At 71.7% G+C, this 55,448-nt stretch carries 53 protein-coding genes (2 of these 53 running past the window's edge); 31 read left to right on the top strand and 22 right to left on the bottom strand.

Features of this window, described 5'->3' with window-relative positions; all coding sequences use genetic code 11:
* The 6 genes from GON04_RS17965 to GON04_RS17940 form a co-directional block, all read left to right on the top strand.
* Positions 1-1,880 carry the 3' portion of a hybrid sensor histidine kinase/response regulator gene (locus GON04_RS17965; RefSeq protein WP_157399399.1) on the top strand. 592 nt of this gene lie to the left of the window's left edge, so the window shows 1,880 of its 2,472 coding nt (coding positions 593-2,472); its start codon lies beyond the left edge, outside the window; the stop codon is at positions 1,878-1,880.
* A gap of 139 nt (positions 1,881-2,019) precedes the next feature.
* The gene (locus GON04_RS17960) at positions 2,020-2,895 is read left to right on the top strand and encodes a branched-chain amino acid ABC transporter permease (protein WP_157399398.1); all 876 of its coding nucleotides are present in this window, start codon (positions 2,020-2,022) and stop codon (positions 2,893-2,895) included.
* Between the two features lie 2 nt (positions 2,896-2,897).
* Positions 2,898-3,878 carry a branched-chain amino acid ABC transporter permease gene (locus GON04_RS17955; protein ID WP_157399397.1) on the top strand — a complete coding sequence of 327 codons (981 nt, stop codon included), beginning with the start codon at positions 2,898-2,900 and terminating at the stop codon, positions 3,876-3,878.
* Positions 3,875-4,621: an ABC transporter ATP-binding protein gene (locus GON04_RS17950; protein ID WP_157399396.1), complete on the top strand. Its 747-nt coding sequence runs from the start codon at positions 3,875-3,877 to the stop codon at positions 4,619-4,621. The genes GON04_RS17955 and GON04_RS17950 overlap by 4 nt, the downstream gene beginning before the upstream one ends.
* Complete coding sequence (locus GON04_RS17945) at positions 4,621-5,394, top strand: ABC transporter ATP-binding protein (protein ID WP_157399395.1); 774 nt, start codon at positions 4,621-4,623, stop codon at positions 5,392-5,394. Before GON04_RS17950 ends, GON04_RS17945 begins: the two co-directional genes overlap by 1 nt.
* Positions 5,391-5,744 (top strand): hypothetical protein, encoded by a 354-nt coding sequence (locus tag GON04_RS17940; RefSeq protein WP_157399394.1) that lies wholly within the window; start codon positions 5,391-5,393, stop codon positions 5,742-5,744. Before GON04_RS17945 ends, GON04_RS17940 begins: the two co-directional genes overlap by 4 nt.
* On the opposite strand, the gene GON04_RS17935 is transcribed toward GON04_RS17940, so the two are convergent.
* The 3 genes from GON04_RS17935 to GON04_RS17925 are packed head-to-tail and all read right to left on the bottom strand — an operon-like array spanning position 5,741 to position 8,419.
* The gene (locus tag GON04_RS17935) at positions 5,741-6,928 is read right to left on the bottom strand and encodes an amidohydrolase family protein (protein ID WP_157399393.1); all 1,188 of its coding nucleotides are present in this window, start codon (positions 6,926-6,928) and stop codon (positions 5,741-5,743) included. The genes GON04_RS17940 and GON04_RS17935 overlap by 4 nt on opposite strands.
* 43 nt (positions 6,929-6,971) lie before the next feature.
* Positions 6,972-7,649 (bottom strand): TetR/AcrR family transcriptional regulator, encoded by a 678-nt coding sequence (locus GON04_RS17930; RefSeq protein WP_157399392.1) that lies wholly within the window; start codon positions 7,647-7,649, stop codon positions 6,972-6,974.
* Entirely contained in the window at positions 7,646-8,419 is a 774-nt protein-coding gene (locus tag GON04_RS17925) for a ferredoxin--NADP reductase (protein WP_157399391.1), read from the bottom strand. Before GON04_RS17925 ends, GON04_RS17930 begins: the two co-directional genes overlap by 4 nt.
* A gap of 208 nt (positions 8,420-8,627) precedes the next feature.
* On the opposite strand from GON04_RS17925, the gene GON04_RS17920 reads away from it, so the two are divergent.
* The 11 genes from GON04_RS17920 to GON04_RS17870 are packed head-to-tail and all read left to right on the top strand — an operon-like array spanning position 8,628 to position 22,036.
* A complete protein-coding gene (locus tag GON04_RS17920) occupies positions 8,628-10,217 on the top strand; it encodes a 6-hydroxynicotinate reductase (RefSeq protein ID WP_157399390.1) in 1,590 nt (529 codons plus the stop codon).
* A gap of 10 nt (positions 10,218-10,227) precedes the next feature.
* Positions 10,228-11,130, top strand: coding sequence for a UPF0280 family protein (locus tag GON04_RS17915; RefSeq protein WP_157399389.1), 903 nt, complete (start codon positions 10,228-10,230; stop codon positions 11,128-11,130).
* 10 nt (positions 11,131-11,140) lie between these two features.
* Positions 11,141-11,779, top strand: a complete 639-nt coding sequence (locus GON04_RS17910) for an amino acid synthesis family protein (protein WP_157399388.1) — start codon at positions 11,141-11,143, stop codon at positions 11,777-11,779.
* Between the two features lie 32 nt (positions 11,780-11,811).
* Complete coding sequence (locus GON04_RS17905; RefSeq protein ID WP_157399387.1) at positions 11,812-12,396, top strand: amino acid synthesis family protein; 585 nt, start codon at positions 11,812-11,814, stop codon at positions 12,394-12,396.
* Between the two features lie 57 nt (positions 12,397-12,453).
* Positions 12,454-13,674 (top strand): ABC transporter substrate-binding protein, encoded by a 1,221-nt coding sequence (locus tag GON04_RS17900; RefSeq protein ID WP_157399386.1) that lies wholly within the window; start codon positions 12,454-12,456, stop codon positions 13,672-13,674.
* Between the two features lie 43 nt (positions 13,675-13,717).
* On the top strand, positions 13,718-15,610 hold the full coding sequence (locus GON04_RS17895; protein ID WP_157399385.1) for an ABC transporter permease: 1,893 nt from the start codon (positions 13,718-13,720) through the stop codon (positions 15,608-15,610).
* Entirely contained in the window at positions 15,607-16,389 is a 783-nt protein-coding gene (locus tag GON04_RS17890) for an ABC transporter ATP-binding protein (protein ID WP_157399384.1), read from the top strand. The genes GON04_RS17895 and GON04_RS17890 overlap by 4 nt, the downstream gene beginning before the upstream one ends.
* Positions 16,389-17,147 (top strand): ABC transporter ATP-binding protein, encoded by a 759-nt coding sequence (locus tag GON04_RS17885; RefSeq protein ID WP_157399383.1) that lies wholly within the window; start codon positions 16,389-16,391, stop codon positions 17,145-17,147. Before GON04_RS17890 ends, GON04_RS17885 begins: the two co-directional genes overlap by 1 nt.
* 50 nt (positions 17,148-17,197) lie before the next feature.
* Positions 17,198-17,923, top strand: coding sequence for a bifunctional nicotinamidase/pyrazinamidase (gene pncA, locus GON04_RS17880; RefSeq protein WP_157399382.1), 726 nt, complete (start codon positions 17,198-17,200; stop codon positions 17,921-17,923).
* Between the two features lie 22 nt (positions 17,924-17,945).
* Positions 17,946-18,419 carry a (2Fe-2S)-binding protein gene (locus GON04_RS17875; RefSeq protein WP_157399381.1) on the top strand — a complete coding sequence of 158 codons (474 nt, stop codon included), beginning with the start codon at positions 17,946-17,948 and terminating at the stop codon, positions 18,417-18,419.
* On the top strand, positions 18,416-22,036 hold the full coding sequence (locus GON04_RS17870) for a molybdopterin cofactor-binding domain-containing protein (RefSeq protein ID WP_157399380.1): 3,621 nt from the start codon (positions 18,416-18,418) through the stop codon (positions 22,034-22,036). The genes GON04_RS17875 and GON04_RS17870 overlap by 4 nt, the downstream gene beginning before the upstream one ends.
* 29 nt (positions 22,037-22,065) lie before the next feature.
* On the opposite strand, the gene GON04_RS17865 is transcribed toward GON04_RS17870, so the two are convergent.
* From GON04_RS17865 to GON04_RS17825, 9 genes are read right to left on the bottom strand one after another with little or no spacing between them, the layout of a single operon-like run.
* Entirely contained in the window at positions 22,066-22,605 is a 540-nt protein-coding gene (locus GON04_RS17865) for a carboxymuconolactone decarboxylase family protein (RefSeq protein ID WP_181653641.1), read from the bottom strand.
* Entirely contained in the window at positions 22,602-23,594 is a 993-nt protein-coding gene (locus tag GON04_RS17860; protein WP_157399378.1) for a tripartite tricarboxylate transporter substrate binding protein, read from the bottom strand. The genes GON04_RS17865 and GON04_RS17860 overlap by 4 nt, the downstream gene beginning before the upstream one ends.
* Positions 23,595-23,622: 28 nt before the next feature.
* Positions 23,623-24,726, bottom strand: coding sequence for a mandelate racemase/muconate lactonizing enzyme family protein (locus tag GON04_RS17855; protein WP_157399377.1), 1,104 nt, complete (start codon positions 24,724-24,726; stop codon positions 23,623-23,625).
* A 58-nt stretch (positions 24,727-24,784) separates the two neighbouring features.
* Positions 24,785-25,849, bottom strand: coding sequence for a LacI family DNA-binding transcriptional regulator (locus GON04_RS17850; RefSeq protein ID WP_157399376.1), 1,065 nt, complete (start codon positions 25,847-25,849; stop codon positions 24,785-24,787).
* Positions 25,850-25,890: 41 nt separating this feature from the next.
* Positions 25,891-27,237, bottom strand: coding sequence for a four-carbon acid sugar kinase family protein (locus GON04_RS17845; protein WP_157399375.1), 1,347 nt, complete (start codon positions 27,235-27,237; stop codon positions 25,891-25,893).
* Positions 27,234-28,517: a ribulose-bisphosphate carboxylase large subunit family protein gene (locus GON04_RS17840; RefSeq protein ID WP_157399374.1), complete on the bottom strand. Its 1,284-nt coding sequence runs from the start codon at positions 28,515-28,517 to the stop codon at positions 27,234-27,236. Before GON04_RS17840 ends, GON04_RS17845 begins: the two co-directional genes overlap by 4 nt.
* Before the next feature lie 4 nt (positions 28,518-28,521).
* A complete protein-coding gene (locus tag GON04_RS17835) occupies positions 28,522-29,073 on the bottom strand; it encodes a VOC family protein (protein WP_157399373.1) in 552 nt (183 codons plus the stop codon).
* A gap of 49 nt (positions 29,074-29,122) precedes the next feature.
* Positions 29,123-31,000, bottom strand: a complete 1,878-nt coding sequence (locus GON04_RS17830; RefSeq protein ID WP_157399372.1) for a TRAP transporter large permease — start codon at positions 30,998-31,000, stop codon at positions 29,123-29,125.
* Between the two features lie 16 nt (positions 31,001-31,016).
* Positions 31,017-32,048, bottom strand: a complete 1,032-nt coding sequence (locus tag GON04_RS17825; RefSeq protein ID WP_157399371.1) for a TRAP transporter substrate-binding protein — start codon at positions 32,046-32,048, stop codon at positions 31,017-31,019.
* A gap of 136 nt (positions 32,049-32,184) precedes the next feature.
* Between GON04_RS17825 and GON04_RS17820 the strand changes: the two genes are divergently transcribed.
* The 4 genes from GON04_RS17820 to GON04_RS17805 all read left to right on the top strand — a co-directional run bounded on the left by GON04_RS17820 (position 32,185) and on the right by GON04_RS17805 (position 36,896).
* Positions 32,185-33,207 carry a LacI family DNA-binding transcriptional regulator gene (locus tag GON04_RS17820; RefSeq protein ID WP_157400752.1) on the top strand — a complete coding sequence of 341 codons (1,023 nt, stop codon included), beginning with the start codon at positions 32,185-32,187 and terminating at the stop codon, positions 33,205-33,207.
* Between the two features lie 256 nt (positions 33,208-33,463).
* Positions 33,464-34,738 (top strand): sensor histidine kinase, encoded by a 1,275-nt coding sequence (locus GON04_RS17815; RefSeq protein ID WP_198349327.1) that lies wholly within the window; start codon positions 33,464-33,466, stop codon positions 34,736-34,738.
* Complete coding sequence (locus GON04_RS17810; RefSeq protein ID WP_157399369.1) at positions 34,735-36,141, top strand: sigma-54-dependent transcriptional regulator; 1,407 nt, start codon at positions 34,735-34,737, stop codon at positions 36,139-36,141. The genes GON04_RS17815 and GON04_RS17810 overlap by 4 nt, the downstream gene beginning before the upstream one ends.
* A gap of 188 nt (positions 36,142-36,329) precedes the next feature.
* Positions 36,330-36,896 carry a DUF6869 domain-containing protein gene (locus tag GON04_RS17805; protein WP_157399368.1) on the top strand — a complete coding sequence of 189 codons (567 nt, stop codon included), beginning with the start codon at positions 36,330-36,332 and terminating at the stop codon, positions 36,894-36,896.
* Between the two features lie 45 nt (positions 36,897-36,941).
* Here GON04_RS17805 and GON04_RS17800 read toward each other — a convergent pair whose 3' ends face one another.
* The 4 genes from GON04_RS17800 to GON04_RS17785 form a co-directional block, all read right to left on the bottom strand.
* Positions 36,942-37,940, bottom strand: coding sequence for a hypothetical protein (locus tag GON04_RS17800; protein WP_181653639.1), 999 nt, complete (start codon positions 37,938-37,940; stop codon positions 36,942-36,944).
* A gap of 231 nt (positions 37,941-38,171) precedes the next feature.
* The gene (locus GON04_RS17795) at positions 38,172-39,434 is read right to left on the bottom strand and encodes a phospholipase D-like domain-containing protein (protein WP_181653638.1); all 1,263 of its coding nucleotides are present in this window, start codon (positions 39,432-39,434) and stop codon (positions 38,172-38,174) included.
* Between the two features lie 119 nt (positions 39,435-39,553).
* Positions 39,554-40,198, bottom strand: coding sequence for an esterase (ypfH, locus tag GON04_RS17790; protein ID WP_157399366.1), 645 nt, complete (start codon positions 40,196-40,198; stop codon positions 39,554-39,556).
* Entirely contained in the window at positions 40,191-40,994 is an 804-nt protein-coding gene (locus GON04_RS17785; protein WP_157399365.1) for a dioxygenase family protein, read from the bottom strand. The genes ypfH and GON04_RS17785 overlap by 8 nt, the downstream gene beginning before the upstream one ends.
* A 132-nt stretch (positions 40,995-41,126) precedes the next feature.
* Between GON04_RS17785 and GON04_RS17780 the strand changes: the two genes are divergently transcribed.
* The 3 genes from GON04_RS17780 to GON04_RS17770 all read left to right on the top strand — a co-directional run bounded on the left by GON04_RS17780 (position 41,127) and on the right by GON04_RS17770 (position 42,964).
* Positions 41,127-41,738, top strand: coding sequence for a DedA family protein (locus GON04_RS17780; protein ID WP_181653637.1), 612 nt, complete (start codon positions 41,127-41,129; stop codon positions 41,736-41,738).
* A gap of 175 nt (positions 41,739-41,913) precedes the next feature.
* Positions 41,914-42,351, top strand: a complete 438-nt coding sequence (locus GON04_RS17775; RefSeq protein WP_157399363.1) for a helix-turn-helix domain-containing protein — start codon at positions 41,914-41,916, stop codon at positions 42,349-42,351.
* A 10-nt stretch (positions 42,352-42,361) separates the two neighbouring features.
* Entirely contained in the window at positions 42,362-42,964 is a 603-nt protein-coding gene (locus tag GON04_RS17770; protein ID WP_157399362.1) for a DUF2889 domain-containing protein, read from the top strand.
* Here the strand turns inward: GON04_RS17770 and GON04_RS17765 are convergent.
* The gene (locus GON04_RS17765) at positions 42,927-43,583 is read right to left on the bottom strand and encodes a class I SAM-dependent methyltransferase (protein ID WP_157399361.1); all 657 of its coding nucleotides are present in this window, start codon (positions 43,581-43,583) and stop codon (positions 42,927-42,929) included. The genes GON04_RS17770 and GON04_RS17765 overlap by 38 nt on opposite strands.
* Positions 43,584-43,763: 180 nt before the next feature.
* Here GON04_RS17765 and GON04_RS17760 point away from each other — a divergent pair, with 180 nt between their 5' ends.
* Positions 43,764-45,791, top strand: coding sequence for a penicillin-binding protein 1A (locus GON04_RS17760; protein ID WP_157399360.1), 2,028 nt, complete (start codon positions 43,764-43,766; stop codon positions 45,789-45,791).
* A gap of 27 nt (positions 45,792-45,818) precedes the next feature.
* Here the strand turns inward: GON04_RS17760 and GON04_RS17755 are convergent, their stop codons facing one another.
* Complete coding sequence (locus GON04_RS17755) at positions 45,819-47,372, bottom strand: WD40/YVTN/BNR-like repeat-containing protein (protein ID WP_157399359.1); 1,554 nt, start codon at positions 47,370-47,372, stop codon at positions 45,819-45,821.
* Between the two features lie 282 nt (positions 47,373-47,654).
* The gene (locus GON04_RS17750; RefSeq protein ID WP_157399358.1) at positions 47,655-49,208 is read right to left on the bottom strand and encodes a WD40/YVTN/BNR-like repeat-containing protein; all 1,554 of its coding nucleotides are present in this window, start codon (positions 49,206-49,208) and stop codon (positions 47,655-47,657) included.
* A gap of 270 nt (positions 49,209-49,478) precedes the next feature.
* Here GON04_RS17750 and GON04_RS17745 point away from each other — a divergent pair, with 270 nt between their 5' ends.
* The 6 genes from GON04_RS17745 (at position 49,479) to GON04_RS17720 (ending at position 53,102) form a co-directional block, all read left to right on the top strand.
* Positions 49,479-50,102 (top strand): YidB family protein, encoded by a 624-nt coding sequence (locus GON04_RS17745; protein WP_157399357.1) that lies wholly within the window; start codon positions 49,479-49,481, stop codon positions 50,100-50,102.
* Between the two features lie 35 nt (positions 50,103-50,137).
* Positions 50,138-51,139, top strand: coding sequence for an aldo/keto reductase (locus GON04_RS17740; RefSeq protein WP_157399356.1), 1,002 nt, complete (start codon positions 50,138-50,140; stop codon positions 51,137-51,139).
* 3 nt (positions 51,140-51,142) lie between these two features.
* Positions 51,143-51,589, top strand: coding sequence for a DUF2721 domain-containing protein (locus GON04_RS17735; protein WP_181653636.1), 447 nt, complete (start codon positions 51,143-51,145; stop codon positions 51,587-51,589).
* A gap of 133 nt (positions 51,590-51,722) precedes the next feature.
* Entirely contained in the window at positions 51,723-52,037 is a 315-nt protein-coding gene (locus GON04_RS17730; protein ID WP_157399355.1) for a PilZ domain-containing protein, read from the top strand.
* A gap of 83 nt (positions 52,038-52,120) precedes the next feature.
* A complete protein-coding gene (locus GON04_RS17725; protein WP_157399354.1) occupies positions 52,121-52,438 on the top strand; it encodes a PilZ domain-containing protein in 318 nt (105 codons plus the stop codon).
* A 43-nt stretch (positions 52,439-52,481) separates the two neighbouring features.
* Positions 52,482-53,102 carry a hypothetical protein gene (locus GON04_RS17720; RefSeq protein WP_157399353.1) on the top strand — a complete coding sequence of 207 codons (621 nt, stop codon included), beginning with the start codon at positions 52,482-52,484 and terminating at the stop codon, positions 53,100-53,102.
* Positions 53,103-53,115: 13 nt separating this feature from the next.
* Here GON04_RS17720 and GON04_RS17715 read toward each other — a convergent pair whose 3' ends face one another.
* The 3 genes from GON04_RS17715 to thpR form a co-directional block, all read right to left on the bottom strand.
* Entirely contained in the window at positions 53,116-54,414 is a 1,299-nt protein-coding gene (locus tag GON04_RS17715; protein WP_157399352.1) for a DUF5666 domain-containing protein, read from the bottom strand.
* Entirely contained in the window at positions 54,411-55,211 is an 801-nt protein-coding gene (locus GON04_RS17710) for a DUF6502 family protein (protein WP_157399351.1), read from the bottom strand. Before GON04_RS17710 ends, GON04_RS17715 begins: the two co-directional genes overlap by 4 nt.
* A 163-nt stretch (positions 55,212-55,374) precedes the next feature.
* Positions 55,375-55,448, bottom strand: the final stretch of a protein-coding gene (thpR, locus tag GON04_RS17705) for an RNA 2',3'-cyclic phosphodiesterase (protein WP_338051002.1). Its footprint extends 454 nt past the window's final position; only the last 74 of its 528 coding nucleotides appear in the window; its start codon lies beyond the right edge, outside the window; the stop codon is at positions 55,375-55,377.

Genomic DNA, 55,448 nt, shown 5'->3' with positions numbered 1-55,448 from the left:
AGATGCGCAACCCGCTGGCCCACATCGGCCACAGCCTGGAACAGCTGGAGCAGGTGCTGCCGCCGCCCGGCGTGACCGAGCAGGCGCTGGGCCCGCGCCAGATCGATGCCCTCTACCGGCACGTGTCGGAAGGCGAACGGGCCGTGCAGCGCGGGCTGCAGGTGATCGCCATGACGCTGGACGAGGTGAACGGCAAGGCGGCCGATCCGGCCTCGCTGAAGCTGCTGTCCGCTGCCGCCGTCGTCGACAAGGCGGTGCGCGAGTTCGTGTTCGACGACGACGCCGCGCGCGAGCGCGTCACCGTCAGCGTGGAGGAGGACTTCGTCTTCCTGGGTGACGAGACCAGCTGCCTGTTCGCGCTGTTCAACCTGCTCAAGAACGCGCTGTACTACGTGTCCAGCGCGCCGCAGCTGCAGGTGCGGCTGTCGGTGGGCGGCCAGACCATCCGGGTGCTGGACAACGGGCCGGGCATCCCGGCGGCCCAGCTGTCCCGGCTGTTCGAGCCGTTCCGCTCGGTCGGCAAGAGCGGCGGCACCGGGCTGGGGCTGAGCTATTGCATGCGGGCCATGCGTTCCATCGGCGGCATGATCACCTGCGATTCGCGGCCGGGCCAGTACACCGAGTTCACGCTGCGGTTCCCGGTGGTGCCGCCCGATCGCCAGGAAGCGCACCGGCGCGAACTGTCCGACTGGCTGCGCGGCGCCCTGGCGGGCAAGCGGCTGCTGGTGGTCGACGACGATCCGGCCCAGGCCCGGGCGGCGGTGCGCAAGCTGGAGGGCCTGGAAGTCGCGATCGACGAGGCCGGCGACGGCCAGGCCGCGCTCGACCTGCTGGCCAGCCGGCGCTACGAGCTGGTGCTGATGGACATCCGCATGGCCGGCATCGACGGCTATTCGGTGGTCGAGAGGATCCGGCGCGACGGCGTGTCGCTCAACCCCGAGGTGCGGGTGCTGGCGCACAGCAGCGAGCCGGAACACCTGGCGCGCGTCAAGGCGCAGAAGGTCGGCATGGACGGCTTCCTGCCCAAGCCCTGCAGCCAGTTGTCGATGCTGGAGGCGATGGCCCAGGCGATCCGCGCGCCGCGCCACCGGCGCGTGATGGCCGCCACCCGCCCGCTGGGCGGCCGCACGGTGGTGGTGGCCGACGACAGCGCCGGCAACCGGCGCCTCGTGTCGGCCTACCTCGGCGCGGCCGGCGCCAGCGTCGTCGAGGCCGGCAGCGGCAGCCTGGCAATCCAGGCGATGCGGGAGCGCCCCGCCGACGCGCTGGTGGTCGACATCCACATGCCCGGCATGGGCGGCATCGAGACCGCAGCCGCCATCCGGGCCAGCGGCATGCCCTGGGCCGGCGTGCCCATCGTCGCCCTGACCGGCCGCTCCGATGCCGACATCCGGCGCGAGGCGCAGCAGGCGGGTGTGAGCGCGTTCCTGGTCAAGCCGGTCGAGGCCGGCGCCCTGTGCAGCACGCTCGAGGCCCTGCTGAAGCAGACGCCGGCGCCCGCCGTCCAGGTCCGGCCGGCCGCGCACGGGCTGCTGGACGAGGGGCGCCTGGAAGGCTACCGCCGCCTCGACATGCTCGACGAGGTGCTGGCCGACTACCTGCCGCGGCTGGAGGAACTGTCCGGGGCGTTCGGCCAGGCGGTGCGCTCACGCCGCCTGCAGGAAGCCGAGGAAGTTCTGCATGCCCTCCTGGGCGCGGCGGGGGAGGCCGGTGCCGCGGCCCTGCACGAGGAGGTGAGGCGCATCTACGTGCCGATCGTGGAGACGGGCGACTGGCCCCAGGGCCTGGACTGGCTCGACCGCATCGACCGGCTGGCCTCCACCAGCGTGTCGGCGCTGCGCGCCTACGGCGCCGGCCCGCAGCCGGTCACCGCCGGCTAGGCGCAGCCCGCGCCGGGCGGGCCCGGCGATCCATTCGGACACGCGGGTGCACGCGGGTCGCGTGGCTCCGGGGCCGGGGCCTATCGGTGCTTTCCCGCTCGGTCCAGGCCGGGGTCGTCACTACGATGCGGCACGCCCCATGACCGATTTCCTCCAGCTCGTCTTCTCCGGCATGGCCACGGGCAGCATCTATGCCCTGGCCGCCCTCGGCTTCACCCTGCTGTGGCAGGCCTCGGGCACCATCAACTTCGCCCAGGGCGAGTTCGTGATGCTGCCGGCGTTCGCCATGCTGGCGTTCGCGGCGGCCGGCGCGCCGCTGCCGGTGGCCTTCGTGCTGACCGCGGTGCTGGCGGTGGGCGTGCTGGGCTGGGCGTTCAAGCGCGGCATCGCCGATCCGCTGCTGCGGTTCGGGCTGATGCCCATCGTGGTGGCCACCATCGGGCTGGCGATCGCGGCGCGCAGCGGCATGCGCGCCGGCTACAGCGCCGAGGCGCACCCGTTTCCCAGCCTGTTCACCGACAAGCTGTTCACGGTGGCCGGGGTGACGGTCTCGCTGGCCGACGTCGGCACGCTGGCGATCGCGCTGGCGCTGGTGCTGGGCACCCAGGCCTTCCTCTCGCGCACCGTGACCGGCCGGGCCATGCAGGCGGTGGCGCAGAACACCGACAGCGCCACCGTGCTGGGCATCGACGTGCCGCGCATGGTGTTCTACACCTTCGCCATCAACGCGGTGCTGGCCTGCGCGGCGGCGCTGCTGGTGACGCCCACCTACCTGGCCAAGTTCGACATGGGCGAGTCGCTGGGCAACAAGGCCTTCTTCGCGGCCATCATCGGCGGCTTCAACAACAGCAGCGGCGCGCTGCTGGGCGGCATCGTCGTCGGCGTGGCCGAGAACCTGGCGGCGGCCTACATCTCGCCGGCCTACAAGGATGCCGTGGCCCTGGTGCTGTTCATGGCCGTCATCCTGTTCAAGCCGCAGGGCCTCCTCGGGCGCAAGGTGGAGCGGAAGGTCTGACCATGAGCAAGCTTTCCTGGTCCGTGCTGCTGGCGATCCTGGCCGTCCTGCTGGCCGCGCCGCCCTTCCTCAAGAACTACGGCGTCTACCTGTTCACCTACTGGCTGGTGTTCGTCATCGCCACCATGGGCCTGAACCTCACCGTCGGCTACGCCGGCCAGAAGTCGCTCGGCCACGCGGCGTTCTTCGGCATCGGTGCCTACACCGTCGCCATCCTGATGAAGGCGGGCTTCTCGTGGTGGGTCGGCCTGCCGGTCGCGGTGGCCGGCTGCTTCGCGGTCGGACTGGCGCTGGGCTTCCCGGCGCTGCGGGTGCAGACCCTCTACCTCGCGTTCGCGACCCTGGGCTTCAACACCGCCGTCTGGCTGGTGATGCGCAACGAGGAGTGGCTGACGGGCGGCACCTTCGGCATCAACAACATCGCCCGGCCGTCGCTGGCCGGCCTGCCGCTGGACAAGCCGCTGGCCTTCTACTACTTCGTGCTGGGCGTCACCCTGGTGCTGGGCGCGCTGCTGTGGCGGCTGCTGCGCTCGCCCTGGGGCAAGGCCTTCACCGCGCTGCGCGACAACCCGATCCGGGCCGAGAGCCTGGGCGTGAACACCCGCCACTACACGCTCTTGAGTTTCGCCATCGGCGCCGCGTACGCCGGCGTGGCCGGGGCGCTGTTCGCCAGCCTGGTCGAGTTCATCGAGCCGGCCGCCTTCACCGTCGGGGCGTCGATCATGATGTACCTGATGGTGGTGGTGGGTGGTGCCGGCTACTTCTTCGGCCCGCTGCTCGGTGCCGCCGTCGGGGTGCTGCTGCCCGAGTGGCTGCGGTTCGCGCAGGCCTGGTACCTGCTGGTGTTCGGCCTGTCCGTCGTCGCCCTGATGCTGTGGCTGCCCGACGGGCTGCTGAGCATCCCCGACAGGCTGCGCGAACGGCGGCTGGCGCGCGAGGCCGGCGCCGCCCGCGCCGCCGCGCCGCGCGTGGAGGCCGCATGACCGCACCGGTGCTCCAGGTCCGCGGCGTGTCGCGCTCGTACGGCGCCATCCGGGCCGTCGACGACGTCAGCTTCGAGGTGCTGCCGGGCGAGATCTTCGGCGTGATCGGGCCCAACGGCTCCGGCAAGACCACGCTGTTCAACAGCGTCCTGGGCCAGATCCGGCCCGACACCGGGCGCATCGAGCTCAAGGGCGAGGACATCACCCGGCTCGACCCGGTGGCGCTCAACCGGCGCGGGGTGGGGCGCACCTTCCAGACGCTGCAGGTGTTCGGCCGCATGACCGTGCGCGACAACCTGCTGGTGGCAGCGCAGGAGCACCACGGCTCGCTGTGGAGCCGCATGGCGGCGCCGGCCGATTCGGGGCTGGGCGGCAAGGCCGATGCCTTGCTGGCGCAGTTCCGCCTCGGCCACGTGGCGCACCGCAAGGCCGGCGAGCTGAGCTACGGCCAGCAGAAGCTGGTGGACATCGCCATGGCCTTCATGTCCGACCCCGACCTGGTGCTGCTGGACGAGCCCTGCGCTGGGGTCAATCCGAGCCTGGTGGGCGGCATCGGCACGCTGCTGCGCGAGCTGAACCGGTCGCGCCGCAGCAGCTTCGTGGTGATCGAGCACAACATGGACTTCGTGATGGACCTGTGCCACCGCATCCTGGTGATGGTGGAAGGCCGGGTGCTGGCGCTGGGCACGCCGGCCGAGATCCGCGCCAACACCCAGGTGCTGGACGCCTACCTGGGGCACTGATGGCAGCGACCACCGGCACCGGCATCGAGTTCCGCGACGTCACCGCGGGCTACGGCGACTTCATGATCCTCAACGGGTTGGACCTGCGGGCTGCTGGCGGCCGGATCACGCTGCTGCTCGGCCCCAACGGCGCCGGCAAGAGCACCGTGCTCAAGACGCTGTTCGGCATGCTGAAGGTGCGCCGCGGCAGCATCCACCTGGGCGGCCAGGACATCACCGGCGCCAGCCCGCGCGAGCTGCTCACCCGGCACGGGGTCGCCTACGTGCCCCAGGGCCGCAACCTGTTCGGCCAGCTCAGCGTGTACGAGAACCTGGAACTGGGCGGCATCGCGCTGGGCATGAAGGCCACGCGCGAGCGCATCCCGCAGGTGCTGGATCTGTTCCCGCGCGTCAGGGAGCGGCTGCACAGCGCGGCCTCGTCGCTGTCCGGGGGCGAGCAGAAGCAGCTGGAGGTGGGGCGCGCGCTGCTGCTGCGCCCACGCGTGCTGCTGATCGACGAGCCGTCGATCGGCCTGTCGCCGCTGGTGGTGCAGGACGTGTTCCGCCTGCTGCGCCAGCTGGCGGACGAGCAGGGCGTGACGGTGCTGATGGTGGAACAGAACGTCAAGAGCGCGCTGAAGATGGCCGATGACGCGATCGCGCTGGAATCGGGCCGGCTGGTGCTGCACCGGCCGGCCGGCGAGCTGCTGGCCGACCCGAACATCGAGCGGCTGTTCCTCGGTGGAGGCGCCGCGGCCGCTGCGCCCGCCGGCGCACTAGACTGGTCGGCATGAACGGCCACTTCCTTGCACGACGACCCGCCGGGCCCTGCCGGGCCTGGGCCCTGGCCTGCCTGCTCGCCGTCGGCGCGGCCGGTGCGGCGCGGGCCGCCGACGACGGCCAGGGCGCGGTGGCGCAGGCGCCCCCGCCGGCGGTCGGCGCATCGGCGCCTGCGACCGGCGGCGTGCGGCCGGCCCGGGGCAGCGCCGAGGATTGCCGTCAGCGGCGCCAGGCGTACGACAGCAGCCAGGCCTGCTTCGCGCCTTACCGGAACGCGGGCGGCGGGATCAAGCCGGAGGCCTTCGCGGCCTGCGGCCCCGAAGTGCTGGACCCCAGCGGCGACTGCGGGCCGCCGCGCAACTAGAGGACGACCGGCACCTCGGTGGCCGGCGGCGTGTTGCGGCTGCGGCCGCAGCGCACGATGCCGTCGATCATGACCATGCCGATGCCCGGCAGGTCGCCCAGCTGCACGCTCTCCAGCAGGCCCTTGCCGGCCGAGTGCTGCGCCTTGTCCATGAACACGAAGTCGGCGGCCCGGCCGACCTCGACGAGGCCGCAGTTGAGCTTGCGGATCCGGGCCGTGTTGCCGGTGGCGAAGCAGAACACCAGCTCCGCCGGGATGTTGGCCAGGCTGGACAGCATGGCGACCATGCGCAGGATGCCCAGCGGCTGCACGCCCGAGCCGGCCGGCCCGTCGGTGCCCAGGATGATGCGGTGCGGGCACTTGAGCTGCAGGGCGGCCTGGGCGGCGGCGATGGCCACCTTCTCGTTGCCGTTGTGCACGATCTCGATCGCCCGCGCCGAGCGTTCGCACAGTTCGCAGACGTGGGCCTCGGGCAACGCGGTGTGGCCGCCGTTGATGTGGCCGATGACGTCGGCGTCGGCCTCCAGCACCACGTCCTTGTCGATCAGGCCGGAGCCCGGGATGGACGGCCCGCCAGTGTGGATGGTGCTCTGGATGCCGTACTTGCGGGCCCAGGCCACCATCTGCGCCGCCTCCCGGCCGGCCTTGACCGACCCCAGGCCGACCTCGCCCAGCAGGCCCACGCCGGCATCGGCCAGGTCCTTGAAGTCCTGCTCGACCATGCCGTGCTCGATGACCGGCGCGCCGGCCAGCACCTTGACGCCGCCGGGGCGGAAGTTGTCGAACGCGCGCTGCGCCGTGATGGCCAGCGCCTTCAGGCCCACGATGTCCTTGGGCCGGCCGGGCAGGTGCACCTCGCCGGCGGAGACCATGGTCGTGACACCGCCGTTCATCGTGGAGTCGATCCAGCCCAGCTGGCCCTGGCGCGGCGTCCAGTCGCCGAACACCGGGTGCACGTGGCTGTCGATGAGGCCGGGCGCCACGCAGGTGCGGCGGCAGTCGATGGTGACGTCGGCCCGTTCCGTGTCGCAGTCGGCGGCGCGACCGACCGCGGTGATCAGCCCGTCGTGGACGACGATGGTGTCGGCGTCCAGGATGGGCCGGTCGAGGTCGCCCGAGAGCAGCAGGCCGATGTTGGTGATGGCCACCTTGCCGGACTTGCCGCTGACTGCCGCTTCTGCCATGACGTTCTCCTGAAAAGAAACCGAAAGCGGACCGCCTGGCGCTTCACGGCCGAACCGTGCGCAGCACCGATTCGACGACGAAGGCCTGCCAGTGGGCCAGCGCCTCGGGCGACTCGAGCTTCTCGCCCAGGAAGGCCGACAAGGTGTGGCGGTTGGACAGGTAGAAGTAGTTCAGCGCCGCGATCATCAGGTAGACGTCGCGGCCCGACAGGCCGGCCCGGAACACCTTCTGGCGGACGCCGGCCTCCAGCACGCGCTCGAGGATCTGGATGGCGGGCGACGAGTAGTCGCGCGCGCGCAGCGACTTGGCGATGTGCTTGCCGCGGTGCAGGTTCTCGTCGTTCAGCAGCGTGATGAACTCGGGGTTGCGCTGGTAGAACGTCCACATGAAGGTGATCACCGCGGTGAGCGCCTCCACCGGGTTGTCGCTGTCGAGCTCCAGCGTCGACTCGGCCTCGTTGAAGCGGCGGTACATGTCCTCCAGCACCGCGATGAACAGCTCTTCCTTGCTGCCGTAGTAGTAGTAGATCATGCGGTCGTACGACCGCGCGGCCTTGGAGATGGCGTCGACGCGCCCGCCCGAGTAGCCGTGCTTGGCGAACACGCGGGTCGCCGCCTTGAGGATGGCGTCGCGGGTCTCCTGGGCGGCCAGCGCGCGCACGCCCGGCTTGCCGGCAGTGGCGGTCCGGGCGGGGGAGCGGCGCGGCGCCGTGGCGGTCATTGCTCGGCGAAGGCCCGTTCGATGACGAAGTCGCCGGGCCGCGAGGTGCTGCCCTCGGCGAAGCCGCGCTCCTCCAGCATGTGCTTGAGGTCCTTGAGCATGCCGGGGCTGCCGCAGATCATCACGCGGTCCTCGGCCTGGTTCAGCGGCGGGATGTCCAGGTCGTCGAACATCTTGCCGGTGCGCATGAGGTCCGTGACGCGGCCCATGGTGCGGTACTGCTCGCGCGTGACGGTGGGGTAGTAGCGCAGCTGGCTGGTGACCAGCTCGCCCAGCACCTCGTGTGCCGGCAGGTGCTCGACCAGCAGGTCGTGGTAGGCCAGCTCGTCCTTCTGCCGCACGCCATGCACCAGCACGATCTGCTCGAACTTCTCGTAGGTCTCGGGGTCGCGCACGATGCTCATGAACGGCGCCAGTCCGGTGCCGGTGGACAGCAGGAACAGGCGCTTGCCCGGCAGCAGGTAGTCGATGAGCAGGGTGCCGGTGGGCTTGCGGCCGACGATGATGGTGTCGCCCACCTTCATGTGCTGCAGGCGCGAGGTGAGCGGGCCCTCGGGGACCTTGATGCTCAGGAACTCGAGGTGGTCCTCGTAGTTCGCGCTCACGATGCTGTAGGCGCGCAGCAGCGGCTTGCCGTTGATGCGCAGGCCGATCATGGTGAAGTGGCCGTTGGAAAAGCGCAGCGAGGTGTCGCGCGTGGTCTTGAAGGTGAACAGCCGGTCGGTCCAGTGGTGGACCTCGGTGACGGTTTCCTCGTTGAAGGCGCTCATGGCCGGGCCTCCGGCTGCGCACGCATGTGCATGGTGTGGTTCATCCTGGGGCTCCTCGCCCTCTTGCGGGGCGCGAAAGAAAATCTTGCAACCCGCCGGGCGATGGGCTAGATTTGCTGCTTCATGTTGCGTCCACTACATGAAACTGCAGTGGATCCTACATGATGGTCCCCCACCCGGCAAGCCGATCCGAAACCCTCCATTGTCCATGACCGAACACACCAAGACTGACGGGTTGCCGACGCTGGAGTCGGTGCCCGTGGTGCAGGTCCTGGAGAGGGCGGCGCCGCGCAACGAGCGCATGGCCACGGACAAGATCGAATGCAACGCCTGCCCGGTGCTGTGCCAGATCTCCGCCGGCAAGACCGGCGCCTGCGACCGCTACGCCAACGAGGCCGGCGTCCTGGTGCGGGTCGACCCGGTGGTGTTCCTGCACCGCTCGCTGGCCGCCGGCGAGGCCGCGCTGGTGCCCTTCACCACCCGCGAGGTCGACCCCACCGATCCGGCCGCCGGCCTGCTGCCCGCCGAGGGCGTGTTCGTCACCGGCATCGGCTCGTCCACCACCTACCCCGACTACAAGCCGGCGCCTTTCATCGTGGCGTCGCAGGCCGAGGGCGTCGACCTGGTCACCGTGGTCACCGAGGGCATCTTCAGCTACTGCAGCCTGAAGGTGAAGATCGACACCGACCGCTGGCTGGGGCCCGAGCAGGCCAACGTGCGCTGCAGGGGCGAGGTGGTCGGACACGTCACCACCATCGAGTACGGCTCGCAGATGCTGTCTTTGGGCGGCGTGCACCACCTCACGGGCGGCAGCAAGAAGGAAGGCCGCGTCACCTGCGACCTGATGCAGGCACTGGGCAACCGGCAGGCGGTCGAGGTCGCCATCGACGGCGGCGCGCAGGTCGTCCTGCAGGCCGGCCGGGCGCCCATCGTCAACGGCGTCGAGGAGCAGCGCATGCGCGTGGGCTGCGGCTCGGCCACCATCGGCATCTTCGCCAAGCAGTTCTTCGGCCACGCCGACGAGGTGGTGGTGGTCGACGACCACATCACCGGCGTGCTCACCCAGCACCAGGCCGGCCGCTGCCTGGGCATGCGGCCCTCGGGCATCCAGGTGCGCGGGCGCAAGTCCACCCCGGGGCGCTACTTCCAGGTGGCCAACCCGGGCACCGGCTGGGGCGGCACCGACATCGCCGACCCGCTGTCCATCGTCGAGGGCTGGGACCCGCAGGCGGCCTGGCCCGGGCTGCGGCTGCTCATGGTGTCCACCACCGGCGAGCACGCCGCCTGGTACGAGCTCGACCACGACCTGGTCCCGCGGCCGCTGCCTCTGCCGCCGGCCGTGGCGGGCACGGTGGCGCGCATCGGCGAGAACTGCGAGCCGTCGCTGTGCACGGTGCTGTTCCTCGGCGGGGCGGGGGGCAGCCTGCGCGCCGGCGTCACCGACAACCCGGTGCAGCTGACGCGGGCGATCAAGCAGGCGCTGGTCAACGTCACCTGCGGCGGTGCGCCGGCCTACGTCTGGCCGGGCGGCGGCATCACCGTGATGGTCGACGTCATGCGCATGCCCGACCACAGCTTCGGCACCGTGCCCACGCCGGCCATCGTCGCGCCCATCGAGTTCAGCATGCGGCTGGCCGACTACGAAGCGCTCGGCGGCCACATGGGCTATGTCCGCCCGCTCGAAGACGTGCTGGCGCATGGCGCCTGGCACAACGACGGCGCCCCCACCGGCCGCCGCCCGCAGGCCTTCCTGCCCGCCAACGCCTGGCCGCTGGGCATGCCGCCCATGCTGGGCTGAGGCAACGGCCATGAGCGCGCAGCGCCAACCCCTGTCCGGCCAGCGCTGGCATTTCCAGCACGGCCCGATCGACATCGTCATCGGCGCCGACGGCGAGGCGGGTGCGGTGCAGGCCGCCCACGAGGCGGCGTGGCAGCGTTTCCGCGGCGTGCTCGACGAACTCGTGGCCGAGCTGCCGCTGCTGCGCCAGCCGGTGGGCGAGGAGTGCTCGCTCGCCGGTCCCATCGCCCGGCGCATGTGGCAGGCCTGCCAGCCGTACCGCGCTGGCTTCATCACCCCGATGGCGGCCGTGGCCGGCGCCGTGGCGCAGGAACTCGCCGCCTTCTACCGGCAGCCCGGCATCGCCCGCGCCTGGGTCAACAACGGCGGCGACATCGCGCTGCACCTGGCGCCGGGCGAGGTCCTGCGTGTCGGTCTGTTCGCCGACCTCGGGCGCCTGCAGCGCAGCGGCGGCGCCCTGCACCTCGACGGCGATTTCCGCATCCACGCGGCCCAGCCGGTGCGCGGCATCGCCACCAGCGGCTGGCGCGGCCGCAGCTTCTCGCTCGGCATTGCCGACAGCGTCACCGTGCTGGCGCGCACCGCCGCCCAGGCCGACGCGGCGGCCACCGTCGTCGCCAACGCGGTCGACGTCGACGATCCGCGCATCCGGCGCCGGCCCGCCTGCGAGCTGAAGGACGACACCGACCTGGGCGAGCTGCCCGTCACGGTGGACGTCCCCGCGCTCGGCGAGGCGGCCGTGCGGCGTGCCCTCGCGCGCGGAGCGGCGCGGGCACGCGAGTTGCAGGCGGCAGGCCTGATCGAGTCCGCCGTCCTCGCCTGCCAAGGCTGGTTCGCCACTGCCGACCATCCACCCACCCGCCTGCAGCCGCCCGCCAGCGCGCCTGCCGCCCCTGAACGGCTTCCTGCCTGAAAGCGCCGCCATGACCCGTTCCCTCATCGACATCCGGCGCGTGCTGACGCAGGTGGAGGACATCCACCACGAGTTCGGCCCGGTCCCTGCCCAGCCGCTGCGCCGGGGCGCCATCGCGGCGGTGCTCGCCAATCCGTACGCCGGCCGCTACGAGCCCGACATCCTGCCGCTGATGGACGCCCTGCAGCCGGTGGGCATCGAGATGGCGCAGCGCCTGTGCTCGGCGATGGACGTGCCGCCCGCCGCCATCCAGGGCTACGGCAAGGGCGCCGTCATCGGCGCCGCCGGCGAGCTGGAGCACGGCGCGCTCTGGCATGTGCCGGGGGGCTACGCCATGCGCGAGCTGCTCGGCTGGAAGGCCGACGCCGGGACCGGTGCGAAGGGCCTGGGCCAGCCCGGCAATGCGCTGGCCATCGTGCCGTCGACCAAGAAGGTCGGCGCCCCCGGCACCGCGCTCGACATCCCGCTCACCCACATCAACGCCGCCTACGTGCGCAGCCACTTCGACGCGATGGAGGTGCGGGTGCCCGGCGCGCCGCACGCCGACGAGATCGTCCTCATCCTGGCCATGAGCACCGGGCCGCGCGTGCATGCACGCGTCGGCGGCCTGAAGGCGGCCGACATCAGCCAATGGGACGGGCAGCGCTGAGCGCGGCCGGCCACAGCAGAGGAACCACAGCCATGCCAAGCAAGATCCGCAAGATCGTCGTGCAGGTCGACGAGATCCGCTCCGAGATGGGCCGTGCCATCGACCCGCCTGCGCGCAAGGCGCTGGCCATGGCCGTCATCGACAACCCGTACGCCGGGCGCTACAGCGACAACCTGGACGAGCTGGTCGCCATCGGCGAGGAGCTGGGCGCGCTGCTGGGCCGCCGGTGCGTGCAGGCGCTGGGCATCCAGCCCGGCCAGGCGCACAGCTACGGCAAGGCGGCCATCGTCGGCGAGGCCGGCGAGCTGGAGCATGCCGCCGCCATCCTGCATCCCAAGCTGGGCGCACCGCTGCGCCAGGCGGTGGAGAAGGGCGCCGCGCTGGTGCCCTCGGCCAAGAAGCAGGGCGGCCTGGGCACCGCGATCGATGTCCCGCTGGGCCACAAGGACGCCGCCTTCGTGCGCAGCCATTTCGACGCCATGGAGGCGCGGGTGGCCGACGCCCCGCGCGCCGGCGAGATCGTGGTGGCCGTGGTCGTCACCGACAGCGGGCGGCCGTCGGCACGCGTGGGCGGCCTGCAGGTCCACGAGATCAAGGGCGAGGACGGCCTGCGCTAGGCTCCCACCTGCCACCGAGCACTTCACTTTTTTCCACTTCCATCCCTGGAGCCCGAGATGACATTCACCTGGAACCTGCTGAAGACCGCTGCCGCGGTCCTCGCCACCACGGGGGCGCTGGCGGCGACCACCGTCCACGCCCAGGCGCAGAAGCCGATCAAGATCGGCGAGATCAACAGCTACAAGGCGCAGCCGGCCTTCCTGGAGCCCTACCGCAAGGGCATGGACCTGGCCGTGGAGGAGATCAACGCGGCCGGTGGCATCAACGGCCGCAAGGTGGAGCTGTTCGTGCGCGACGACAACGGCAACCCCGGCGAGGCCGTGCGCGCCGCCGAGGAGCTGCTGGCGCGCGAGCAGGTCGACGTGCTGGCCGGCTCCTTCCTGTCCAACATCGGCCTGGCGCTGACCGACTTCGCCAAGCAGAAGAAGGTGTTCTTCCTGGCCGGCGAGCCGCTCACCGACAAGATCGTCTGGCAGAACGGCAACCGCTACACCTTCCGCCTGCGCACCTCGACCTACATGCAGGCCGCCATGCTGGTGCCCGAGGCGGCCAAGATGAAGAAGAAGCGCTGGGCCATCGTGTACCCGAACTACGAGTACGGCCAGTCGGCGGCCGCCACCTTCAAGGCGCTGCTGAAGGCGGCGCAGCCCGACGTCGAATTCGTCGCCGAGCAGGCCCCGCCGCTGGGCCGGGTCGACGCCGGCAGCGTGGTGCAGGCCCTGGCCGATGCCAAGCCCGACGCCATCTTCAACGTGCTGTTCGCCGCCGACCTGTCGAAGTTCGTGCGCGAGGGCAACACGCGCGGCCTGTTCCATGGCCGCGAGGTGGTCAGCCTGCTGACCGGCGAGCCCGAGTACCTCGACCCGCTGAAGGACGAGACGCCCAACGGCTGGGTGGTCACGGGCTATCCGTGGTACGGCATCCAGACGCCGGAGCACAAGGCGTTCTTCCTGGCCTACCAGGGCAAGTACAAGGATCACCCGCGCCTGGGTTCGGTGGTCGGCTACAGCACCATCAAGTCGCTGGCCGAGGGCATGAAGAAGGCCAGGAGCACCGACACCGAGAAGCTCATCGAAGCCTTCTCCGGCCTGGAAGTCCTGACCCCGTTCGGCAAGGTCACCTACCGCGCCCTCGACCACCAGTCCACCATGGGCGCCTACGTGGGCCGCACCGCCAACCGCAACGGCGCCGGCACCATGGTCGACTACAAGTACCTCGACGGGGCCAAGTACCTGCCGTCCGACGAGGAAGTGAAGAAGATGCGCGCGGCGCCCTGAGCGAGCGCGAACCCGACCCGCCGCACCCGCCCGTCCCGCGTCCATGGACCTGTCCGGTTTCGTCGTCCAGCTGCTCAACGGGCTGGCCGGCGCCTCCTCGCTGTTCCTGGTGGGGGCGGGCCTGTCGCTCATCTTCGGGGTCACGCGCATCGTCAATTTCGCGCATGGCTCCTTCTACATGCTGGGCATCTACGGTGCCTATTCGCTGGTGCAGGCCAGCGGCGGCGGCGCCTGGTTCTGGCCGGCGCTGCTGCTGGCGTCGCTGGCCGTCGGCGCCCTCGGCGCCGTCATCGAGATCACCCTGCTGCGGCGCATCTACCGCGCGCCCGAACTGCTGCAGCTGCTGGCCACTTTCGCGCTGGTGCTGGTCATCAAGGACGCCGCGCTCTGGACCTGGGGCCCCGAGGAACTGCTCGGGCCGCGCGCGCCGGGCCTGGCCGGCTCGATCCAGATCCTCGGGCGGCGCTTCCCGGCCTACGACCTGTTCATGATCGCGGTCGGCCCCCTGGTGCTGGGCGCGCTGTGGCTGGTGCTCACGCGCACCCGCTGGGGCACGCTGGTGCGCGCCGCCACGCAGGACCGCGAGATGGTCAGCGCCCTGGGCGTCAACCAGGCCTGGCTGTTCACCAGCGTGTTCGCGCTGGGCGCCATGCTGGCCGGCCTGGGCGGCGCACTGCAGCTGCCGCGCGAGCCGGCCAACCTCGAGATGGACCTGCTCACCATCGGCTCGGCCTTCGTGGTCGTCGTGGTCGGCGGCATGGGGTCCATCCCCGGCGCGTACGTCTCGGCGCTGTTGATCGCCGAACTCAAGGCCCTGTGCATCTGGCTCGGGCTGGTCGAGGTGGCCGGCATCAGCCTCTCGATGTCCAAGCTCACGCTGGTGGTCGAGTTCCTCGTCATGGCGGTGGTGCTGGTCGTGCGGCCCTGGGGCCTGATGGGGCGGCCGCAGTCGATCAGCCGCCACGTGGGGGAGGCCGAGGCGCCGCTGCGCCCCGGAGGCCGGCCGTTCCAGGTGTCGGCCGCGGTGCTGCTGGCCGGCCTGGTGCTGCTGCCGCTGGCCACGGCGGGCTCGCCCTACGTCACGGTGCTGGCCATCGACCTGCTGATCGCCGCGCTGTTCGCGGCCAGCCTGCACTTCATCATGGGCCCGGCCGGGATGCACTCGTTCGGCCACGCCGCCTACTTCGGGCTCGGCGCCTACGGTGCCGCGTTGCTGGTGCGCAGCATCGGCCTGCCGATGGAAGGCGCGCTGCTGGTCGCCCCGGCGGTGGCGGCGCTGGGCGCGCTGGTGTTCGGCTGGTTCTGCGTGCGCCTGTCGGGCGTCTACCTGGCCATGCTCACGCTGGCCTTCGCGCAGATCACCTGGGCCGTCGTGTTCCAGTGGGACGGCTTCACCGGGGGCAGCAACGGGCTCACCGGCGTCTGGCCCTCGTCCTGGCTGGCCGACCGGCGCAGCTACTACTACCTCACCCTGCTGCTGGTCGCCGGCAGCGTGCTGTGGCTGCGGCGCGCGCTGTTCTCGCCGTTCGGCTACGCCATCCGGGCCGCCCGCGACTCGGCGCTGCGGGCCGACGCCATCGGCATCGACGTGCGGCGCATGCAGTGGGTCGCGTTCGTGCTGGTCGGCCTGTTCGCCGGCCTGGCCGGCGCGCTGTTCGCCTTTTCCAAGGGCAGCATCTCGCCTGACAGCCTGCACGTGGGCAAGTCGGTCGACGCGCTGGTGATGGTGCTGCTGGGCGGCATCCAGACCCTGTCCGGCCCGCTCGTGGGCGCGGTCACGTTCACCTGGCTGCACGACACGGTGGCACGCAACACCGACTACTGGCGCGCCACCCTGGGCGCCGTCATCCTGCTGCTGGTGCTGCTGTTCCCGATGGGCATCGCCGGATTCCTGCGCCAGGTCCAGCAGCGCCGCGGCGCCGGGGTGCGGCCATGAGCCTGCTGCAGGTCAAGGGGCTGGGCAAGTCGTTCGGCGGCGTGCGCGCCGTCGACGGCATCGATTTCGAGCTCGCGGCCGGCGAGCTGCTGGCGCTCATCGGGCCCAATGGCGCCGGCAAGTCGACCACCTTCAACATGGTCAACGGCCAGCTGCGCTGCGACAGCGGCTCCATCCGCCTGGAAGGGCGCGAGCTGGTCGGCCTGAGGCCGCGCGCGATCTGGCGCATGGGCGTGAGCCGCACCTTCCAGATCGCCGAGACCTTCGCCTCGCTCACCGTGGTCGAGAACGTGCAGATGGCGCTGCTGTCGGCCGACCACAAGCTGTATTCGCTCTGGCGCCCGGCCGCCGCGCACCGCCGCGACGACGCCCTGCGGCTGCTGGCGCAGGTCGGCATGGCCGAGCAGGCCGACAGGCCGTGCAGCGTGCTGGCCTACGGCGACGTCAAGCGGGTCGAGCTGGCCATCGCCATGGCCAACGAGCCCAAGCTGCTGCTGATGGACGAGCCTACGGCCGGCATGGCGCCGCGCGAGCGCAACGAACTCATGGCGCTCACCAAGCGGCTGGTGGTCGAGCGCGGGCTGGCGGTGCTGTTCACCGAGCACAGCATGGACGTGGTGTTCGCCTATGCCGACCGCCTGATCGTGCTGGCGCGCGGCCGGCTGATCGCGCAGGGCCGGCCGGCCGAGATCCGCGACCATCCCAAGGTGCAGGAGGTCTACTTCGGCACCGGCAAGACCTTCGAGAAGGTGGCCGCGGCCACCAAGGCGGCGGCGTGATGAGTGCCTCGCATCCCTACGTGAACGTCGGCAACGCGCCGCTGCTGCGCGCGCAGGGCCTGTCGGCCTGGTACGGCGCGGCGCAGATCCTGTTCGACGTCGACCTGGAAGTGCGGCGCGGCGAGGTCGTGGCGCTCATGGGCCGCAACGGCGCCGGCAAGTCCACCACCCTGAAGGCGCTGATGGGCCTGCTGGACCGGCGGCGCGGCACGCTCGACTTCATGGGCCGCGACATCTCGCGCGCGCAGCCACACGACGTGGCGCGCCTGGGCCTGGGCTTCGTGCCCGAGGACCGGCGCATCTTCACCGACCTCACGGTGATGGAGAACCTGGCCGTGGGCCGCCAGCCCGCGCGCACCTGGCCCGAGGGCCAGCCGGCGCCGGCCTGGACGCCGGAGCGGCTGTTCCAGCTGTTCCCCAACCTGGGCGAGATGCGCGAGAGGCCGGGCGGGCGCATGAGCGGGGGGGAGCAGCAGATGCTCACCGTGGCGCGCACGCTGATGGGCAACCCCTACCTGGTCCTGCTCGACGAGCCGTCCGAAGGCGTGGCGCCCGTCATCGTCGAGCAGATGGCCCTGATGATCGTGGAGCTCAAGGCGCAGGGCGTGAGCATCCTGCTGTCCGAGCAGAACATGCATTTCGCCGAACTCGTCTCCGACCGGGCCTACGTGCTCGAGAAGGGCCAGATCCGCTTCCAGGGTCCGATGGCGGACCTGGCGGCCAACGACGAAGTGCGGCGCAACCACCTGAGCGTCTGAAGGCCCAGGGCACCCCACGCCATTCCATCCTTCCCCACCAGGAGCACGCCATGCCAAGCCTCGAACGAAGAACCTTCCTGCGCCACGGCGCACTCGGCCTCGCCGCATCCGCCGTCCCCTTCGGCCCGCTGTTCGCGGCGGGCAAGCCCGACACCGGAGCCAAGGCGGCCCTCATCGTGGTCGACGTGCAGAACTGCTTCGTGCCGGGCGGCACGCTGCCGGTGGGCAAGGGCGACGAGGTCGTGCCCATCATCAACAAGCTGGCCGGGTCGTTCGAGAACATCGTGGTCACGCAGGACTGGCACACGCCCGGCCACGCCTCGTTCGCCAGCAGCCATCCGGGCAAGAAGCCGTTCGAGACCACCAAGCTGTCGTACGGGCAGCAGGTGCTGTGGCCCGACCATTGCGTGCAGGGCACCGACGATGCGGCGCTGCACAAGGACCTGAAGCTGCCCACCGCCCAGCTGATCGTGCGCAAGGGCTACCACAAGGCCATGGACAGCTACTCCGCCTTCGAGGAGGCCGACCACAAGAGCGCCACCGGCCTGGGCGGCTACCTCAAGCAGCGCGGCATCCGCACGGTCTACATCACCGGGCTGGCCACCGATTTCTGCGTGGCCTGGACGGCGATGGATGCACGCAAGCTGGGCTTCGAGACCTATGTCATCGAGGACGCCACCCGCGCGATCGACCTGAACGGGTCGCTGGCGGCGGCCTGGAAGCAGATGACGTCCAAGGGCGTCAAGCGCATCCAGTCGGCCGACGTCCTGGGCTGAGCGAGCAGGCGACGCCGGACCGATGCACCCGGCCACGGTCACCCTCCAGGTCAACGGGCAGGCGCACCGGTTGCCGGTGTCCGGCCAGGCCTCGTTGCTGACCGTGCTGCGCAACGACCTGGGGCTCAACGGCCCCAAGTACGGCTGCGGCCTGGGCGAGTGCGGCTCCTGCACCGTGCTGGTCGACGGCATCGCCGCGCGCGCGTGCGCCATCCCGGCCGGCGGCGTGGCCGGCCGCGCCATCACCACCCTGGAAGGGCTGGGCACCGCCGCGGCGCCGCATCCGGTGCAGCAGGCCTTCATCGACGCCCAGGCGGCCCAGTGCGGCTATTGCCTCAATGGCATGGTCCTGATGACGGTGGCGCTGCTGGCGCGCAACCCCGACCCGAGCGAGGCCGACATCCGGCGCGAGCTGTCCGCCAACCTGTGCCGCTGCGGCTGCCACCTGGAAATCCTCGAGGCGGTGCGGCTGGCCGCGCGGCGGCTGCGGGCATGAGCCGGCGCGCCGACCAGCCGCGCAGCCGGGCGGACTTCCACGCCGCCACCGGCGTGCTGCTGGTCACGCGCGAACCGCCCCCGGCGCTGCCGCCCGTGCCGGGCCAGCCGGCCGTGGTGCCGGGCAACCCGGCCGAGGGGCCCGAGATCCTGCTGGCCGTGTGGGACGACGGCAGCGTCACGGCGCTGCACGGCCACGTCGACCTGGGCACCGGCCTGGCCACGGCGCTGGCCCAGATCGTGGCCGAGGAACTCGACGTCCCGCTGGCCTGCGTCGCCACCGTGCTGGGCACCACCGCCATGGCGCCCAACCAGGGGCCCACCATCGCGAGCGCGTCCCTGCAGGTCCACGGCGCCCCGCTGCGTGCGGCGGCGGCCCAGGCCCGGGTCTGGCTGCTGGTGCGCGCCGCCGGGGAACTGGGCGTCGCACCGTCCGCCCTCAGCCTGCGCAACGGCAGCGTGCGCGTGGTCGAGGAACCCGACCGCAAGCTGGGCTACGGCGCGCTGCTGCACGGGCAGCACGTCGAGTTGCCGCTGGACCCCGCCACGCCCGTCAAGCATCCGGACGACTACCGCATCGTCGGCCACGGCGTGCCGCGCATCGACATCCCGGCCAAGGCCACCGGCGGGCTGGTCTTCGTGCACGACATGCGGGTGCCCGGCATGCTGCACGGGCGGGTGGTGCGGCCACCCTATGCGGGCGCCGACCACGGCGACTTCATCGGCAACACGCTGGAGGCAGTGGACGAAGCCTCCATCGCCCACATCCCGGGGATCCGGGCGGTGGTCGTCATCCGCGACTTCGTCGGCATCGTGGCCGAGCGCGAGGAACACGCCGAGCAGGCCCTGCGCGAGCTGCGGGTGCGCTGGAAGGCCTGGCCCGGGCTGCCGGACCAGGCCGACCTGGCCGGGATGCTGCGTGCCAACCCGGCCACCCAGCGCCGCCTGGTGGAGCAGGGCGACGTCGACGGCGCCATCGCCCGCGCCGCGCACCCGATGCCGCGCACCTACGTCTGGCCCTACCAGATGCATGCCTCCATCGGGCCCTCGTGTGCGCTGGCCGACTGGCAGGGCGAGCGCATGACGGTCTGGGCCGGCTCGCAGAGCCCGCACGTGCTGCGCGCCGACCTGGCCCGGCTGATGGGCATGGCCGACACCGCCATCGACGTCGTGCGCATGGAGGCGGCCGGCTGCTACGGCCGCAACGGCGCCGACGATGTGGCGGCCGACGCGGCCCTGCTGTCGCGCGCGGTGGGTGCGCCGGTGCGGGTGCAGCTCACGCGCGAGCAGGAGCACGCCTGGGAGCCCAAGGGCGCGGCCCAGCTGATGCAGGTGAACGGCGGGCTCGCCGCCGACGGCTCGGTCGCCGCCTACGACTTCCAGACCTCCTACCCGTCCAACGGAGCGCCCACGCTGGCGCTGCTGCTCACGCGCACCATCGAGCCGGTGGCGCAGGCCTTCGAGATGGGCGACCGCACCGCGCGCCCGCCGTACGACTACGAGAACCTGCGCGTGGCCGTCAACGACATGCCGCCGGTGCTGCGCGCTTCCTGGCTGCGCGGCGTCTCGGCGCTGCCGAACTCGTTCGCGCACGAGAGCTACATCGACGAGCTGGCCGCCGCGGCCGGCGCCGATCCGGTCGCCTTCCGCCTGCGCCACCTGAAGGACACACGGGCCGCCGAGCTGCTGCGCGCCACCGCCGACCGCGCCGGCTGGCAGCCGCGCAGCGGGCCGCGGCAGCAGTCCGCCGGCGGCGACCTCGTGAAGGGGCAGGGCGTGGCCTATGCGCGCTACATGCACAGCAAGTGGCCGGGCCATGGCTCGGCCTGGGCGGCCTGGGTGGCCGACGTCGAGGTCGATCGCGCCACCGGCGAAGTGCACGTCAGCCGGGTGGTGGTGGGCCACGACGCCGGCCTGATGATCAATCCCGAAGGGGTGAAGCACCAGCTGCACGGCAACGTGCTGCAGACCACCAGCCGCGCGCTCAAGGAACAGGTGCAGTTGGCGCCCGGGACCAACGTCGTCGCCAGCCAGGAATGGGGCAGCTACCCCATCCTGAGCTTCCGCGACGTGCCGGTGGTCGAGGTGGTCACCATGCCGCGTCCCGGCGAGCCGCCGCTGGGCGCCGGGGAGGCGGCGTCGGTGCCGGGCACGGCCGCCATCGCCAATGCCATCTTCGACGCCACCGGCGTGCGCCTGCGGCAGCCGCCGTTCACGCCGGAGGTGGTGCGGGCTGCGCTGCACGGGCCGCCGGCCGCCGCGGAGCCGGTGCCAGCGCCCGCCGCCCCGCGGGGCGCACCGGCCGATGCGCCCTGGCCGCGCCGCCGGCCGGCCTGGTCGCACGCGCTGGTGCTGGGCGCCGGCGTCCTCGGCACCGTGGCCGCGCTGGCCGGCTGGCGGCCCGCCATCGCGCCGGTGGCGGCCTCGACCTCGGCGGTCTACACCGCCGCCACCATCGAGCGCGGCCGCCTGCTCGCCGCCGCCGGCGATTGCGTGGTCTGCCACACGGCGCCGGGCGGCGTGCCCAACGCCGGCGGGCGCGCCCTGGAGACGCCGTTCGGCGTGGTCCACAGCACCAACCTCACGCCCGACGCGCGCACCGGCATCGGCGCCTGGTCGTTCAGCGCGTTCCAGCGCGCGATGCGCGAGGGCGTCTCGCGCGACGGCCGCCATCTCTACCCGGCCTTTCCGTACACGGCGTTCGCCAGGATGACCGACGACGACCTCGTCGCGCTGTATGCGTACCTGATGGCGCAGCCGGCCGTCGAAGCCGCCACGCCGGCGAACCAGCTGGCGTTCCCCTACGGCGTGCGGCCGTTGCTGGCCGGCTGGAAGGGCTTGTTCCACGACGCCACGCCGTTCCAGCCGCAGCCGCAACGGCCGGCCGAGTGGAACCGCGGCGCCTACCTGGTCAACGGTGTCGGCCATTGCGGCGCCTGCCACACGGCCCGCAACGCGCTGGGCGCTGAACGGGGCGGCGCGTCCTACCTGGGGGGCGCCATGGTCGAGGGCTGGGAGGCGCCGGCGCTCACGGGCCTGTCGCGCTCGCCGGTCCCCTGGTCCGCCGACGAGCTGTACCGCTACCTGCGCCACGGCCACACGCAGCACCACGGCATCGCGGCCGGCCCGATGGCGCCCGTGGTGCAGCAGCTGGCGGTGCTGCCCGACGACGACGTCCGTGCGATGGCCACCTACCTGGCCAGCTTCCAGGCGCCGGTGGCCGACGAGGCGGGCCTCGCGCGGTCGGTGGTGGCCGCCGCCGCCGCGCGCCAGCCGGCCCTGCTGGGCACCGGCCAGCGCCTGTTCGAGGGCGCGTGCAGCGCCTGCCACCACGACGGGGACGGGCCGCGCCTGCTGGGCGTCAACCTGCCGCTGGCCCTGAACACCAGCCTGCACGCCGCGCGCCCCGACAACCTGGTGCGTGTCATCCTGGACGGCATCCGCGAGCCGGCCGGCCGCGACCTGGGGTTCATGCCGGCCTTCCGCCACGCGCTCAGCGACGAGCAGGTCGCCGACCTGGCCGGCTACATGCGGGGACGCTTCGCTCCCGGCCAGCCGCCCTGGGCCGACCTTCCGGCCGCCATCGCGCGCCTGCGCGCCGCGCCGTCGACGCCCTAGCGGGAGGGCGCCGGTCCGCGGCGTGCCGATCAGGACAGGTTGGCCGGGGCGCGTTCGCGCACGTTCAGCAGCACCGCGATCGAGGCGGCCAGGGCGCAGAACCCCACCAGTTCCGACATCCAGGCCGGGTCGGCCTGCACTGCGGCTGCGTCGAACACCTCGTCCGGGACCGAGTCGTGCGCATGGAGTTCGGCGGCGAAGCGGATGCAGCGCGCGAGTTCGGGCGTGGCACCGCCGAGCGCGTCGAACCGCCCGGCCCGGATGGCCGCGACGGTGTCGGCACCGACGCCCGCCGCCAGCGCCTTCTTCTCGTGGTTGCGCCACTGGTGGGCGCAGCGGTAGGCACGGGCCGTGACCAGGTAGATCGCCTCCTGCACGTCGGTCGTGAGGCGGCCCTGCCAGGCCAGGGCCGAGAACTGCTCGAAGGCTTCGGCCAGGTCGGGACGGGCCAGCAGCGACAGGTAGGGCACCGGGACGGCGCCGCGGCGCGCCTGGATGCGCTCGTAGGCGGCCAGCTGCTGCGCATCCAGCCGGTCCTTGCCGGCCGGGAATCGGTCGTCGCCGCTCATTCGCCCGGCTTGATGTTGCCGGCCCGGATCACGGCCGTCCATTTCGCGATCTCCGCCTCGATGCGGGCACGGAACTCCTCGGGCGAGCTGCCGACCGGCGTGAAGCCGAGCTCGGACAGGCGGGCCTGGGCCGTGCCACTGCGGGCGGCCTGCGCCGCCGCGGCCAGCTTCTCCAGCACCGGCTGGGGTGTCTTCGCCGGGGCGACCAGGCCGAACAGGGGCGAGGCGTCGACGGCCGGCAGGCCTGCTTCCTTCATCGTGGGCACCTGCGGCAGCTGCCCGGCGCGCGTCGCGCTGGTCACCGCGAGGGCACGGACCGACCCGGCGCGGATGTGCTGCAGCATCGTCGGCACGGTGGTGAAGCCGAACTGGATGTGCCCGGCCAGCAGGTCGTTCAGCACCGTGGCGCCGCCGCGGTAGGGCGCGTGGATGATGTCGATGCCGGCGGCCTGGCGCAGCTGCTCGCCGGCCAGGTGGGGCGCGCTGCCGGCGCCCGCCGATCCGTAGACCAGCTTGCCGGGCTGTGCCTTGGCCAGTGCGACGAGCTCGGCCACGGTCTTGGCAGCGACCGAGGGGTGCACCACCAGCACCAGCGGCGCGGTGGCCATCAGCGAGACGGGGGCGAAGTCCTGCCGCGTGTCGTAGGGCAGGGCGCTGCCGAACAGGCCGGGATTGATGACGAAGGCGGTGTCGATGAAGCCGAGCGTCAGCCCGTCCGGCGCCGCAGTGGCCACCGCCTTGGTCCCGATCTGGGTCGCGCCGCCGCCGCGGTTGTCGACGATGTACCTGGTGCCGGTGGCCGTCCCGAGCAGGTCGGCCATCAGCCGGCCCAGCGTGTCGGTGGCCGCGCCCGGTGCGTAGGGGACGATGACCTTGCCGGTGCCAGACTGCGCCCCGGCGGTGAGCGGGAAGGCCGCAGCCGCGCACGCCGCGGCGCCGAGGCGAAGGAGGGACCGGCGCGAGCAGCGCACGTGGGATCTGGAATGCATGGTGTCTCCGGGAGGGGGCGCTGGGGAATCAGGATACGAAGGGGCCGGCCAGCAGGTCCGGCTCGGGGTCGGCGCCGAGGCCGGGCTGGTCATTGAGATGGAAGGCGCCGCCCTCGAACGGCACGCTGTGCGCGTAGGGCACGTGGCCCAGCCCGCAGAACAGGCGCTCCACCGCGACCTCCTGCTCCTGGGCGGCGAGCACGTGCAAGGTGGCGAGGAAGCCGGGGCCGAAGAAGGCCGATTGCGGCGAGTGGCGCACGGGCGTTCCGGCGCAGGCATCGGACACCGCCTTCAGCGTGGTCAGCCCGCCGGACTTCAGGGCGCTGGGCTGCACGTGGTCGGCCGAACGGGAGCGCACCAGGTCCAGCAGCTCGAACAGGCTGCTGGCGTTCTCGCCGACGGCGGTGGGCACGCCGGTGGCCTCGCGCACGGCCCGCAGCGAGGGCACGTCCTCGGGCGGCCAGACGGGCTCCTCGACCCAGTGCAGGTCGTGCTCGCGCATGGCCGTCACGGCAGCGATCGCTCCCTGGCGATCCCAGGCGCAGTTGGTGTCCAGCATCAGCGGCACGCCGGGGCCCATGGCCGCGCGGGCGGCGCGCACGCTGTCCAGCGTCTTCTCGTGCAGCTTGATCTGGCCGTAGCCCGCCGCCAGTGACTGCTCGACGTTGCGCGCCACGAGCGCGGTGTCGCCGTAGTACTGCAGCAGCGAGGCGTAGGCCGGGATGCGGGTGCGCCGGGCACCGCCCAGCAGCCGGTACACCGGCACGCCGGCCAGCTTGCCGCGCAGGTCCCACAGGGCGATGTCGAGCCCGCTCAGGGCGTGGGTCACGGGCCCGGACCGGCCCATGTTGTGCAGCGTCCGGTCCAGCGTGGCCGTGAGCGCCGGGTCCAGCGCGTCGCGGCCGGCCGCGAGCGGCGCCACGCGGTTGCGGAAGATGGACGACATGGCGTCCAGGTCGGCGCCGTAGGACTCGCCCCAGCCGACCAGGCCGTTGGCCAGTTCGACCCGGATCCAGGCGCTGTCGAGGGTGGTGCGCGGCTTGCCGGCAAAGAGCGGCGCCGGGCCGCCATGGTCGAAGGGCAGGCGCACCTGCAGGCAGGCCACGGAGGCGATTGCGGTGGAAGTGGTCATGTTGGGTAGCGCTACCAAACCGCGATCATAGCCCGTCGCCAACGCTGGGCCAGCAGCGTCAGGCCGTGTCGCGCGTGACGATGGAGAAGCCGACGTCGACCGTGGTCGCGGCGACCGGCCGGCCCTCGGCCCGCTCGACGATGAAGCGCGCCGCGGTGGCGCCGATCGCGGCGCTGTCGATGCGCACCGTGGTCAGGGCCGGCAGCACGTCGGCGGCGAAGGACAGGTCGCCGAAGCCCACCACGGCGAGTTGCTCGGGGATGCGGATCCCGCGTGCCTGGGCCTCGGTCACCACGCCGAGCGCCAGCAGGTCGGAGCTGCAGAACACCGCGTCGGTCTTCGGCTGGCGCGCCAGGATGCGGGCCAGCGCGTCGCGTCCGCTGCGGACGTCGGCCGGTGCCGGCACCGATTCGACGGCCACGGCGTCGGCGTGGCCACGGGCGGTCCGGCGCTTGTCCAGCGCCGCCGACACGAAGCTGCGGGCGCGCCGCTGCGCGCGCGCATGTTCACCGCCCACGAAGGCCAGCTGTCGGCGGCCGTCGGCGATCAGGTGGGTGGCCACGGCGCCCGCGATCTGCTCGTGCGAGAACCCCACCAGCATGTCCACGGGCTCGGCCACCATGTCCCAGGTTTCCACCACCGGCAGGCCGGCGGACTGCAGGCGTTGCCGGCCCTGGGCCGACGGCACGACCCCGGCCAGCACGAGACCGTCCGGCCGCTGGCCCAGCACCGCGTTGAGCAGGTCGTCGGGCAGGACGCCGTAGCCGCTCTGGGCGAGGATCAGCTGGTAGCCAGCGCTGCCGAGCGCGGCGATCAGGGCCTGGATCAGGTCCTGGAACACCGGTCCGGCGACGTTGGGCACCAGCGCGGCCACCAGCCGGCTGCGGCGCGAGGCCAGCGCGCCGGCCAGGCTGTTGCGGACGTAGCCGGTGCGCGCCACCGCTTCCTGCACGCGCTGCAGGATGTCCTGCGACACCCGGGCCGGCGTGTTGAGCGCGCGCGAGGCACTCATCGGCGACACGCCGGCCAGCCGGGCGACGTCCTGCAGCGTGACGCCGCCCTCGGCGCGTGCGCGAGGCCGCGGCCGGGGGGCGGCGGCGGGAGCGGGTGGGGTCTTCTTCATGGTCGCCGGGCGGTCGCGCGGACGCTACCACAGCGACTGCGTCACCGGCCCAGCAACTGCTCGAACACCTCGTCGCCCCCCATCTGCCCGCCCTTGAGCATCAGCTCGATGCCATCCAGCGCGGGTGCGTCGGCGTGGGTGCGGCTGATGGCGACGCCGGCACCCAGGCTGCCGCGGTACGACAGCCCCCAGAGGCCGAGCGCCTGGGTCGCCAGGCTGGAGGTGTCGCCGCCGGCGATGCCCACCCGGCGCAGCGGTGCACCGGCGGCGGCTTGCTGGTCGAGCAGGCGGCGCACGAAGCGCGCGCTGGCCGCGGCCAGTGCGGCCGCCTGCGTGGTGTCGGCGCCGGCGGCGTCGGCCGGCGCCGTATAGGCCAGGACGTGCCGGCCGGCGGCGAGGGCCTGGCGGATGCGCACCCCGGCTGTTTCGCTGGCGCCGGCGTCGAGGAGATCGGCGGCCGCGAGGGCGATGCGCTCGTAGGACGTCGCGGCTCGCACCTGGCGCGCCGTCACCGGCGACAGGCTGCCGGCGAAGACCAGCACCGGTCCGCTGGCCGCAGCCAGGGGGGCGGTGGCGGCCGGCGCGGCGGCCAGCGTGCCGCACTGCTGCCAGTGCGCGGCCAGCGCCTGGGCGACGCTGCTGGCACCCACGGCCAGCAGGCGGCCGGCCTGCGCCTGCTGCCACAGGAGGCGGCCGACGGGCGCGAGGTGGCCGGGGTCGGCAACGTCCAGCACGACGGCCTGTGCGCCCGCGGCGACGTGCGCGGCGAAGGCGGCATCCTGCGCGGCGTCGGGCAGGGCGTAGGCCGGGTAGTGCAGCGCCGCGATCGGCTCCAGCCCCTGCGCCGCGAGGTGCCGGCGCAGGTCGGCCTCGTCCATCGGCGTGGTCGGGTGCTGGCGCATCGTGGGATGCCGGTCGAGCCGCTCGACCGCGCCGCCGCGGCCGGCCGCCGCGAACAGGTTGGAGAAGGCGCAGTAGCGGCCCAGGCTGGGCTGGCCGCCGACGACCGGCACCACGGCCTGGTCGACGTGCGGCCGCAGTGTGCGGAGGGCGCCGCCGATGCTGCCGATGCCCGGCGCGCTGTCGAAGGTGGAGCAGACCTTGTAGTGCAGCACAGGTGGCGCCAGGCGGGCGAAGAAGGCGCCCACCGGTTCCAGCTCGCGCGCCATCGCCGCGGGCGCCATGGAGCGGGCGGCGCCGGCGATGCCCACCGCGTCGAGCGGGCCGCCGAGCGCGGCGGCGGCCCGCGCCAGCTGCGGCTCGGCGGGCACGCCCAGGAACAGCATCGCACGCAGGCCGGCCTGCGTGAGCACGGCCAGCGTGTCGGTGGCGCCGGTGAAGTCGTCGCCGTACCAGCCCAGCCGGAGTGCCGTCTCCGTCGGGTTCATCCGGCCTTCTTGCCGAAGAAGTCGAGCGCGTGGCGCAGGTCGGGCGAGCGCGCGGCGCGGTCGGACAGCGACTCGCCGTGCTGCACCGCGTCCCAGGCCTGCTGGATGCTGGCGACGCCGGCGGCCGCGCCGTCCGGGTGGCCCAGGATGCCGCCGCCGGCCATGAACAGCAGGTCGTCGGTGCGCACCGCGTCCCAGGTCGCGGGCACGGTGCCGGCCCACTGGCCGTTGGAGAAGGCGGGCAGCACGCGGTCGTCCAGGCCCTCGGCCAGCGGCGCCAGGCAGTCGTGGGCCGACTCGATGACCTCGTCGTCGGTCTGCGAGAACTTGCCCTGCAGGCCGTGCACGTGCATGTGGTCGACGCCGGCCAGCCGCCACAGCGCCTGGTAGGCCTGGAACGAGAAGCCGAGCAGCGGGTGGCGCGAGAGGGCGCCGTAGCCGTTGCGATGCGCGTGGATGGCCAGTGGCGTGTGGCGCCGCAGCGTCTGGACCGCCGAGTAGCCGCACCAGTTGAGGCTGACCATGACGCAGCTGCCGCCCTCGCGCTGCACCAGGTCGGCGTGGCGGCGCATGGCGTCGGTCTCGTCGCTGATGTTGAACGCCACCATGACCTTCTTGCCGGTGCGCTGCTCGTGGTCGCGCACCCGCCGCATCACGGCCCGGATGCGCTGCTCCAGCGGCGCATGGTCGGGGTCGCCGCAGCATTCGTCGTCCTTGACGAAGTCGACGCCGGCCGCGCACAGGCGCCCGACCAGCTCGCCGGTCTCCTCGGCCGACAGGCCGACATTGGGCTTGATGATGGTGCCGATGAGGGGCCGGCCGTGCACGCCCGTGAGTGCCCGGGTGCCGGCGATGCCCTGGGCCGGGCGGTCGAAGCGCGCCCGGTAGGCCGCCGGCAGCTTCAGCGCTTCCAGGCGCAGGCCGGTGACCTCGCCCAGGTCGTACAGGTTGCCCGACACCGTGGCCGCCAGCGTCGGCAGGTTGGCGCCGACGTTGGCCACCGGGAAACTCACGCGCAGGCGCGCGCGCTGCCAGCGCTGGGGCTTGTCGTACAGGCCGCGCCGCTGCATCCAGCCGTTGGGCAGCGACGGGCGCTCGGCGACGTCCAGCAGCTCGACCGACTCGACGACGGCACGCGCCCGCTCGCGCAGGGCATCGGTCTCGCCGTCGACGCGGGTGAAGGTGCCGCACGACTGTTCGCCGGCCAGGACCTCCGCCACGTGCGCGGGATCCAGCGGGGTTTCGATGAGGTAGGTGGCCTCGAAGCGGTCGGCGGCCATCGGGTCAGAGCGTGTCCAGGTCGGGGAAGGGGCGCACCGGGTCGCGGCCGTCCCAGCCCTGCGACGCCTCGCGGATCAGCCGGAACAGCTTGCCCTTGGGACCGGCCACCTCGGACAGTTCGACCACCGTTCCGGGAAAGGCGTTGCCCGCCGGCTTCTCCTCGAAATACACGAAGCGGCCGCGCTCGCCGACCTCGCCGCCCATGCAGACCTTGAAGCCCGCCTCCTCGGCCCGGCGCAGGTCGGCGTCGAAGTCCTCGGTCCAGTAGGCCACGTGCTGTACGCCCTGCAGGCCGGCGCGCAGGAAATCGCGGTACATCGACGGCACGTCGTTGCGCGTCTGCAGCAGCTCGATCTGCAGGCCGCCGGCGTTGGCCAGTGCGACCGAGTTGTGCGGCTCGTAGCGCTCGCCGCGGTAGGTGTAGTTGCGGATCGGCACGCGCGGGTTGTAGTACCAGGGGCCGACGCCCAGCACGCTGGCCCAGTGGTGCATGGCCGCCTCGATGTCGGGCACGAGGTAGGCCACCTGGCGGATCTCGCCGAAGAATCTGCTCATTGCAACTGCCTTTGTGGAATGGGGGACGGCCGGGTCGGCACGACCCGGGTCACTTGAGGAAACCGGTCGAGATCCAGGGGATCGCGGCGACGACGACCAGGCCGGCGAACAGCGCGGCCATGTAGCCGCCGATGTGCGGCAGGCCCTCGTCCGGATGGATCTTGGAGATGGCGCAGGCGCCGTAGTAGCCCACGCCGAAGGGCGGCGCGAACAGGCCGATGCCCATGGCGAAGATCACCACCATCGCGTAGTGCACCTCGTGGATGCCCACCGCCTTGGCGATCGGGAACAGCAGGGGACCGAACAGCACGATGGCCGGGATGCCCTCCAGCACGCTGCCCAGCACCACGAAGGCGACGATGGACACGGCCATGAAGCCGATGGCGCCGCCGGGCATCGCCTTCATCAGCATGGCCAGGTCCTGCGAGAAGCCCGATTGCGTCAGGCCCCAGGCCATGGCCGTCGCGCAGCCGACGATGAAGATGATGGCGCCGGTGAGCGAGGCCGTCTCCACCAGCATCGGCTTGAGCCGCCTGAGGTCGAACTGGCGGTGGATGAACACGCCCACCAGCACCGAATAGGCGATGCCGATGGTCGACACCTCGGTGGCGGTGGCCACGCCCTCGACCACGGCGGCGCGGATGACGAAGGGCAGGGCGATGGCAGGCAGCGCCACCAGCAGGAAGCGGCCGATCTCGCCCTTGCCGTAGCGGCGCACGCGCGACAGGTCCTCGCCGCGGTAACGCCACCAGACCACGGCACACAGGAAGGCGCCGACCACGACCGCCGGCAGCAGGCCGCCGGTGAACAGCGCGGCGATGGACACCCCGGTGACCGAGCCGATCGTGATGAGCACGATGGACGGCGGGATGGTCTCGGTCTGCGCGCCGGTGGCCGACAGCAGCGCCACCAGGTCACCCGGCTTGGCGCCGCGCTGCTTCATCTCGGGGAACAGCACCGGGGCGATGGCCGCCATGTCGGCGATCTTGGAGCCGGAGATGCCCGACACCAGGTACATCGCGCCGATCAGCACGTACGACAGCCCGCCGCGCACGTGGCCCAGCAGGCTGGCCAGGAACTGGATCATGGCCCGGGCCATGCCGGTCATCTCGATCAGGGCGCCCAGGAAGATGAACAGCGGCACCGCCAGCAGGATGAGGTGCGACATGCCCTCGTCGAGGCGGCCCACCATGACCAGCATGGGCGTGCGGGTGGTCAGCGCCAGGTAGCCGAAAGTGGCCAGGCCGAACGAGAAGGCGATCGGCACGCCGCCGAATACGCAGGCGGCGACCACGATGACGAAGAACAGCACCAGGTTGAACTTGCCCAGCGGCGCGAGCAGGGGGCCCGCCAGCCAGAACAGGAGAGTGACGGCCGCGGTGGCCGCCAGCGCGATGGCGATGCGCCGCAACGCGTGCTGCTCGAACAGCCGCAGCAGGGCCACGATGGCCATCAGGGCCAGGCCGGTGGGGATGGCACTGGCGCGCCAGGCGTTGCTGACCTCCATCGCCGGGCTGACCACCGGCAGTTCCTCGCTGGCGTACTCGAACGCCGGCCACATCACCAGGGCCAGGAAGGCAAGCGGGACCGCGAGGGCCAGGGTTTCCAGCATGGCCCGGGCCTGGGGCCCGACGCGGTTGACCACGCCGGTCATGCGCATGTGCTCGCCGCGCCGCAACGCCACGACGGCGCCCAGCATCGACAGCCACAGGAACAGCAGCGAGGCCAGCTCGTCGGACCAGACCAGCGGCTTGTGGAAGACGTAGCGGGCGATCACGCCGGCCAGCAACACCACGATCTCCACCAGCACCAGGCTGCCGGCCACCGCCTCGACGGTGGCGCCGATGGCGGTGTCGACGCGGCGCGCCAAGGCACCCAGGGCCGTCGCCGGCGGCGGTGTCACGTCCTGTGCGAGGGAAGCCGACATGGTCGCCCCGGCGGGATCAGGCGAGCTTGCCGACGGACTGCTCCAGCAGGCCCCAGGCCTCGTCGCCGAAGCGGCCCTTCCACTCGGCGTAGAAGCCGGCCTCGCGCAGCTTGGCGCGGAAGCTGTCCGGGTTGGCCTTGTTGAACGCCAGCCCCTTGGCCGCCAGATCGGCCTGCAGCGTCTCGTTGAGTTTCTTGATGTCCTCGCGCTGCTTCAGGCCGGCGTCGTTGATGGCGCCCGAGACCACCGTCTTCAGGTCGGCCGGCAGGCTCTCCCACATGCGGCCGTTGGCGATGAACCAGAAGCCGTCCCAGATGTGGTTGGACAGCGAGCAGTTCTTCTGCACCTCGAACAGCTTGGCCACCTGGATGATGGGCAGCGGGTTCTCTTGCGCGTCGACGATCTTGGTCTGCAGCGCCGAGTACACCTCGCTGAACTGCAGGCTGGCGGGCGAGGCGCCCAGGCCCTTGAACATGCTCACCGACAGCGGGCTCACCGGCACCCGGATCTTCAGCCCGTCCATGTCCTTGGCGGTGTTGATCGGCCCCTTGCTGCTGGTCATCTGGCGGAAGCCGTTGTCCCACATCTTCTCGAAGGCGTGCAGGCGCATCTTGCCGATGGCCGCGCGCACGTGCGCGCCCACCTTGCCGTCCATCGCGCCCCAGACCTGGCTGTAGTCGCTGAACGCGAAGCCGGTCGCGTTGATGGCCGCCACCGGGACCAGGGTGGCGATGACCAGCGCCGACGGGGTGAAGAAGTCGATGCCGCCCGAGCGCACCTGGGCCAGCATGTCGGTGTCGCCGCCCAGCTGGTTGTTCGGGAAGATCTTGATCTCGACCCGGCCCTTGCTGTCCTTGGCGATGCGGTCGGCCGCCTCCTGCGCGCGCACGTTCAGCGGGTGCGTGACCGGCAGGTTGTTGCCGTACTTGAGCGAGAACTCGGCGGCGTGCGCGAAGCGGGGCAGCGCGGTGGCCACGGCCGCGGCCGGCAGGGCACCCAGCTGGCGCAGGACGGCACGGCGGGAGGTGGGCACGGGAGTGCGGGGCATGGAAGTCTCCTTGAAGGGTTCTGATGGGTTCTGAGGACAGGCGGGTTGTCCTCTCCTGCCAGCGGCGCTAGAGTAGGCCGAAGGGACTGGTGCGTCAAACCGGTATTTGAGGTGTCTTGAGGTGTCGTTGCCGCGCATGGAAGAGGTGGCCGAGCGGGCCCAGGTGTCGCTGGCGACGGTCGACCGGGTGCTCCATGGCCGGGCCGGCGTGCGCGCGTCCACCGTGCAGCGGGTCATGCGCGCGGCCGCGGACATCGGCTACGTGTCCGAGGCGCAGGCCCGCACGACGCTGGGGCCCAAGCCGCTGCGCCTCGCGTTCCTGATCCCGGAGGGCAGCAACCGCTTCCTGCGCATGCTCGGCGACCTGATCGGCTATTCGCAGGAGCACTGGGCGCCGTTCAACGTGCGCTGCCAGGCCGAGTACATCGAGGCCTTCAATCCCGAGGCGCTGGCCCGCCAGCTGCTGCGGCACGGCAGGAAATGCGACGGCATTGCCTTCATGGCGCTGGAGCACCCGCTGGTGCGCGAGGCGGTGGCCGACCTGGCGGCCCGCGGCGTGCCCACGGTCACGCTGATCTCCGACCTGTCCAACTCGAGCCGCAGCGCGTATGTCGGCCTCGACAACCGCGCCGCCGGCCGCACCGCCGCCTACCTGATCGCGCGCTTCATGGGGGCGGCGGCGCGCGGGCGCACGGCCAAGGTGGCGATGATCGCCGGCTCCCTCAGCTACCGCGCGCACGAGGAACGCGAGGCCGGGTTCCTGCACCTCTTCGAGGAGCAGTGCCCGGACGTCCACGTTGTCGGGTTGCGCGAAGGCCACGACGATGCCGAGAAGAACTACCGCCAGGCGCGCGCGTTGTTCGAGCAGCACGGTGACCTGTCAGGCATCTACAACATCGGCGGCGGCGCCGAGGGGATCGGGCGCGCCATCCACGAGGCGAGGCTGGCGCGCAAGCCCGTCTTCATCGGCCATGGCCTCACGCCCGACACCCGGGCGCTGCTGATCGACGGGACCATGGATGCGGTGATCACGCAGAACCCGCAGGGTGCCGTGATGAACTGCGTGCGCATCTTCGCCAACCTGCGCGACGGCCGCGAACCCAACAGTGGCGTGGAGCAGGTGCGCAGCCAGGTGATCTTTCGCGAGAACCTTCCCTGAGCCCGACCGTGGCTGCGCGGCCGTTGCGCAAACGCCGCGACTCCTTCTAAATCTGTAAGAAATACGCATCAGATGTTTCCGCTGGATGGATGGCCCCAGGCCGTTCGTTCATCCGGAGCACGATGGCGTACCGCGTCGGCCATTCACCGGCAGGTGCTTCGTGCCTGCAACGTCCTCTTACCACTTCTGCTCATTCTTGGGCCCGTCCATGCAGAACCCGTTCAGGCTGACGCGCTGGTTTGCGATTCTCGGGCTGTTGACCACGGCCCTGGTCAGCGTTGCATCGTCGTTGCTGCTGTCCCGCTTCCTGGTGGGAAACCTGCTGAGGCAGGACGCGAACGTGAGCATGGAGTTCGTGCAGGGCATCGTCGAGGTGCAGCATGCGCGCAGCTACTTCACGCGCGAGCGGGAAGCCGACAACAACCTGGTCGAGTTCTTCGACCGCATCGCGACCATGCCGGACGTGGTGCGGGCCAATGTCTTCTCGCGCGACCGCACCATCATCTGGTCGAGCGACTCCAGTCTCATCGGCATGAAGTTCGAGGACAACCCCGAACTGGACGAAGCCCTGCACGGCAAGCTGCACGTCGGCGTCGACACCGTCGGGACGAAGGCCGAGCACGCGCTGCTGCCTGCCACGGTCCTGCGCTACGTGGAGAACTACCTGCCGGTGCGCAGCGGCCAGGACGTCGTCGGCGTGATCGAGGTCTACAAGAATCCGCGCGCGCTGTTCGAGGCCATCGAGGACGGCACCAGGCTGGTGTGGTGGAGCGGCGTCGGCGGCGGCCTGTTCCTTTACGGGCTGCTGCTGTGGGTGGTGCGGCGAGCCGACCGCATCATCCAGTCCCAGCAGGCCCGGCTGGTCGAGAGCGAGACCCTGGCCGCGCTGGGGGTCATGGCCTCCGCCGTGGCGCACGGCATCCGCAACCCGCTCGCGTCGATCCGCACCAGCGCGGAACTCAATCTCGACAGCCCGTCGGCCACGGTGCGCGAGTCCAGCGGCGACATCGTCGACGAGGTCGACGGCCTGGAGCGTTGGGTGCGCGACCTGCTGGCGTACGCGGTGCCCGAATCCGGCGAACCCGAGAACGTGCAGATTGCGCAGGTGCTGGACGACAGCCTGGGCAGTTTCGCGCGGGTGTTCCAGCGCCGCGCGATCCGCGTGGCCACGTCGTCGCTGCACGAGGCCCCGGCCGTGCGGGGTGACGCAGCCTTGCTCACCCAGGTCTTCAACTGCCTGCTGACCAATGCGATGGACGCCATGCCCAGCGGCGGACTGGTGGAACTCGCGATCAGCAAGCCCCCCGACGAGGGCAAGCTGCGCATCAGCATCAGCGACAACGGGGCCGGCGTGGCGCCGGAGGAACTGCCCAACGTGTTCGTGCCGCGCCGCTCGACCAAGAGCACGGGGCTGGGCGTGGGCTTGCCGCTGGCCAAACGCATCGTCGAGAGGTTCGGCGGCGCGATCGAGTTGGTGGGCCGTGCAACGGGCGGGGCGACGGTCAACGTCGATCTGGTGATCGCGCGATGAGTCGTTCCATTCTCGTCATCGAAGACAACGCGACGCTGGCGCGCAACCTTGCCACCTCGTTGCGCCAGCATGGCTACGGCGTGACCGTCGCGGCCCAGGGCACCCAGGGGCTGGCGGAAGCCGAGGCCAACCCGCCCGACGTGGTGCTCGTCGACTACAACCTGCCCGGCATCAACGGCCTGGAGGTCCTGCGCCGCCTGCGCTCGCGCCAGCCCGAGGTGCGCACGATCATGATCACCGGCCACGGCAGCGTCGAGATCGCGGTCGAGGCCATGAAATCCGGCGCCTGCGACTACCTGTCCAAACCCGTGGCGCTGGCCGACGTGCACCACGCCGTCGAAAAGGCGCTGGGCGAATCCGCCCCGCCGGTGGCGCGGGCGCCCAGTCGCGGCCCGCCGGCCGGCAGCAGCCTCGGCTCCTTGCTGGGTGACTCGCCGCCCATGCTGACCCTGAAGGACGCGCTGGCACGGCTGTTCGAGGCGGAAGAAGCCCTGAAGGACCATGACCGGCCCACGGTGCTGATCACCGGTGAGACAGGCACCGGCAAGGAGCTGGTGGCACGGGCCATCCACCAGGGGGGCGCCCGCCGCGAGGGGCCCTTCGTCGAACTCAATTGCGCGTCGCTGCCCGTGGCGCTGGTGGAGTCCGAGCTGTTCGGGTTCGAGCGCGGGGCCTTCACCGACGCGCGCGAACGCAAGCCCGGCATCGTGGAAATGGCGCAGGGTGGCACGCTGTTCCTCGACGAGATCGGCGAGCTCGATCTGTCGGTGCAGTCCAAGCTGCTCAAGCTGATCGAGGATCGGGTCACGCGTCGCCTTGGGAGCGTGCGCGACAACCGCAGCCACGTGCGCATCATCGCGGCCACCAACCAGCAGCTGGAGCGCCAGGTGGCGCTGGGCCACTTCCGCGCCGACCTGTTCTTCCGCCTGCGCATCGTGCACCTGCACCTGCCGGCATTGCGCGAACGCGGCGCCGACATCCTGATGCTGGCGCGGCATTTCCTGGCCCTGCACGGCGAGCGTTATGGCAAGACCGGCCTGCGGCTGGCGCCTGCCTGCGAACGGCTGCTGCTCGACTATCCCTGGCCCGGCAACGTGCGCGAGCTGCGCAACTGCCTCGAACAGGCGGTCCTGATGGCGCAGACGGACGAGATCCAGGCGGAGCAGGTGGTGCTGGCGCCGATGGCGGCGTTCGGCGTGGACGAGGCGCCTTCCAGCGGCATGGGCGTGCTGCCCGAGCAGGGCGTCGTGCTGGAGGAAGTGGAGGGCACGCTGATGCGGCAGGCCCTGATGCGCACGCGCTGGAACGTCACGCGGGCGGCCAAGCTGCTGGGCGTGTCGCGCGACACGCTGCGCTATCGCATCGAGAAGTTCGAGCTCCAGCCTCCGGACAACCTGACTTGAAAGCGCGGGTGGGGCAGATGCCCCACGCGCTTGGCGGCAGCACCCAATCACCCTTCCTGGCCATGCCTGTGCCACGAGAGCCCAAGCGACGCGAGGCCTGTGTCCGCGCGGCCTGCAGCCGGCTGGGGTGCACGTGCGAGGATTGGCACGGGACGTGCAAAACGGCAAGACTCGCCGGAGACTCCTGCATGCGAACCTGCCCGCCCCGCCGCCGTTTCGTGCTGGCCCACGCCAGCCGCGTCGCGCGCCTGGCGCGCCCGATTCCCGCTGTGCCACCGATGCAGCTGCAGGTGCGCTGCGGTCGCACCGTGGACGATGCTGCCGCTGCCGTGGAATTGACGCCCGCCGAGATCATCGACTGGGCCCGTGCCTACTGCCTGGCCCAGCAGGATCCCGACCTGCTGGCCCTGGACACGCACCCCCTGTGGTGGGCGGTCGAACGGTTCATGCTGTTCTCGGAGGCGGGCCGCCTCGAGGACTGCTGGCGCGCCATCCTCGCGGTGCTGTGCGTCACGTCCGATCCGGAAGTGCTGGGCGTGCTGGCCGCGGGGCCGCTGGAAGACCTGATCGAGCAGGCCGGCACGGCCTTCGCGGACCGCATCGTCTGGCAGGCCTGGACCGATCCCGCCTTCTGCCGCCTGCTCGAGGGCGCATGGGAGTGCGGACGGCCGGAAGTCTGGGAGCGCATCGCCGCCGTGCGGTCGCAGGCCGGGCAGGCGATGGTGCCGCCCCTGCCGCTGCACCAGTTGCACTGACGGGGCGGTCCGGCCGGGGCTGGCGCCCCGGCGGCCTTCAGGATGTCACGGCGTCAGGTTGCCGGTCGAGAAGTCCGGACGCAGGCGCACGTCGGCGGGCACCGGGAACGGAAATCCCAGCACCACCGCACCGCCCCGAACCCGGTTCTGCGCCTGGCAGTTCTGCACGCAGTTGGTGGGCGGCGGTGCGACCTCGGTCCCGTCCTCGCCCGTCACCATGCCCATGCGCCCGCCGCTGGCCACGTCCCAGATGGACTCGCGCCCGCAGTGCTGCACCGTGGCGAAGGTGTTGTCGCGGCGGCGGATCTGGTTGTCGCAGCCGGCCGGGATGACGCGGGTGGCGACCTGCGCGCTGTCGCGGCCCACGAAGACCGGCGAGATGTCGTTGGCCCAGTTGATGCGGGGCGCGACCGTGACGGTGGTGGCGCGGGCCGGGTCGCTCGGGTTGAACGGCACGACGTCACCCTCGCGCGCGCGGAAGTTGGGGTTGTCGAAGTAGAAGGTGCCGGCAGCCAGCACGTGCCGGATGCGGGTGGCCGTGCCATCGGCGCGCTCGGGCTCCATCTGGAACAGGCCGCCCTGGGTGCAGTCCTTCGCCTGGATCTTCATGCTCAGGCCGGTGCCGGTGCGCGACAGCTCGATGCTGTCGTCCTTGATTTCCACCAGCACGTCGCCGGCCAGCACCCGGCCACGGTGGTCGGGGATCTTGGCCTCGAACACCGGCGCGTCGCCGCCCACGGTCTGCGTGCCCGGCGCATTGGAGGCCAGGAAGCGGTAGTCCTGGATGCCGAAGGTGGCGGCGACCACCTGGAACTGCACGTAGCGGCCGCGCACGGTGAAGGTCTGCCCCAGGGTGCCGGCGGGCAGCCGGACGTCGCGGTCGCCGCTGACGACGGGCTGCCCCGCGCGCACGACGGAGAAGCCGCCGCCCTCGCAGAACTTGGACGAGGCGGCCTGGGCCAGCGGTGCGGCCAGCGCGAGTGCGCTGCCCACCACGGCCATGGCCAGTGGGTGCAGCGCGGAAAGCTTCAGGTGGATGCTCATGGGGGTCTCCCAGTGGATGACTACGCCGGGACGGGAGTCCATCGCCACGCATGGAGACGGTTCCTGCCGGAGGGGCCATGCCCTTGCATGGTGCGTGCCATCGGCGCGCGATTCGACCCATCGGTCGCGGGGCGAGCAGGCGTCCCCTTGTCGCAGGCACGGTGGGCGCAAGCGCCTGGCTCTGCGTGCGATGTGCCCCTATCCGGGTGGGGCATCTCCCCAGCGCGGCTTCTACAAGACGTCGTTGAGCAGGTAGCTCGCGTTGTCGACCAGCTTGTGCCAGGCGCCACGGCGCTGCCACGCATCGAGCTGGATCTCGTGCGCACGGGCCACGTAGCGCTCGAAGATGGCGTCCAGCTGCCGGGCCAGGGCGGCATCCAGGATCGACAGCGTGATCTCGTCGTTGGTGTCGAACGAGCGATCGTCGAAGTTGGTCGATCCCACGGCGCACCAGCGGCCGTCGATGGTCATGACCTTCTGGTGCAGCAGCGTGTGCGGATATTCGAACAGCCGCACCCCGCAGCGCAGCAGCTTCTCGAAGTTGCGGTGGCCGGCATGCTGCACCAGCGGGTTGTCCGACCCGCCGATCGATGGCATCAGCACGCGCACGTCGACGCCGCGCCGCACCGCGGCCCCCATCCCCTCGATCGCCTCGGCCTTGGGGATGAAATAGGGGTTCTGGATCCAGATGCGCTCGCGTGCCAGGCCCAGCACCGTGTGGTGCAGGATCTTCACCGCGGGCGCCGAATTCTCGGGCTTGACGTAGGCGGCGTGCACGAGCGTGTCGCCGGCAGGCTCCAGCGGCGGGAAGACCGCGTCGCCCACGAACAGTTCGCCGGTCTCGCCGGCCCAGTTCTCGCTGAAGGCGGCCTGGATCGCATGGACGACGGGGCCGTGCACGTGCACGCTGACGTCGGCCGAGTGAAGGTGGTCCTCGGCATCGCCGAGCCAGTCGTCGGTGATGCAGTGGCCGCCGACGAAGGCCTCGCGGCCGTCGAGCACCACGATCTTGCGGTGGTCGCGGTCGGTGAGCACGCCCAGGTTGTAGATCGTGCGCTTGTGGAAGAACTTCAGCTTGCAGCCGGCTTCTTCCAGCAGGCGGCGCTCACCCTTGCCGATCTGGCGGCTGCCGGTGGCGTCCAGCATGACGCGCACGGTCAGGCCGGCGCGCGCCCGTTCGGCCAGCGCGGCGGCGATGCGGCCGCCGAGCACGCCTTCCTTCCACAGGAAGGTCTCGAAGTGCACGGTGCGCCGGGCCTGCCCGATGCGCTCGACCAGTACGTCGAAATAGTGGCCGTTCTGCAGCACGTCGAGCCGGTTGCCCCCGACGGCCAGGCCCAGCGTGAGTCCCGCCAGCGACGGCATCAGCCGCTCGATGGACGCGTCGCAGTCGACCTCCAGCTTCGGGCTGCGGTGCCGCCGGGCGGACCAGAGCACGATCGCCAACAGCACGGCCATGCCGGCCGGGAGGCCGATCCAGAAACCTTCGCCCATGGACTGTGTCTTGCTGCCGCTCGGTGGTGGGACCCACAGCGTAGGCTGGACGCCGAGGCCCATGGGGCGCCGATGGCCCGGGTGGGCCATGGCGTTGCAGGCGGCGAGCCGGTTCCGGCCTAGTGCGCGGCCGAAGGCGTGTCGCTCTGCAGGCGCCGCACGACCAGGTGTTCCATGGCCACGCTGACCGTGTGGCCCGTGGCGGGCAGCACGTCGATGGTGGCGGCGGCGCCGAGTTCGACCAGGGCCTGCTCCGCCCGTTCGCCGTCGCGGTACGCAATGACGGGATCGTCGGCGCCATGCAGCAGGTGGAAAGCAACTCTCTCGGGAACGGCGGCGGGCCGATCGGCGAAGCGGCCCGCGATCGAGACGATGCGGCGTGCGAGCCGGTGTCCGCGCGCCGCGGACTCCAGCGCCATGATCGCGCCCTGCGAGAAGCCGACCAGCACGGTCTCGTCGGCACCGACGCCCGCGGCCGCCTGCTGCTCGCGCACGGCCGCCACGAACAGCGGCATGGCCTGCACCACGCGTTCGCCGCGGTTGGCTTCGGTGACACCGCGCACCGAGAACCATTGCAGGCCCTGGCCCAGGTCGGACGCGTGCGCGCCCGGCACGGCGACGACGAGCGCATCGGGGAAGGCCGCCGCGAGCCGGCGGCCCAGCGGCGCCATCGACGGCGGCGCGGAACCGACGCCATGGAACAGCAGCACGAGCTGCTTCACCTTGCCGCCCGGCGGGCGGTGGAGCACCAGCGCCTCAGGCATGGGAGGCCTGCGCCAGGTCGCCGAACCGGTAGGCGTCCATCGCGAGGACGCCGTAGGTCATGCCGCCGTCGATGACCTGCACCGGCGCGCCGGGCGCGCTGGCGCCATAGGCGAAGGGCAGGGGCAGGTAATGCTCGGACGTCGGGTGGGCACGCCGCGCGTGCGGGGCCCGCTCGAGGTAGTGCACCAGTGCGTCGCCGTCGTGGCCGGTCACCGCGCGGCGCGCCCAGTCGACGAACTCGTAGGCGTAGCCGGGGCCGGCCGCGCCGACGTCATGCCGGAACTCGTACAGGTTGTGCGTGATGCTGCCCGAGCCGAGCAGCAGCACGCCCTCGTCGGCCAGGGGCGCCAGGGTGCGGCCGAGCCGGACCGCGCCCTCGGGGTCGAGGTTGCGTGGCATCGAGACCTGCAGCACCGGCACGTCGGCATCGGGGAACAGGTGGCGCAGCGGCACCCAGGCGCCGTGGTCCATGCCCCACTCGGTGTCGGCGGTCGCGTTCCAGCCGTCGGCGTTGAGCAGCTCGAGTGCGCGCGCAGCCACGTCGGGTGCGCCGGGGGCGGGGTACTGCAGCGTGTACAGCTCGGCGGGGAAGCCGCCGAAGTCGTGGATGGTCTCCGGCGCGGCCGTGGTGGTGACGCGCACGCCGGGCGTCATCCAGTGCGGGGACAGCACGAGCACGGCGCGCGGCCGCGGCAGCGAGGCGCCCAGGGCGCGCAGCTGGGGGCCGGCCTGGGCGGGCTCGAGCGCGAACATGGGCGAGCCGTGCGAAACGAAGAGCGAAGGGAGGCGAGGCATGAGGGTCCTTGGCGGAGCAACCATGACTGTAAGGACGCCAGCCATCGGATGAAAGACCCCGGATCGGGACACATTGTTCCGGATCGCGGGCGAGTCGACCCACGCCGGGCCGGACCCCGCGACAATCCAGGCATGCTGGAGACGGTGCTCGGGTCCTTGCAGGCCCTGCAGGGCGCACCCGCGTACGCGCTGGTGTTCGCGGCGCTGGCCGGCAGCGGGTTCGGGCTGCCGATCAACGAAGACCTGCTGCTGCTGGCCGCCGCCGCGCTCACCCTGCACGGCATCATGGAACCGGTCCCGCTGGCCATCGTCGCCTGGACCGGCATCCTGCTGGCCGACACGCTGGTGTTCCACTGGGGCCATCGCTTCGGCGCGCGCCTGCTTCGCCACCGGCTGGCCGCCCGCGCGTTGCCGCCCGGCCGCCTGGAAGCGATGCAGGCTCGGGTGCGGCGCTGGGGGCCGGCCGCGCTGGCCCTGGTGCGCTTCCTGCCCGGCCTGAGGAGCGCCGTGCTGTTCGCGGCCGGTTCGCTGAAGCTGCGCCATCGCGACCTGTGGCTGTACGACGGCCTGGCGGGTGCCGTCGAGATCCCCTTGCTGGTGTGGACCGTGCGGGCCCTGGGCGGGCAGTGGCAGGCCGTGGTCGGGCACCTGGAGCGCTGGCAGTCCGTGCTGCTGCCGGCCGTGGCGGTGCTCGTGCTGGTGGCGGTCGGCTGGGTCCTGCTGGCGCGCCGGCGCCGCCGCTGACCGGGGCCTGACTGTTCGCAGCCCGGTATCGAGGCGCGTGGCCGCGCGGGCCGGTCGTTGCAAAGTGGCGCGACCGTGCTGCGGCTAAGATGCGGGAAGGGAGACAGCCCGACCTTGCAGACGATGCCCGCCGCCGAATCGGGCCGCTGCCGTGCCAACGAGGGATAGAAACACCATGCCCAATATCGGCGCCGTGCTGAAGAACGAAATGTCACGAGTGGCCCGCAAGGAATTGCGGTCCGAGACGCAGCAGCTGAAGAAATCCGTCACGCAGTACCGCAGCCAGATCGCGGAGTTGCGCCGCCGCCTTCAGGCGCTGGAGGCACAGGTCAAGCGGCTGGCCAGGAGCAGCGGCAAGGCGCAGGCGGCCCCCGCCGACGACGACGACGAGGACAGCGGCCCGTCGCTGCGCTTTTCGGCCAAGGGCCTGGCCGCGCAGCGCAAGCGGCTGGGGCTGTCGGCCGCGTCGGTCGCGCACATCCTGGGCGTGTCGGCGCTGTCGGTCTACAAGTGGGAGAGCGGCAAGACGCGTCCGCGCGCGCGCCAGCTCGAGGCCATCGCCCAGCTGCGCAAGATGGGCAAGCGCGAGGCCATGGCCCGCCTGGCGGCCTGAGGCGCACGCCATGCCCTTGCCCGAGCCGGCGCCGCGCCGGTACCTTCACACGCGTGCCGTCACCTACCGCGGTTACCTGCGCGAGGACGGCCTCTGGGACATCGAGGCCGAGCTCGCCGATACCAAGACGTATGGCTTCACCCGGTCCGACGGCAGCGAGAAGCCGGCGGGCGAGCCCATTCACCACATGCTGATCCGGCTCACCATCGACGAGAGCATGACCATCCGTGCCATCGCCACCGCGATGGACCACGCCCCGTTCGGCGAGTGCCAGCAGGGCAACGACCCGATGCAGCAGATGGTGGGCGCCACCCTGGGCCCGGGCTGGCGGCAGGCGATCGAGAAGGCGCTGGGCGGCGTGCGCGGCTGTACGCACCTGCGTGAACTGCTGTTCAACATGGCCACCGCGGCCTACCAGGCTGTCTTTCCCTGGCGCGAGCGCGAGCGCCGGCTGGCGGGCATCAGGCCGGGCGAGGCCAGGGAGCCGCCCTACCACCTGGGGCGCTGCATTGCCTGGGACACCGACGGCGCGGTGGTGGCCCGGCACTACCCGCAGTTCGTGGGCTGGCAGCGGGTCAGGATGCCGAAGAAGAATCCGCCTTCGTCCACGTGAACACCCGCACCGGCGGAATGTTCACCAGCTCCCATTGCCTGTCCGGCACGCCCAGGTGCGGCGTGGTGTACGCAGCCACGTGAGCCCGGACCTGGTAGGCGACGAAGCGGCCGCCCGGCCGCAGGGTGGCGGCGACCGAGCGCGCGATGGCATCGGCAACGTCCGCCGGCATGGTGGAGAACGGGATGCCCGAGACGATGGCGTCCGGCGCGGGCAACCGCCGGGCCGCGACGAACTCGGCCAGCCGCTCGGCGCTCCCGACCTCGAGGAACAGGCGCGGGTCGTGCAGCATCTGCATGAGGTGCTGGTGGAACGTGGGGTCGAGTTCGATCGCCAGCAGCCGTGCGCCCGCCGGCATCGCCTGCAGCAGGGCGGCAGTGGTCCCGCCGGTGCCCGGGCCCAGCTCGACCACGGTGCGCGCGCTCGCCACTTTCGCGCTGCGCACCAGGCGCTGCTCGAGCCGGTGCGAACTCGGGATCACGGAACCGACCTGGGCGGGGTTGCGCAGGAAGCCACGCAGGAATTCGAGGTTGTCGCGCTGCGGAGCCGTGGTGGCGGGCGCGGCCGACAAGGTGGCCGGCCCGGCATCGCGGACCGGGCGTTGGGATGGAATGGCCATGAGGGTTGTGGTTTTGTTGGCTGCGGGCGTCCCGATTCTGGAGGTGGGTGGCGCATCACCTTGTCGGACAGGGCCGACAGCGATCACCGTCGCGTTCAGGGGCGGGAGGAAACACAGTGAAACGCAGGCAGTCCCTACAGTGGATGCAGGACCGTCCTCAGCGAGGGCAAGGCAGGCAGGATGCGAACGAGGGTGCGTGAAGTGATCGACGGTGTGGGCGCGCGCGCGGCGCGCTGGTGGGGCGCGCTGCGTCGCCACCCCTGGCGAACCGCCGCGCTGCTGCCGGCCGCGGCGCTGCTGTACGTGCTGGTCCTGGTGCCATTCACGCCCGGCATCTCGAACCTGCGCAAGGCCAAGGTCGACGCGCCGGCCGTCGTCGTGTCGGCCGACAACATCGTGCTGGCGACCTACCAGCGCGTCCACCGGCAGTGGGTGCCGCTGGCGCAGGTCTCGAAGCCGGTCGTGCAGGCACTGATCGCCACCGAGGACCACCGGTTCTGGGAGCACCACGGCATCGACCTGTATCGCACGGCGTCGTCGGCCTGGCACACGCTGCGCGGCGAGCGCCAGGGCGGCTCGACCATCACGCAGCAGCTCGCGCGCAACCTGTACCCCGACGAGATCGGCCGGGCACCGACGCTGCACCGCAAGGTCAAGGAGGCGATCACCGCGCTGAAGATCGAGGCGGTCTACAGCAAGCAGGAGATCCTCGAGACCTACCTGAACACGGTGCCCTTCCTCTACAACGCGTTCGGCATCGAGATGGCCGCGCGCACCTACTTCGACAAGCCGGCCAGCCAGCTCGACGTGCTCGAGGCGGCCACCCTGATCGGCATGCTCAAGGGCACGAGCTACTACAACCCGGTGCTCAACCCCGAGCGCGCGCGAGACCGCCGCAACGTCGTGCTGTCCCAGATGGCGCGCCGCGGCGTGCTGGAGCCCGAGCGGGCCCGGCTGCTGGCACAGCGGCCGCTGCGGCTGGACTTCGAACGCCAGGACGCGCCGCTGGGGCCGGCCCCGCACGTGGCCCAGTACCTGCGCAAGTGGCTGATCGCCTGGGCCGACCGCAACGGCTTCGACATCCACGGCGACGGCCTGGTGGTGCGCAGCACCATCAACACCCGGCTGCAGAAGGCCGCCAACCAGGCCGTCGCGCACCAGCTGGCGCAACTGCAGCCGCTGGCCGACCGCCGGCGCTCCAGGGACCAGGAACGCGCGCTGCTGCAGGCGGGCTTCCTGGCCATGGACCCGCGCAACGGCCACGTGCTGGCCTGGGTGGGCAGCAGCGATTTCGAGGTCGACCAGTTCGACCACGTGAGCCAGGCCCGGCGCCAGCCGGGTTCGACCTTCAAGCCCTTCGTCTACGGGGCCGCCTTCGCCGACGGCTATCGGCCCACTGACACCTTCGTCGACCAGCCGGTCCAGTTGCGCGGCAAGGCCGGGGAGGTCTGGAGCCCCAAGGACGTGACGCCGCCCACCGGCAAGCCCATGACCTTGCGCGACGGGCTGGTGCAGTCGCGCAACAGCATCACGGCCCAGCTCATGGACAAGGTCGGGCCTGGGCGCGTCGCGCGCCTGGCGCAGGCGATGGGCGTGCGCGAGAGCCGGCTCGACGAGGTGCCGGCGCTGGCGCTGGGCACCAGCCCGGTCACGCTGCGCGAGATGGTGGCGGGCTACGGCGCGATCGCCAACAACGGCATCTGGACCGAGCCCATGCTGGTGCTGCGCATCGAGGACAAGTCGGGCAAGGTGCTGGCCGGGTTCGTGCCGTCGCGCAGCGAACAGGCACTGCCTCGTCCGGCCGCGCTGACACTGGTGAACACCCTGCGCGGCGTGGTCGACGAGGGCACCGGCACCGCCATCCGCACGCGCTACGGCATCACGGCGGACGTCGCCGGCAAGACCGGCACCTCGCAGGACAACGCCGACGGCTGGTTCATGCTGGCGCACCCGCAACTGGTGGCCGGTGCCTGGGTCGGCTTCAACGACCAGCGCATCACCATGCCGGACAGCTGGGGGCCGGGCGCGCGCAGCGCGCTGCCCGTCGTGGGCGAGTTCTTCCAGCAGGCGCAGCGCAACCGCTGGATCGATCCGCAGGCGGAATTCGCGATCCCGCGGCCCAGGCCCAAGCCCAGGGAGAAGGAGCGCGACCCGATCGAGCGCATGGTGAACGACGTGCTCGATGCGGTGGTGAAGATCTTCCAGTGAGTCGACCCGCCCCGGAGGGCAAGGCCGTCAGCGGATCGTGAACGGCCCGCCGGCGTGGTCGGTGACCGTGAACCGGCCGTTGCCCTGGTAGGTCACTTCCACCATCTGCCCCTGGCCGCCCGTGATCGAGCCGACCGTGCCTCCGGCCGTGCGGTTGCCGGAGGACGTGTAGATCCTGCCCCCGGCCGAGCCGGGCAGGCCGTTGTCGGCGGCGGCGAACCGGTTGCCGTCGGACGACAGGCTGATGCCGCGCCAGGTCAGGTTGAGGTCGGCGGCGCGCCACTCCCAGGGATCGTTGCCGCCGGTGGTGCTGATGAAGACGTAGCCGCGGTGGCCGTAGGCATCGTTGCGTGGCTCCTGGGCCGTGACGACCTGGCCGTCGCGCGAGATGGCCAGTCCGCTCCAGCCGCTGTAGCTGAACCGTGCGGTGAAGCTGGCGCCGCCATCGTCGCTCACCCACGGGTTGCCACCGTTGTCGAGCACCGCCATGCGCTGGCCGTCGGCGCTGGCTGCAGCGTGGGTCCAGTTGCCGTTGCCGAGGCGGCGCGTCCAGGTGGCGCCACCGTCGCTGGAGACGTACACGCCCTGACGTGCCGGGTCGCCGGTGTAGAGCGAGGCGCTGGCCACCAGCCGCAGGCCGTCACTGGAGCCCGCGATGGCGCGCCAGTCGGTGCCGGCCGTGCCGGCGACGGGCGTGAAGGTGAGGCCGGCATCGGTGGAGACGTGCACGGCGCCGCCGCCCACGCCCACGATGCGCTGGCCGTCGTCGCTCATGTGGACTGCGGCCCAGGCGACCGTGGCGCTGCGGGCGGACCAGGTGGCGCCGAAGTCCGACGAGACGTGCAGGGTGCCGGCGCCCACCGCAGCCAGGCGGCTGCCGTCTGCGGACATGAGCACCTGGGTCCAGCTGGTCGACGGCAGCGTCGTGCGGGTCCAGCTGGCCCCGCCGTCGCCCGACAGGTAGACGCCGCCGGGATTGGCGATTGCGGCGATGCGGTTGCCGCTGGCGGACATCGCCGTGCCGGCCCACGGCAGGTCGGGCGACGCCGGGTCGGGCACGCGTGCGGTCCAGGCCGCGCCCGGCACGCTGTTGCCCGGCAGGCCGGCGGTGTCCACGTACTGCAGCGCGTTCTGGGCCAGGCGCCAGGGCGCGGTGCCCGTGCCCGCGACGCGGACCCGATCGCCGGCGCGCAGGTCCTCGGCGCGCGGCAGCGTGACCACGACGGCCGTGCTGCCGTCGGAGGTGACCGTGTAGCTGCCATTCGGCGCGGCCTGCAGGGAGGCCGGCGCCGGACTGGGTGCGGGCGCAGGACTCGGAGCGGGAGCGGGAGACGGTGCCGGTGCCGGTGCCGGTTCAGATCCTGCGTTCGGCGCCGGCGCCGGCGCGGGGATGGTCTCGGGTTCGGGCGCAGGCGCAGCGGGCGCAACCGGGCCGTTGGCGGCCAGCTGTCCGGCGCCGTTCGCCGCGGATGCGTCGGCACCGCCTCCGCCGCCGCACGCGGCCAGGCAAAGGGCCGCCAGCGCCGACAGCGCCAGGGCGCCGCAGCGCCGCCCGATCGGTTGCTCGTTCTTCTCGTCCATCTGTCGAACCACTCCCTGTGTTGCGTGTGTGGGTCGCAGTGTCCGCAGCGGCAGAGCCAGCAGGCGTGGTCCATCTCAGCCATTGCCCGTAGGACCGGCCGGGATGCTGCTGTCGGGCGCACGCCGAGCCCGAACGGGCCATGGAAGGGCAGGGCCGGAGAGGGATGGAGCGGAACCGGCGGATCGAGGCCGGCCAAGCCAAAAGAAAAAAGCCGGGCCTTGCGGCCCGGCTTTCGTCGCCCTCCCTGAAGGGTGACAGCTTTGTGTGTGGCTGGCTCCCGCTCAGCGCGGGGTGAACGAGCCCGTGGACCCGGTGACGCTGAACACGCCGTTGCCCTCGTGGCGCAGCTGCAGCGACTCGCCGGTGTCACCGCCTGCGAGCGCGCCGGTAGTGCCTGTCGTCGTGCGGTTGCCGATCGACGTGAACAGCTGACCGCTGGTGGTCGTGAACGTGCCGGTCACCACCGCCATCGCCGCACCGAAGCGGTCCATGGCGATCTGCCGGAAGTTGGTTGCGCCAGGCACCGTCAGCGGCTGGAAGGTCGTGCCGCCATCCGTCGACAACTGCACGCTGCCGGCGGTGCCGTTGGAACTGGTGGCGCCGATCACGGTGCCCGTCTCGTCCATCGCGATGCCGGTGAAGTCGCCACCCGTGGCGCCGGAAGCCGTCCAGGTCGCGCCGAGGTCCCTCGAGATGTACATCGTGCTGGCGCCGCTGCCGCCCGCGAAGGTGCTGTTGGCCGCGATCGCGATCACATTGCCGACGCGCGACATGCGGGTGCGGTACCAGCCGCTCTCGGTGATGGCCGCGCCGGCGGTGGTGACCGTCACCGGCCGCAGGGTCCAGGTCGCACCGCCGTCCGCCGAGGTATAGACCTGGCCGTTGGCGCCGGTGACCGCCTGCGACACGGCGACCAGGTTCAGGCCGTCGGGCGAGCTGTCGACCGAGCGCCACGGCTTGGTCAGGGCGGCGCCGGCCGAGGTGCCCACGACCCAGGTCGTGCCGCCGTTGGCGGAGCTCACCACCGGTCCGTTCATGATCACCGCGGTGATGCGCTGGCCGTCGTCGGACATGGTGACCGACTCGAAGTCGCGCGCGGCCAGGTTGACCGCGGCGCCGCCGCTCACCTGCGTCCAGTTCACGCCCTTGTTGGTCGACACCCACATGCCGCCGCCGAACGCGATGGCCACCATGCGCTGGCCGTCGGCCGACATGTCGGCCTGGATCCAGGCCTGGTCCACCGGCAGGTCGGCGCTGTTGGCGAATGTCGCGCCGCCGTCGGTCGAGATGTGCACGTTGCTCGGCACGGTGCCGACGGCGCCCCGGATGTTGGTGGCGAGCACCACATCCCCGGCGGGGTTCATGGCGACCGAATGCCAGGGCGTGGCGGCGATGGTCGACGGCGTCCAGGTCGTCCCGGGCAGCACATTGCCGGTGACGGCCGGATTGCCGCCGATGGCGCCCGTCAGGATGGTCTGGCCGGCGTTCTGCGCGATCTGCCAGGCGGCGGCGCTGACGCCGGTGACGGACACGGTGTCGCCGACCGCCAGCCCGGCGGTAGCCGGCAGCGTGATCGTGACCGGGCCGGCGCCGGCAGCGTTGACGCCGTAACTCTGGTTGGCGGCTGCCTGCGTGTCGCCCGTGATGAGGGTCGTGCCGGCGACCGGAGCGGGCGCAGGAGCGGGACCGGGAGCGGGCGCTGGTGCGGGCGGGGGCCCGCCGGCGATGGGGGCCGCCGCGCCATCGCCGCCGCCACCACCGCCGCAAGCGGTGAGCCACAACGCGGCCAGCGCAGCCGTGATGTGGATCGTTTGTCTCGTTGCTCGCTTGATCATTCGGTACCTCCAAGTTGCGTTGAATGACGCGGTTCGTTCCTTGCACGTCGCATTGGATGGTCGGAGTTCCCAGCCTCTGCCGGTTGCCGCCAAGGAGCAAATCGACGTAGGAGAGGGCAGTCGCCGAATGGCCCGGCAGAGCCATTGCGAACGGCTGGGCCATGGCGTGCTGCTCACCCGTGAACGCCCGGCAATGCGCGTTCCTGACCTACAGGCGGCACGCCGGCCGTGGACTAGCTTTCGCCTCCCCGCAACGACAAGGAGAGCGAGATGAACGATCCACTGCTGGGCCAGATCCTGGGCAGCGTGCTGGGGGGCCGCGGCGGCGCTGCGCCCGGCGCCAGTGCCGGCGGCCTGGGCGGCATCCTCGGCAGCATCCTGGGCGGGGGCGGCCTAGGCCAAGCGACGGGCGCCTCGCGCGGCGACCCGGGCGGCCTGGGTGGACTGGGCGGCTTGGGCGGCCTGGGCGGACTCGGTGGCCAGGGCGGCGGCATGGGCGCCAGGACGGGAGGCCTGGGCGGCAGCGGCGGCGCGCTGCTGGCGATGCTGGTGCCGCTAGCGATGCAGTGGGTGCAACGCCAGGGTGGCATCGGCGCAGTGCTGCAGAACGCCGGCCAGCGCGGCTATGGGGCACAGGCCGACTCGTGGCTGGGGACCGGTGCCAACCAGCCGCTGGCGCCTTCCGCCGTGCACGACCTGGTCGGCTCCGAGGAACTGGCCAGCCTGTCGAGCCGGCTCGGCGTCGACCAGAACGAGGTGGCCAGCGGCTTCGCGCAGATCCTGCCGGAGATGGTCGACCGCCTCTCGCCCGACGGCCGGCTGGAGCCCGATGCCGACCAGCGGCTGGATGCGGGGCAATCGGCCCTGGACGACCTGCTGGCCGGTCTGCGCTGAAGCCAGGGGGCGGCGCGGGCGTTAAGCTTGCGTCCATGCACTACCGTCAGCTCGGCAAGAGCAACCTGAGGGTCTCGGCCCTGTGCCTGGGGACCATGATGTTCGGCGACCAGACCGACGCCGCCGTCGCCGGCGCGATCGTGGCCGACGCCCGAGAGCGCGGCGTCAACTTCATCGACACTGCCGACGTCTACACGCGCGGCGCGTCCGAAACCATGGTCGGCGAGCTGCTGCAAGGCCAACGCGACGACTGGGTCCTGGCGACCAAGCTGGGCAACAGGATGGGCGATCGGCCCAACCAGGGGCACTACTCGCGCACCTGGATGCTGCGCGAGGTCGAGGCCAGCCTGCAGCGCCTGCGCACCGACCGCATCGACATCCTCTACCTGCATCGCGACGAGCCCGACGCCGACCTGGAAGAGACCCTGCGCGCCCTGGACGCGATGATCCGCGACGGCAAGCTGCGCTACTGGGGCGTGTCGAACTTCCGCGGCTGGCGCATCGTCGAGGTGGTGCGCATCGCCCGCGAGCTGGGGATGCCGGGGCCGGTGGTCTGCCAGCCGTACTACAACCTGCTCAACCGGATGCCGGAGGTCGAGGTGCTCCCGGCCTGCGCGCACCACGGCATCGGCGTCGTGCCGTACAGCCCCATCGCGCGCGGGGTGCTCACCGGCAAGTACCTGCCTGGGCAGCCTCCCGCCGAAGGCACCCGCGCCGGCCGCGGCGACAAGCGGATCGGCGAGACCGAGTTCCGCACCGAGTCGCTGCAGATCGCCCAGCAGCTGCAGGGCCATGCCGCGGCCCGGGGCGTCACCCTGGCCCAGTTCGCCACCGCCTGGGTGCTGGCGCACCGCGCCGTGTCGTCGGTGATCGCCGGCCCGCGCACGCTGGAGCAGTGGCAGGCCTACCTGCCGGCGATCGACTTCGTGCCCGACGCCGCGGACGAGGCCCTGGTCGACTCCCTGGTGGCCCCCGGGCACCCGTCCACACCCGGGTTCACCGATCCGTCCTACCCGTTGCCGCCCCGGCGCGCCTGAGCCGTGGCGCTGCCGCTGGACACCAGCTCCATCACCCACGGCATCCAGTTGGCGGTCGCGCCGGTGTTCCTGCTGACCGCCGTCTCGGGAATGATCGGCGCCGTCGCCGGCCGGCTGGCGCGCATCATCGACCGCGCCCGGCTGGTCGAGGACCGCGCGCGGACCAGCACCGATGCGGACTTCCTGGACCGCGCCGAGGCGGAACTGGCCGAGTTGCGGCAACGCGGCCGGCTGGCCAACGGCTGCATCGCGCTGCTCACGTCGTGCGCCTTCCTGATCGGCCTGACCATCCTGATCCTGTTCCTGGGCGAGACCACGGCCGTGAAGGTGAGCGTGGTGGCGGTGGGCAGTTTCCTGCTGGGCGTCGCCTGCTTCCTGTTCGCGCTGCTGTGTTTCCTGGCCGAGACCTTCGTGGCGACGCGCCTGCTGAACTTCCGGGTGCGGCGCTAGCGCTACGCGTTGCAACACGCGTCTCGTCGTGTTGCCGATCCCGACAGATTGATACGACCTGCTCCTACAAGCTGAGGCGGCATCGCTGCCTACCCTGCCTGGCAGAGCGCGATGCGCCACGGAGACCCAAGACATGCAGGATGTCCAGCTACGCCAGCGCTCGGCCGATCGGTTCGGGCTGGCGCTGCCCATCACGATGGAAGGCGAGGAGTGTGCCTGCCATGACATCAGCGCCACCGGTGTGCTGCTCGAAGCCGCGCAGGCGCCGCAGCTGGGCGCCCAGGTGGCGCTGAGCCTGCAGTACCAGTCCGGCGGGCGGCCGTTCACCGTGGACTGCCGCGGCCAGGTGGTACGGGTCGAGCGCCACGGCGACAACTACAACATCGCGGTGCGGCTGAACGAGCCGCTGTTCCAGGAGGCCGTGCCGCAGGAAGGCGGCACCGGCTGACCGGAGGGCGCCACGGCGACCGGGCGCGCCGGGGCATGGATGGACATGGACAGCGCGCCGGTGTCGCGGCGCAGGAGGACACGATGGCAACCGTTGAACACCGGGTCGTGGTGCCGCTGCGGCGGCGCGAGGAGCAGCGCGGGGCCGAGCGCTTCGAGATGGAGCTGCCGCTCGCGGTGGGATCGGACCGGGCGGGCATCACGCGCGACCTGAGCGTCAGCGGGCTGTCGTTTACCGCCCGCGAGCCCTACACGGTGGGCGAGGAAATCGACCTCACCGTCGAATACCTGTTGGATGGCCACAACTTCCCGCTGCGCTGCCTCGCCACGGTGGTGCGCTGCGACCCCTGCGCTGGCGGCTACACCGTCGGCGCCAGGCTGAACACGGCCTTCCTCGAATAACTTTCCCGGCGCTCCTGCTGGGCTGCCGGGCCATAATCCGGCCATGGGGCTGCTCAACAAGTTGTTCAAGTCGGAGCGTGCCGAGCCCGACTCCGGCCCGGTCTCGGGCACCCGCTTCCAGGAGAGCGACGACCCGGACGACGACGCGGCCGAGCGCGAGGCGGCGCGTCGCGAGCTGGTGCAGCTCACCTTGCGCGACACCATGCGCCGGCATGCCGTGCCATCCGACTGGATCGAGTGCCGCATGCTGCCGGTGGTCAACAGCAAGCGCCGCAGCGGCCTGCACGTGCAGTTCGTCGTCAAGCAGGGGCAGGCCAGCCTGCTCACCTACATCCCCTCGTTCCAGAGCAGCCTGATGGCCGAGATCGAGAAGTTCGATCCGCGTGCCTGGGACTGGCTGCTCAGCATTTCCTGGCAGTTCGCCGGCATCACCGCCAAGTCCGGCGGTGCCCTGCCGGAGGGTGGCGCGTGGCACAAGGAAGGGGCGCAGGGCACGGCTCCCGCCGCGCTCGCCGGCACCGCGGGGGTGGACGACGACGTGGCCGAGGACCTGCAGGCACTGTTCGCCATCCGCGACGCTGCCATGAAGGAGGCCCCGTCGGGCCCCGATTTCGAGGCGACCAGGCCAGGCTTCCTGCCCAGCGGCGGCGGTCCCGGCCGCTGAACAGCAGGCCGGGTTAGCGGTCCTCCCGGAACTCGACCCGGTCGGCCTGCAGCACGTCGTCGACGACGCGCGAGCCGGTCACCAGCACCTTCGCCCCCGAGCGCAGCGAGGCCTGGGTGCCGCCGACGAAGGTCGCGCGGCTGGCGTTGATGTCCTGGCCCTTGATCTTGAACTCGGCGACCGAGCGGAACGACCCCACGGTGCCCTCGGCGCTGAAGGCGGCCTCGTTGGCGGTCGGCGCGGGGGTCGTCGGTGTGCCGGGCGTTGTCGGGGTAGTCGGGGTCGTCGGCGTCGTGGGCGTCGTGGGCGTCGACCCGGACGACGGCTCACCGCGCAACCGCAGCCGGCTGGCGACCAGCACGCCTTGCCGGACCACGCCCGTGACGTCCACCCGGACCCCATTGCCGACCGAGGAAGCGGGACCGCCGGAGACGTTGGCGCCCGACGCATCGACCGCCCGTCCGTCCACGCGCAGCGAGCCCAGGCTGCGGAAGTCGCTCACCAGGCCGCCCAGGCTCAGGGACTCGTCGTTGGCGGGCGCCTGCGACCAGGGCTCGACGCTCGTGGCGTCCAGCACGGGGGCGGCCACCGAAGCCCGGATCTTCACAAGGTCGCCCTCGGCCACGGTGGCGGGGGCGCCCGAACTGCCCGACGTCGCCTTGTCGTAACGCACGAGCTGGTCACCGATCCGGAAGGTCTGGTTGACCGGGTCCCTCGCCTGCACGATGCCGCTCACGACGGGGGCGCCCAGCGTGGCCACGAGTTCCACCCGTGTCGCGCGCAGCTGTCCGTTGCCGCCGGGCAGGCCATGCACCTGCACGGGTTGGGTGTCCTCGAGGTCGGCCAGGCCGGAGAGGCCGCCGGCGAAGACGGTGCTGTCGTCGACCTGGACCTCGATCGTCTTGACGGCGAAACGGCGCGCCGTGCGGTCCAGGCCGGCCACCAGGCCGCGCAGGTCGGCGGACGACGACACCAGGGATGCCGTTCCCTGGTTGGTGGCGGGATCGTAGGTTCCGACCACCTGCACCACGATGCCCAGCCGCAGCTCGCCCTGGTCGCGCAGGTCGAACTGCGCGGTCTCGATGTCGAACCGGATGCCGTTGACGATGATGCTGCCGAAGCCATCGACCGGGCCGACCGTGGTGACGACCACGCCGGTGCCGCCCGAGCCGATGCCGCCCGGCGAGATGCCGGTGCCGCCCGAGCCGATTGACCCGATCGAGCCGAGAGAGGCAAAGCCGCCTCCGCCGCCGCCGCAGCCGGGCAGCAGCAGGCCCAGGGCGGTGGCGGCGAGGACCTCGCGCCGCTTCATGATGGCTCCCGGTCGCCGTGCCAGACGTACACGCCGATGCGCAGCCGGCGCTCCCCCTGGGCGCCGCTGCGCGCGATCGCCTCGCTGAGTTGTCCCACCAGGTCGCGGTGGAGGCCGCTCCAGCGGTGGCGCATCCACTGGTGCACGGCGTCGCAGTCGGCCTCGCTCAGGCCCTCGGCGTAGACCGCGCGCTCCAGGAGCAGCGGCGCCTCGGCGAGTGCGTTGGAGACGGCGGCGGAGGCGTGGTCACGCAGGTTGTCACCCAGGAAGGCCAGCGTTCCCTGCAGGTCGGACGCCGGCACGAAGCCCTCGGCGGTGAGCTCGACCCGACCGGGATCGACGCGGGAGCACATGCCCAGGCGCATCAGTTCGTCGAGCACCGCGCGGTGGTGCACGTCGCCGCGGCTGGCCTCGCGGGCAACGTCCTCGAACGAGAGGCCGTGGCCGTTGGCGGCCACCGGCAGCACCGCCAGCGCCGGGTCCTCGCTGGCCAGCTGCAGCCAGCGGGTGAAGGTCTTGGCCGCCGCCGACAGTTCGGTGTGCGGCAGCGGATCGGCCGGCCGGCGCACGCGCGCCGTCACGTCCTTGCGGTTCAGGCCGGTGGTGACGGCGAGCTGGCTGATGTTGGGGGCTGCGACGCCCTGCCGCTGCCACAGGCGCGTGGCTTCTTCCAGCAGCAGGTCGCGCAGCATGCCTTCCAGGTGGGGGTGCTTCAGCCCCATGCCCAGCGCCAGGCGCACCAGGGGGCGCATCACGCGCGCACAGGCGGCTTGGGCCCAGGAAAGGCGTTCTTGCATTGTGTGAGGAGAGTGGGTCTCGGTGCATTGTTCCGCCTGTTGCCAGTGGAATGCTCCTTTTTCCCAGCCGCCTGACTCCCTTGGGCCACTGGCTAGTCCGAAGGAGCCATGCTCAGGAAGGAACGGCAGAGGCATGATTGCCTCTGCCGTTCCGAAGACCAGGTCAGCGCAGCGCATCGACCGCCACCACCTGGTAGCCCTCGCGCGGGCTGCTGCGAACCAGCGCCCACGTGCCGT

Source organism: Ramlibacter pinisoli (assembly GCF_009758015.1).
GTDB classification, from domain to species: Bacteria; Pseudomonadota; Gammaproteobacteria; order Burkholderiales; family Burkholderiaceae_C; genus Ramlibacter; species Ramlibacter pinisoli.
Note: the sequence above shows the minus strand (reverse complement) of the source record. Positions and strands in the feature narration are given on the sequence as shown.

Coding starts and splice junctions, on each gene's coding strand:
- GON04_RS17960 (WP_157399398.1), top strand. CDS start 2,020: ATGACCGATTTCCTCCAGCTCGTCTTCTCCGGCATGGCCACGGGCAGC.
- GON04_RS17955 (WP_157399397.1), top strand. CDS start 2,898: ATGAGCAAGCTTTCCTGGTCCGTGCTGCTGGCGATCCTGGCCGTCCTG.
- GON04_RS17950 (WP_157399396.1), top strand. CDS start 3,875: ATGACCGCACCGGTGCTCCAGGTCCGCGGCGTGTCGCGCTCGTACGGC.
- GON04_RS17945 (WP_157399395.1), top strand. CDS start 4,621: ATGGCAGCGACCACCGGCACCGGCATCGAGTTCCGCGACGTCACCGCG.
- GON04_RS17940 (WP_157399394.1), top strand. CDS start 5,391: ATGAACGGCCACTTCCTTGCACGACGACCCGCCGGGCCCTGCCGGGCC.
- GON04_RS17935 (WP_157399393.1), bottom strand. CDS start 6,928: ATGGCAGAAGCGGCAGTCAGCGGCAAGTCCGGCAAGGTGGCCATCACC.
- GON04_RS17930 (WP_157399392.1), bottom strand. CDS start 7,649: ATGACCGCCACGGCGCCGCGCCGCTCCCCCGCCCGGACCGCCACTGCC.
- GON04_RS17925 (WP_157399391.1), bottom strand. CDS start 8,419: ATGAGCGCCTTCAACGAGGAAACCGTCACCGAGGTCCACCACTGGACC.
- GON04_RS17920 (WP_157399390.1), top strand. CDS start 8,628: ATGACCGAACACACCAAGACTGACGGGTTGCCGACGCTGGAGTCGGTG.
- GON04_RS17915 (WP_157399389.1), top strand. CDS start 10,228: ATGAGCGCGCAGCGCCAACCCCTGTCCGGCCAGCGCTGGCATTTCCAG.
- GON04_RS17910 (WP_157399388.1), top strand. CDS start 11,141: ATGACCCGTTCCCTCATCGACATCCGGCGCGTGCTGACGCAGGTGGAG.
- GON04_RS17905 (WP_157399387.1), top strand. CDS start 11,812: ATGCCAAGCAAGATCCGCAAGATCGTCGTGCAGGTCGACGAGATCCGC.
- GON04_RS17900 (WP_157399386.1), top strand. CDS start 12,454: ATGACATTCACCTGGAACCTGCTGAAGACCGCTGCCGCGGTCCTCGCC.
- GON04_RS17895 (WP_157399385.1), top strand. CDS start 13,718: ATGGACCTGTCCGGTTTCGTCGTCCAGCTGCTCAACGGGCTGGCCGGC.
- GON04_RS17890 (WP_157399384.1), top strand. CDS start 15,607: ATGAGCCTGCTGCAGGTCAAGGGGCTGGGCAAGTCGTTCGGCGGCGTG.
- GON04_RS17885 (WP_157399383.1), top strand. CDS start 16,389: ATGAGTGCCTCGCATCCCTACGTGAACGTCGGCAACGCGCCGCTGCTG.
- pncA (WP_157399382.1), top strand. CDS start 17,198: ATGCCAAGCCTCGAACGAAGAACCTTCCTGCGCCACGGCGCACTCGGC.
- GON04_RS17875 (WP_157399381.1), top strand. CDS start 17,946: ATGCACCCGGCCACGGTCACCCTCCAGGTCAACGGGCAGGCGCACCGG.
- GON04_RS17870 (WP_157399380.1), top strand. CDS start 18,416: ATGAGCCGGCGCGCCGACCAGCCGCGCAGCCGGGCGGACTTCCACGCC.
- GON04_RS17865 (WP_181653641.1), bottom strand. CDS start 22,605: ATGAGCGGCGACGACCGATTCCCGGCCGGCAAGGACCGGCTGGATGCG.
- GON04_RS17860 (WP_157399378.1), bottom strand. CDS start 23,594: ATGCATTCCAGATCCCACGTGCGCTGCTCGCGCCGGTCCCTCCTTCGC.
- GON04_RS17855 (WP_157399377.1), bottom strand. CDS start 24,726: ATGACCACTTCCACCGCAATCGCCTCCGTGGCCTGCCTGCAGGTGCGC.
- GON04_RS17850 (WP_157399376.1), bottom strand. CDS start 25,849: ATGAAGAAGACCCCACCCGCTCCCGCCGCCGCCCCCCGGCCGCGGCCT.
- GON04_RS17845 (WP_157399375.1), bottom strand. CDS start 27,237: ATGAACCCGACGGAGACGGCACTCCGGCTGGGCTGGTACGGCGACGAC.
- GON04_RS17840 (WP_157399374.1), bottom strand. CDS start 28,517: ATGGCCGCCGACCGCTTCGAGGCCACCTACCTCATCGAAACCCCGCTG.
- GON04_RS17835 (WP_157399373.1), bottom strand. CDS start 29,073: ATGAGCAGATTCTTCGGCGAGATCCGCCAGGTGGCCTACCTCGTGCCC.
- GON04_RS17830 (WP_157399372.1), bottom strand. CDS start 31,000: ATGTCGGCTTCCCTCGCACAGGACGTGACACCGCCGCCGGCGACGGCC.
- GON04_RS17825 (WP_157399371.1), bottom strand. CDS start 32,048: ATGCCCCGCACTCCCGTGCCCACCTCCCGCCGTGCCGTCCTGCGCCAG.
- GON04_RS17820 (WP_157400752.1), top strand. CDS start 32,185: ATGGAAGAGGTGGCCGAGCGGGCCCAGGTGTCGCTGGCGACGGTCGAC.
- GON04_RS17810 (WP_157399369.1), top strand. CDS start 34,735: ATGAGTCGTTCCATTCTCGTCATCGAAGACAACGCGACGCTGGCGCGC.
- GON04_RS17805 (WP_157399368.1), top strand. CDS start 36,330: ATGCGAACCTGCCCGCCCCGCCGCCGTTTCGTGCTGGCCCACGCCAGC.
- GON04_RS17800 (WP_181653639.1), bottom strand. CDS start 37,940: ATGAGCATCCACCTGAAGCTTTCCGCGCTGCACCCACTGGCCATGGCC.
- GON04_RS17795 (WP_181653638.1), bottom strand. CDS start 39,434: ATGGGCGAAGGTTTCTGGATCGGCCTCCCGGCCGGCATGGCCGTGCTG.
- ypfH (WP_157399366.1), bottom strand. CDS start 40,198: ATGCCTGAGGCGCTGGTGCTCCACCGCCCGCCGGGCGGCAAGGTGAAG.
- GON04_RS17785 (WP_157399365.1), bottom strand. CDS start 40,994: ATGCCTCGCCTCCCTTCGCTCTTCGTTTCGCACGGCTCGCCCATGTTC.
- GON04_RS17780 (WP_181653637.1), top strand. CDS start 41,127: ATGCTGGAGACGGTGCTCGGGTCCTTGCAGGCCCTGCAGGGCGCACCC.
- GON04_RS17775 (WP_157399363.1), top strand. CDS start 41,914: ATGCCCAATATCGGCGCCGTGCTGAAGAACGAAATGTCACGAGTGGCC.
- GON04_RS17770 (WP_157399362.1), top strand. CDS start 42,362: ATGCCCTTGCCCGAGCCGGCGCCGCGCCGGTACCTTCACACGCGTGCC.
- GON04_RS17765 (WP_157399361.1), bottom strand. CDS start 43,583: ATGGCCATTCCATCCCAACGCCCGGTCCGCGATGCCGGGCCGGCCACC.
- GON04_RS17760 (WP_157399360.1), top strand. CDS start 43,764: ATGCGAACGAGGGTGCGTGAAGTGATCGACGGTGTGGGCGCGCGCGCG.
- GON04_RS17755 (WP_157399359.1), bottom strand. CDS start 47,372: ATGGACGAGAAGAACGAGCAACCGATCGGGCGGCGCTGCGGCGCCCTG.
- GON04_RS17750 (WP_157399358.1), bottom strand. CDS start 49,208: ATGATCAAGCGAGCAACGAGACAAACGATCCACATCACGGCTGCGCTG.
- GON04_RS17745 (WP_157399357.1), top strand. CDS start 49,479: ATGAACGATCCACTGCTGGGCCAGATCCTGGGCAGCGTGCTGGGGGGC.
- GON04_RS17740 (WP_157399356.1), top strand. CDS start 50,138: ATGCACTACCGTCAGCTCGGCAAGAGCAACCTGAGGGTCTCGGCCCTG.
- GON04_RS17730 (WP_157399355.1), top strand. CDS start 51,723: ATGCAGGATGTCCAGCTACGCCAGCGCTCGGCCGATCGGTTCGGGCTG.
- GON04_RS17725 (WP_157399354.1), top strand. CDS start 52,121: ATGGCAACCGTTGAACACCGGGTCGTGGTGCCGCTGCGGCGGCGCGAG.
- GON04_RS17720 (WP_157399353.1), top strand. CDS start 52,482: ATGGGGCTGCTCAACAAGTTGTTCAAGTCGGAGCGTGCCGAGCCCGAC.
- GON04_RS17715 (WP_157399352.1), bottom strand. CDS start 54,414: ATGAAGCGGCGCGAGGTCCTCGCCGCCACCGCCCTGGGCCTGCTGCTG.
- GON04_RS17710 (WP_157399351.1), bottom strand. CDS start 55,211: ATGCAAGAACGCCTTTCCTGGGCCCAAGCCGCCTGTGCGCGCGTGATG.